The organism is Rhizobium sp. 05N49, assembly GCF_056396805.1.
This window is the reverse complement of sequence record NZ_JBFTME010000013.1, coordinates 1-56,690: the sequence shown is the minus strand read 5'-3', so window position 1 is coordinate 56,690 and position 56,690 is coordinate 1. Positions and strand designations below refer to the sequence as shown.

53 protein-coding genes and 1 pseudogene (1 of these 54 running past the window's edge) are annotated in these 56,690 nt (G+C 60.4%); 30 read left to right on the top strand and 24 right to left on the bottom strand.

Features of this window, described 5'->3' with window-relative positions; all coding sequences use genetic code 11:
• The 3 genes in view from tldD to maiA are tightly spaced (at most 22 nt apart) and all read left to right on the top strand, a layout consistent with a single transcriptional unit that may run on beyond the window.
• Positions 1-147: the 3' end of a metalloprotease TldD gene (tldD, locus tag AC1DF8_RS23845; protein WP_113116282.1), read on the top strand. Its footprint begins 1,269 nt before the window's first position; only the last 147 of its 1,416 coding nucleotides appear in the window; the start codon falls outside the window, past its left edge; it ends in the stop codon at positions 145-147.
• A gap of 12 nt (positions 148-159) precedes the next feature.
• Positions 160-651: a GNAT family N-acetyltransferase gene (locus tag AC1DF8_RS23840; RefSeq protein WP_478155311.1), complete on the top strand. Its 492-nt coding sequence runs from the start codon at positions 160-162 to the stop codon at positions 649-651.
• A gap of 22 nt (positions 652-673) precedes the next feature.
• On the top strand, positions 674-1,342 hold the full coding sequence (gene maiA, locus AC1DF8_RS23835) for a maleylacetoacetate isomerase (protein WP_112542951.1): 669 nt from the start codon (positions 674-676) through the stop codon (positions 1,340-1,342).
• A gap of 34 nt (positions 1,343-1,376) precedes the next feature.
• Here maiA and AC1DF8_RS23830 read toward each other — a convergent pair whose 3' ends face one another.
• From AC1DF8_RS23830 to AC1DF8_RS23820, 3 genes are all read right to left on the bottom strand, one after another.
• Entirely contained in the window at positions 1,377-1,895 is a 519-nt protein-coding gene (locus AC1DF8_RS23830) for a hypothetical protein (RefSeq protein WP_162710030.1), read from the bottom strand.
• A 78-nt stretch (positions 1,896-1,973) separates the two neighbouring features.
• Complete coding sequence (locus AC1DF8_RS23825; protein WP_113116286.1) at positions 1,974-2,273, bottom strand: nucleoside triphosphate pyrophosphohydrolase family protein; 300 nt, start codon at positions 2,271-2,273, stop codon at positions 1,974-1,976.
• Between the two features lie 65 nt (positions 2,274-2,338).
• On the bottom strand, positions 2,339-3,625 hold the full coding sequence (locus tag AC1DF8_RS23820) for a D-alanyl-D-alanine carboxypeptidase family protein (RefSeq protein WP_112542948.1): 1,287 nt from the start codon (positions 3,623-3,625) through the stop codon (positions 2,339-2,341).
• Between the two features lie 233 nt (positions 3,626-3,858).
• Between AC1DF8_RS23820 and AC1DF8_RS23815 the strand changes: the two genes are divergently transcribed.
• Positions 3,859-4,893: a polysaccharide deacetylase family protein gene (locus AC1DF8_RS23815; RefSeq protein WP_478155310.1), complete on the top strand. Its 1,035-nt coding sequence runs from the start codon at positions 3,859-3,861 to the stop codon at positions 4,891-4,893.
• A 5-nt stretch (positions 4,894-4,898) separates the two neighbouring features.
• On the opposite strand, the gene pdxH is transcribed toward AC1DF8_RS23815, so the two are convergent.
• A complete protein-coding gene (pdxH, locus tag AC1DF8_RS23810) occupies positions 4,899-5,519 on the bottom strand; it encodes a pyridoxamine 5'-phosphate oxidase (RefSeq protein WP_113203586.1) in 621 nt (206 codons plus the stop codon).
• 64 nt (positions 5,520-5,583) lie between these two features.
• On the opposite strand from pdxH, the gene AC1DF8_RS23805 reads away from it, so the two are divergent.
• The 4 genes from AC1DF8_RS23805 (at position 5,584) to AC1DF8_RS23790 (ending at position 9,099) form a co-directional block, all read left to right on the top strand.
• Positions 5,584-6,042, top strand: coding sequence for an RT0821/Lpp0805 family surface protein (locus AC1DF8_RS23805; RefSeq protein ID WP_112542945.1), 459 nt, complete (start codon positions 5,584-5,586; stop codon positions 6,040-6,042).
• A gap of 281 nt (positions 6,043-6,323) precedes the next feature.
• Positions 6,324-7,535 carry a DnaJ C-terminal domain-containing protein gene (locus AC1DF8_RS23800; protein WP_478155309.1) on the top strand — a complete coding sequence of 404 codons (1,212 nt, stop codon included), beginning with the start codon at positions 6,324-6,326 and terminating at the stop codon, positions 7,533-7,535.
• Between the two features lie 122 nt (positions 7,536-7,657).
• A complete protein-coding gene (fabI, locus tag AC1DF8_RS23795; protein ID WP_112542943.1) occupies positions 7,658-8,476 on the top strand; it encodes an enoyl-ACP reductase FabI in 819 nt (272 codons plus the stop codon).
• A gap of 32 nt (positions 8,477-8,508) precedes the next feature.
• Complete coding sequence (locus AC1DF8_RS23790) at positions 8,509-9,099, top strand: histidine phosphatase family protein (RefSeq protein WP_478155308.1); 591 nt, start codon at positions 8,509-8,511, stop codon at positions 9,097-9,099.
• Between the two features lie 16 nt (positions 9,100-9,115).
• Here AC1DF8_RS23790 and AC1DF8_RS23785 read toward each other — a convergent pair whose 3' ends face one another.
• On the bottom strand, positions 9,116-9,376 hold the full coding sequence (locus AC1DF8_RS23785; protein ID WP_112542941.1) for a DUF1344 domain-containing protein: 261 nt from the start codon (positions 9,374-9,376) through the stop codon (positions 9,116-9,118).
• A gap of 246 nt (positions 9,377-9,622) precedes the next feature.
• On the opposite strand from AC1DF8_RS23785, the gene AC1DF8_RS23780 reads away from it, so the two are divergent.
• From AC1DF8_RS23780 to ribB, 3 genes are all read left to right on the top strand, one after another.
• A complete protein-coding gene (locus AC1DF8_RS23780; protein WP_478155307.1) occupies positions 9,623-12,796 on the top strand; it encodes a bifunctional diguanylate cyclase/phosphodiesterase in 3,174 nt (1,057 codons plus the stop codon).
• Between the two features lie 179 nt (positions 12,797-12,975).
• A complete protein-coding gene (gene aroC, locus AC1DF8_RS23775; RefSeq protein WP_112971077.1) occupies positions 12,976-14,073 on the top strand; it encodes a chorismate synthase in 1,098 nt (365 codons plus the stop codon).
• A gap of 10 nt (positions 14,074-14,083) precedes the next feature.
• On the top strand, positions 14,084-15,187 hold the full coding sequence (gene ribB / locus AC1DF8_RS23770) for a 3,4-dihydroxy-2-butanone-4-phosphate synthase (protein ID WP_112971078.1): 1,104 nt from the start codon (positions 14,084-14,086) through the stop codon (positions 15,185-15,187).
• Positions 15,188-15,220: 33 nt separating this feature from the next.
• Here ribB and AC1DF8_RS23765 read toward each other — a convergent pair whose 3' ends face one another.
• On the bottom strand, positions 15,221-16,411 hold the full coding sequence (locus AC1DF8_RS23765; protein ID WP_478155306.1) for a winged helix-turn-helix domain-containing protein: 1,191 nt from the start codon (positions 16,409-16,411) through the stop codon (positions 15,221-15,223).
• 125 nt (positions 16,412-16,536) lie between these two features.
• Between AC1DF8_RS23765 and AC1DF8_RS23760 the strand changes: the two genes are divergently transcribed.
• The 3 genes from AC1DF8_RS23760 to AC1DF8_RS23750 are packed head-to-tail and all read left to right on the top strand — an operon-like array spanning position 16,537 to position 18,406.
• Positions 16,537-17,211 (top strand): energy-coupling factor ABC transporter ATP-binding protein, encoded by a 675-nt coding sequence (locus AC1DF8_RS23760; protein ID WP_112542936.1) that lies wholly within the window; start codon positions 16,537-16,539, stop codon positions 17,209-17,211.
• Positions 17,211-17,819, top strand: coding sequence for an energy-coupling factor transporter transmembrane component T family protein (locus tag AC1DF8_RS23755; protein ID WP_478155305.1), 609 nt, complete (start codon positions 17,211-17,213; stop codon positions 17,817-17,819). The genes AC1DF8_RS23760 and AC1DF8_RS23755 overlap by 1 nt, the downstream gene beginning before the upstream one ends.
• A gap of 23 nt (positions 17,820-17,842) precedes the next feature.
• A complete protein-coding gene (locus AC1DF8_RS23750; protein WP_112542934.1) occupies positions 17,843-18,406 on the top strand; it encodes a biotin transporter BioY in 564 nt (187 codons plus the stop codon).
• Here AC1DF8_RS23750 and AC1DF8_RS23745 read toward each other — a convergent pair.
• On the bottom strand, positions 18,403-18,804 hold the full coding sequence (locus AC1DF8_RS23745) for a hotdog domain-containing protein (protein WP_113116295.1): 402 nt from the start codon (positions 18,802-18,804) through the stop codon (positions 18,403-18,405). The genes AC1DF8_RS23750 and AC1DF8_RS23745 overlap by 4 nt on opposite strands.
• Positions 18,805-18,990: 186 nt before the next feature.
• Between AC1DF8_RS23745 and AC1DF8_RS23740 the strand changes: the two genes are divergently transcribed.
• The 5 genes from AC1DF8_RS23740 (at position 18,991) to dxs (ending at position 24,070) form a co-directional block, all read left to right on the top strand.
• Positions 18,991-19,926: a histone deacetylase family protein gene (locus AC1DF8_RS23740; protein ID WP_112542932.1), complete on the top strand. Its 936-nt coding sequence runs from the start codon at positions 18,991-18,993 to the stop codon at positions 19,924-19,926.
• 2 nt (positions 19,927-19,928) lie between these two features.
• On the top strand, positions 19,929-20,180 hold the full coding sequence (locus AC1DF8_RS23735) for an exodeoxyribonuclease VII small subunit (RefSeq protein WP_003545921.1): 252 nt from the start codon (positions 19,929-19,931) through the stop codon (positions 20,178-20,180).
• An 89-nt stretch (positions 20,181-20,269) separates the two neighbouring features.
• Complete coding sequence (locus AC1DF8_RS23730; protein ID WP_478155304.1) at positions 20,270-21,037, top strand: SDR family NAD(P)-dependent oxidoreductase; 768 nt, start codon at positions 20,270-20,272, stop codon at positions 21,035-21,037.
• 90 nt (positions 21,038-21,127) lie between these two features.
• Positions 21,128-22,051, top strand: coding sequence for a pirin family protein (locus AC1DF8_RS23725; RefSeq protein ID WP_113145799.1), 924 nt, complete (start codon positions 21,128-21,130; stop codon positions 22,049-22,051).
• Positions 22,052-22,153: 102 nt separating this feature from the next.
• Positions 22,154-24,070: a 1-deoxy-D-xylulose-5-phosphate synthase gene (gene dxs / locus AC1DF8_RS23720; RefSeq protein WP_112971084.1), complete on the top strand. Its 1,917-nt coding sequence runs from the start codon at positions 22,154-22,156 to the stop codon at positions 24,068-24,070.
• A 23-nt stretch (positions 24,071-24,093) separates the two neighbouring features.
• Here the strand turns inward: dxs and AC1DF8_RS23715 are convergent, their stop codons facing one another.
• Complete coding sequence (locus AC1DF8_RS23715; protein ID WP_113015028.1) at positions 24,094-24,423, bottom strand: Atu4866 domain-containing protein; 330 nt, start codon at positions 24,421-24,423, stop codon at positions 24,094-24,096.
• A 2-nt stretch (positions 24,424-24,425) separates the two neighbouring features.
• A complete protein-coding gene (locus AC1DF8_RS23710; protein WP_113015029.1) occupies positions 24,426-25,163 on the bottom strand; it encodes an SDR family oxidoreductase in 738 nt (245 codons plus the stop codon).
• Positions 25,164-25,336: 173 nt separating this feature from the next.
• Between AC1DF8_RS23710 and AC1DF8_RS23705 the strand changes: the two genes are divergently transcribed.
• Complete coding sequence (locus tag AC1DF8_RS23705) at positions 25,337-26,212, top strand: AraC family transcriptional regulator (protein WP_113116322.1); 876 nt, start codon at positions 25,337-25,339, stop codon at positions 26,210-26,212.
• A gap of 122 nt (positions 26,213-26,334) precedes the next feature.
• On the opposite strand, the gene AC1DF8_RS23700 is transcribed toward AC1DF8_RS23705, so the two are convergent.
• Positions 26,335-28,278 carry a methyl-accepting chemotaxis protein gene (locus AC1DF8_RS23700; RefSeq protein WP_478155303.1) on the bottom strand — a complete coding sequence of 648 codons (1,944 nt, stop codon included), beginning with the start codon at positions 28,276-28,278 and terminating at the stop codon, positions 26,335-26,337.
• 311 nt (positions 28,279-28,589) lie between these two features.
• Between AC1DF8_RS23700 and AC1DF8_RS23695 the strand changes: the two genes are divergently transcribed.
• Together AC1DF8_RS23695 and AC1DF8_RS23690 are read left to right on the top strand one after the other, a co-directional pair.
• Positions 28,590-29,336 carry a TlyA family RNA methyltransferase gene (locus AC1DF8_RS23695; RefSeq protein WP_112543123.1) on the top strand — a complete coding sequence of 249 codons (747 nt, stop codon included), beginning with the start codon at positions 28,590-28,592 and terminating at the stop codon, positions 29,334-29,336.
• Positions 29,333-30,583 (top strand): class I SAM-dependent RNA methyltransferase, encoded by a 1,251-nt coding sequence (locus tag AC1DF8_RS23690; protein WP_478155302.1) that lies wholly within the window; start codon positions 29,333-29,335, stop codon positions 30,581-30,583. The genes AC1DF8_RS23695 and AC1DF8_RS23690 overlap by 4 nt, the downstream gene beginning before the upstream one ends.
• 4 nt (positions 30,584-30,587) lie before the next feature.
• Here AC1DF8_RS23690 and AC1DF8_RS23685 read toward each other — a convergent pair whose 3' ends face one another.
• From AC1DF8_RS23685 to AC1DF8_RS23670, 4 genes are all read right to left on the bottom strand, one after another.
• Positions 30,588-31,061 carry an SRPBCC family protein gene (locus AC1DF8_RS23685; protein ID WP_162730001.1) on the bottom strand — a complete coding sequence of 158 codons (474 nt, stop codon included), beginning with the start codon at positions 31,059-31,061 and terminating at the stop codon, positions 30,588-30,590.
• A 4-nt stretch (positions 31,062-31,065) separates the two neighbouring features.
• The gene (locus AC1DF8_RS23680) at positions 31,066-31,428 is read right to left on the bottom strand and encodes an ArsR/SmtB family transcription factor (RefSeq protein ID WP_112542922.1); all 363 of its coding nucleotides are present in this window, start codon (positions 31,426-31,428) and stop codon (positions 31,066-31,068) included.
• Positions 31,429-31,722: 294 nt separating this feature from the next.
• A complete protein-coding gene (locus AC1DF8_RS23675) occupies positions 31,723-32,475 on the bottom strand; it encodes a crotonase/enoyl-CoA hydratase family protein (protein WP_478155301.1) in 753 nt (250 codons plus the stop codon).
• Positions 32,476-32,485: 10 nt separating this feature from the next.
• Positions 32,486-34,264: an acyl-CoA dehydrogenase gene (locus AC1DF8_RS23670; RefSeq protein ID WP_478155300.1), complete on the bottom strand. Its 1,779-nt coding sequence runs from the start codon at positions 34,262-34,264 to the stop codon at positions 32,486-32,488.
• A gap of 308 nt (positions 34,265-34,572) precedes the next feature.
• Here AC1DF8_RS23670 and AC1DF8_RS23665 point away from each other — a divergent pair, with 308 nt between their 5' ends.
• Entirely contained in the window at positions 34,573-35,565 is a 993-nt protein-coding gene (locus AC1DF8_RS23665; protein WP_112542919.1) for a transporter, read from the top strand.
• Between the two features lie 55 nt (positions 35,566-35,620).
• On the opposite strand, the gene AC1DF8_RS23660 is transcribed toward AC1DF8_RS23665, so the two are convergent.
• Together AC1DF8_RS23660 and AC1DF8_RS23655 are read right to left on the bottom strand one after the other, a co-directional pair.
• Complete coding sequence (locus AC1DF8_RS23660; RefSeq protein ID WP_112542918.1) at positions 35,621-36,106, bottom strand: BA14K family protein; 486 nt, start codon at positions 36,104-36,106, stop codon at positions 35,621-35,623.
• 142 nt (positions 36,107-36,248) lie between these two features.
• Complete coding sequence (locus AC1DF8_RS23655) at positions 36,249-37,493, bottom strand: aromatic ring-hydroxylating oxygenase subunit alpha (RefSeq protein WP_112971118.1); 1,245 nt, start codon at positions 37,491-37,493, stop codon at positions 36,249-36,251.
• A gap of 393 nt (positions 37,494-37,886) precedes the next feature.
• Here AC1DF8_RS23655 and AC1DF8_RS23650 point away from each other — a divergent pair, with 393 nt between their 5' ends.
• From AC1DF8_RS23650 to AC1DF8_RS23640, 3 genes are all read left to right on the top strand, one after another.
• Positions 37,887-38,495, top strand: coding sequence for a DUF6656 family protein (locus AC1DF8_RS23650; RefSeq protein ID WP_112542917.1), 609 nt, complete (start codon positions 37,887-37,889; stop codon positions 38,493-38,495).
• Between the two features lie 89 nt (positions 38,496-38,584).
• A complete protein-coding gene (locus tag AC1DF8_RS23645; RefSeq protein ID WP_478155299.1) occupies positions 38,585-39,559 on the top strand; it encodes an L-threonylcarbamoyladenylate synthase in 975 nt (324 codons plus the stop codon).
• Positions 39,560-39,578: 19 nt separating this feature from the next.
• A complete protein-coding gene (locus AC1DF8_RS23640; protein ID WP_478155298.1) occupies positions 39,579-41,009 on the top strand; it encodes an FAD-binding oxidoreductase in 1,431 nt (476 codons plus the stop codon).
• Between the two features lie 115 nt (positions 41,010-41,124).
• Here AC1DF8_RS23640 and AC1DF8_RS23635 read toward each other — a convergent pair whose 3' ends face one another.
• The gene (locus tag AC1DF8_RS23635) at positions 41,125-44,847 is read right to left on the bottom strand and encodes a DUF1217 domain-containing protein (protein WP_478155297.1); all 3,723 of its coding nucleotides are present in this window, start codon (positions 44,845-44,847) and stop codon (positions 41,125-41,127) included.
• Positions 44,848-45,147: 300 nt separating this feature from the next.
• On the opposite strand from AC1DF8_RS23635, the gene AC1DF8_RS23630 reads away from it, so the two are divergent.
• On the top strand, positions 45,148-45,714 hold the full coding sequence (locus AC1DF8_RS23630; RefSeq protein ID WP_112542913.1) for a DUF6101 family protein: 567 nt from the start codon (positions 45,148-45,150) through the stop codon (positions 45,712-45,714).
• Between the two features lie 76 nt (positions 45,715-45,790).
• Here the strand turns inward: AC1DF8_RS23630 and ubiA are convergent, their stop codons facing one another.
• From ubiA to AC1DF8_RS23605, 5 genes are all read right to left on the bottom strand, one after another.
• A complete protein-coding gene (gene ubiA / locus AC1DF8_RS23625) occupies positions 45,791-46,750 on the bottom strand; it encodes a 4-hydroxybenzoate octaprenyltransferase (protein WP_183880831.1) in 960 nt (319 codons plus the stop codon).
• Positions 46,751-46,918: 168 nt separating this feature from the next.
• Positions 46,919-47,728 (bottom strand): MipA/OmpV family protein, encoded by an 810-nt coding sequence (locus tag AC1DF8_RS23620; RefSeq protein WP_112971098.1) that lies wholly within the window; start codon positions 47,726-47,728, stop codon positions 46,919-46,921.
• A 118-nt stretch (positions 47,729-47,846) separates the two neighbouring features.
• Positions 47,847-48,425, bottom strand: coding sequence for a histidine phosphatase family protein (locus AC1DF8_RS23615; protein WP_112971099.1), 579 nt, complete (start codon positions 48,423-48,425; stop codon positions 47,847-47,849).
• A gap of 48 nt (positions 48,426-48,473) precedes the next feature.
• A complete protein-coding gene (locus tag AC1DF8_RS23610; RefSeq protein ID WP_112971100.1) occupies positions 48,474-49,733 on the bottom strand; it encodes an SAM-dependent methyltransferase in 1,260 nt (419 codons plus the stop codon).
• 133 nt (positions 49,734-49,866) lie between these two features.
• Positions 49,867-52,176, bottom strand: coding sequence for a Tex family protein (locus AC1DF8_RS23605; RefSeq protein WP_478155296.1), 2,310 nt, complete (start codon positions 52,174-52,176; stop codon positions 49,867-49,869).
• A gap of 238 nt (positions 52,177-52,414) precedes the next feature.
• Here AC1DF8_RS23605 and glyS point away from each other — a divergent pair, with 238 nt between their 5' ends.
• Entirely contained in the window at positions 52,415-54,592 is a 2,178-nt protein-coding gene (gene glyS, locus AC1DF8_RS23600; protein ID WP_113015045.1) for a glycine--tRNA ligase subunit beta, read from the top strand.
• A gap of 48 nt (positions 54,593-54,640) precedes the next feature.
• Here the strand turns inward: glyS and AC1DF8_RS23595 are convergent, their stop codons facing one another.
• Positions 54,641-54,850 carry a tautomerase family protein gene (locus AC1DF8_RS23595; protein WP_112542906.1) on the bottom strand — a complete coding sequence of 70 codons (210 nt, stop codon included), beginning with the start codon at positions 54,848-54,850 and terminating at the stop codon, positions 54,641-54,643.
• Positions 54,851-54,947: 97 nt separating this feature from the next.
• Between AC1DF8_RS23595 and AC1DF8_RS23590 the strand changes: the two genes are divergently transcribed.
• Entirely contained in the window at positions 54,948-55,862 is a 915-nt protein-coding gene (locus AC1DF8_RS23590; RefSeq protein ID WP_478155295.1) for a LysR family transcriptional regulator, read from the top strand.
• A 32-nt stretch (positions 55,863-55,894) separates the two neighbouring features.
• Positions 55,895-56,416, top strand: a complete 522-nt coding sequence (locus AC1DF8_RS23585) for a 2-thiouracil desulfurase family protein (protein ID WP_478155294.1) — start codon at positions 55,895-55,897, stop codon at positions 56,414-56,416.
• Between the two features lie 37 nt (positions 56,417-56,453).
• Here the strand turns inward: AC1DF8_RS23585 and AC1DF8_RS23580 are convergent.
• Positions 56,454-56,690 (bottom strand): annotated as a pseudogene (locus AC1DF8_RS23580) (methyl-accepting chemotaxis protein); the annotation flags it as partial.

Here is a 56,690-nt window from a genome sequence, read left to right as displayed (position 1 = left end):
ATGAAGCGCGTATCGATGATCGGCAACGACATGAAGCTCGACACCGGTATCGGCAATTGCGGCAAGGCCGGCCAATGGGTTCCCGTCGGCGTCGGCCAGCCGCACCTGCGCATGGATCAGGTGACGGTCGGCGGCACGCAGACCTGAGGCGGTGCGATCATGGCCGAAATCGAAATCAGAACCTTCGCTCCTGACGATGCCGATGGCGTGATTTCGGTCATCCTGCCGATCCAGCGCGAAGAATTCGGCATCGACATCACCGCCGACACGCAGCCGGACCTGCGTGTCGTTCCGGATTTCTATCAGTCCGGCAAGGGCCAGTTCTGGGTGGCGGTCAAGGATGGTGCCGTCGTCGGCACGCTCGGCCTCAAGGATATCGGCAACAACCAGGCGGCCCTGCGAAAGATGTTCGTGGCCGCCGAGGTGCGGGGCCGCGAACACGGTGTGGCCGCCCGGCTGCTCGAAGCGCTTTTTGCCCATGCCGGCAAAGTCGGCGTCACCGATATCTTCCTCGGCACGACGGACAAGTTCGTCGCCGCGCACCGGTTCTATGAGAAGAACGGTTTCTCCGAGATCGCCAGCAAGGACCTGCCGCGAGAATTCCCGCGAATGGCCGTCGACAGCAAATTCTATCGATATAAGTTCGGCTGACTCAGACTTTCAGAAGGTTGTTATGCGGCTGATCTCGCGATGGCAGAATTCCGCGGGAGAGCGAGTGCGGATCGCGCTCAATCTCAAAGGTATTTCCTACAGTTACGTTCCCATCGGTTCGCTTGAAGCGGGCGAATACAATCGGCTCAATCCACAGGGGCTGCTGCCAGCCTTGGATATCGGCGGTCGTGTTGTGCCTCAATCGTCGGCGATCCTGGCTTACATAGAGGAGAACTATCCCGATCCGAGCCTCCTGCCCGAGGATCCGCTACTGCGTGCGCAGGCGAGAGGTTTTGCCGCCCACATTGCTTCGGAGATGCACTCCCTAACGGTCCAGCGCGTCCGGTATTTCTTGCAGGAGGCACTTGGCGGCGGCGAGGCCGAAGTAAAGCGATGGGTGCGCCACTGGCTGGGACTTGGCTTTGCCGCGCTTGAAGAAACGCTCGCGCAGCGTGAAATCCAGTCGCCCTTCTGTTTCGATGATCGTCCGGGCTGGGCCGACCTGCATCTGATTCCGCAGATGAGCAACGCTCGCCGTCTTGGCCATGATCTCTCGCCCTATCCCCTATTGCTCTCGACTGAGCAGCGCTGTGTGGTTCTCGACGCCTTCCGCTCGGCTCGGCCGGAGGCGCAGCCGGATTTCCCGAAGCCGGATCGCTTCGCTTCAAGTGCGTCACTCGGAACAACTTGATACAAGCCGATAGGAGTGATGACAGCAGTGACACTCACAGCACGGGCTCTTTAATGTAACGATCGATTATTGATGTCGCGTCTTTCGCGGAACAGCCCTTGATCCGATCCAAGGGAACGAAAATCGTCCTCGGCAGGATTCCCCAGTTCCATGCGAAGAGATCACTCAAAAGTTTCGGATCTGCGTCATCCCGGACGACCAATCTTAGCGTTCTTTCCGATGTGCGTGCTCGATTCACCTTGCTGATCTTGCTGATTACCCGCCAGTGAAGGCTGGCCGAAAAGCCCTGATGCTGGATGCCTTCGGGTGATAAGACAATGAGCGGTCTGCTGAAGGTGATCTTCGAAGCCCGGTAGATCGAGCGGGCGAGTTGAGCCGACATGACGACGAGCGCTAGACCGGCCATGAATGGAGGAAAGGCTTGGAAGACCAGTTCGCCGCTGGCGATCAGCGCGAGGACGATACAAATCACGGACTTGAAACCGACGACCGTCCAGTAGTTCAAGACGTTTTCCCAGATCTCCAGCTGCAAAGCGTCACCGGCGCCATCCACAGAAGCGCCTGCCGGTCCTATCCAGCGCATGCGTCTATCCCGTCTCAAAGCAGCATACGCCATGCCCTGTCAGGTCTATCAAGGCTTGAACCGCCATTTCCGCTCGATTGCGGCGGCGAGATCTACCTCGTGACGCCGAGCAAAGAGCAGGACATGGCCGAGAATATCGGCAGTTTCGTCGGCCAGGTCGCGCTCCATCTCCTCGGGCGAACGGCCTTTGGCACGGCCGCGGCCGGTCAGGCGGTTCCAGGCCTGGGTCAGTTCTCCCATTTCCTCCTGCAGCTTCAGCAGAAACCAATCGGCATCGCGCTCGATGTCATTGGCGGCGGCGTAGGCGGACGATGAGGTCTCGAACTGGTCGGCGAGCCGTTGCAGCATGACGTTCTCCTTTTGTTTATGAGGAGAGCGCCGATTCCCGAAGTTTGTCCAGAGCGAGCCGCGGCTCAGCCCTGGTTCGGCAACAGCATGCAGTCGTAGGAGCGCTTCTTCAGGGCGTCGCAGGCAGAGGTCGCGTCTTCCTTGCTCTGGAAGCCAATGAAACGGGCGCGATAAATCGCATTGGCGCCCTTGCCGACAGCTTCCGTGTAAGGCGAGGCGGAAACCAGCGGCGCACCGGCCTCGGACTGGGCCTGCGCGAGGAGCGCGCGGGCAGCATCGGCGCTCGGGGCAGCCGAGATCTGAATCTGCCAGCCGCCTGTCTTGCCGGCCGGCGCTTTCGCCGCCTTGCCGGCATTCATGATTTCGTCCATTGCCGCCGGGCGCTCAAGCGGGACAACTCCGTCGTTGGCAAAGCCAAGCGCCTTCTGTGCAGGTGCTGCTGCGTCGTCCGCAACGCGCGGCGCGTTCGCCGGCACGGGAACATCCGTCTGCTCCGCAGCCGAGGCTACCTCGACCTGCTGCTTGGCATTGATGCTTGCAGTCAAGCTGGCGCCACCGGAGGAGGCTCTGCCCATGTAGCGGTCGAACAATCCGGCCATCTTGGCATCGCGGCTGCGGGCCGTGCGGCCGCCGAGCACCACGCCAACCACGCGGCGGCTACCGTCCTTCACGGCGCTGACAATGTTGAAACCGGAGGCATTGGTATAGCCGGTCTTGATACCGTCCATGCCCTGATAGCGGTACATGAGATTGTTGTGGCCGCGGATGGTCTGGCCACGGAAATTGAAGCTCGCGATGGAGAAGAGGCGATATTCGCCTGGATAGTTCTTCATCAGCGCCACGGCGAGCGTGGACATATCGCGCGCCGTCGTGACCTGACGCTTGTCCGGCAGGCCGGACGCATTGACGAAGACCGTGCGGCCCATGCCGAGCTGACGGGCCCTCTGGGTCATGAGCCTGGCGAAATTGCTTTCCGAGCCGCCGAGCTTCTCACCCATGGCGGCCGCCGCATCATTGGCCGATTTGACGATCATGCCATAAACCGCCTCGCGCACCGTGATCGTGCCGCCCGCCTTCACGCCGAGCTTTGTCGGCGGACGGGAGGCAGCATATTTCGACATGGTGATCGGTGTATCCCAGGTGATCTTGCCGCGATTGAGCGCCTCGAAGGTGAGATAGAGCGTCATCATCTTCGTCAGCGAAGCCGGATAGTTCAGCGTATCACCGTTTTCCGAGGCAAGAACCTTGCCGGTGCGGGCATCGAGGACGAGGGAAGCGCTACCGGCGAAGGCCGCAACAGGTGCAGAAAGTGCCAGCGACGCGGTCAAAATGGCAGCCAAAAGCCTTCTCATACACTTCCCCTCATTATACCCGGCGAGTCGCTACAACCGGAATTATGTCCCGTATTGTGACAGATGCCCATAATCTGGCGCGACTTTGAGGCAACGCCCAAGTTTTTTCCAAGCTTTTGTTTCGCTTGGTTAACAGCCGGTCAACAACCCGTTTTCCCTCCGGGATTCAGCAAGGTTTAACGGCGGCATTGGTAGCCTGTGTGACACGATTACAAAGCGGGGTCACGGAAAAAATGGGGCAGTGGAAGCGGCGGCTGAAGCGCATCGCGATCGGCAGCGGGCTGGAAGCGGCGTGGCTGGCGAGCGCTGCCGGGCTCATGAAGGAGGCCCGCGGACGCGGCGTCATCTTCACGCTCCATCATGTGCGCCCGCATGTCGCCCAACCGTTCGAACCGAACCAGCATCTTGAAATAACACCAGAATTTCTGGATTCAACGCTCCGGCGCCTGAGACGGATCGGCTATCGTTTCGTACCGCTCGATGTGGTGCCCTCCCTGTTATCGGACCCGCAGGACGATCGCCTGTTCGCCGCCTTCACACTGGATGACGGGTATCGCAACAATCTGATCCATGCCCTGCCCGTCTTCGAACGGCATCAGGCGCCCTTTACCATTTTCATAGCGCAGGGCTTTGCCGAGGGCTCGCACAGCATCTGGTGGGAAACGCTGGCACTGCTGCTTAACCGGGAAAATAGCATCGAGTTCAATTTTGGCCGCGGCAGGGAGAGACTGGCGCTCGATACGCTCGTCCGGAAATGGGACGCCTTCGACAGGCTTGCCGAGTTTATCCACAGGCAGGACGAGAGCCACGCCCTCGCCGAGGTGGATGCGCTGGCGCGGCGCCACGGGATCGAGCCGCTCGACATTACGCGGGAACTGGTCATGGGACCGCAGGAGCTGCGCAATCTTTCGGCAAGCCCGCTCGCCAGTCTCGGCGCCCATACTATCAGCCACAGGGCACTTGCCCGCCTGCCGCATGCCGAAGCCCGCATCGAGATGGAAATCTCGGCAGATTATGTCGAGTCGATCACCGGCATTCGTCCCCGGACAATCGCTTTTCCCTATGGAACGAAGGAGGCAACAAAGGGCCGTGAAGCGGAGCTTGCGGCAAAGCTCGGCTTTGCCGTAGCCGTGACAACGCAGCCGGGCATTCCGGCAGCAAGCAAGCCCACCTATATGCCGCGTATCTCGATCAACGGCTTTTACCAGAGGTCACGCTATGTTTCGGCGCTGGCATCAGGCATTCCATTGAAACTGCTTGGGAAATAAGTTCTCTACGGGTACATCCGCACCTTGTCCCAGCCCCCCTCGGGCGTCGGCCGGCGGAACTCGATCCGGTCGTGCAGCCGGAACTTCTGGTCTTTCCAGAACTCGATCGAGGTCGGGCGGATCCGGAAACCAGACCAGTAAGACGGGCGCGGAATGTCGCCGATGGCGTAGCGCGCTGTGTATTCGGCAACCGCCTTTTCCAGGGCAAAACGGCTTTCGAGCGGGCGCGACTGCTTGGAAGCCCAGGCGCCGATACGGCTGCCGCGGGCACGCGTCGCAAAGTAGGCGTCGGCCTCTGCGTCTGTGACCAGTTCGACAGGGCCGCGAACGCGCACCTGACGGCGCAGCGTTTTCCAGTGGAAACACATGGCAGCTTTCTTCTGCCCCAAGATTTCGCGACCTTTCTGACTCTCGAAATTCGTGTAGAAGACGAATCCGTCAGTATCGAAACCCTTCAGGAGAACCATGCGGACATTGGGCAGCCCATCTTCATCGACCGTCGCGAGCGCGACAGCATTGGGGTCGTTGAGTTCGGAAGCCTCCGCCTCCTTCAGCCACTCCCCAAAGAGCTTGAAGGGCTCTTCACTTTCCGTAAAGTCACCAGCTGTTAACCCGTTTGCCGACATATTAATTCAAATCCCGAGGTTTCTAAAAACTGACCCAGCCTCTCAGACTGGGGAAGGATGCAGGGTGGAAGTCATAGCAAAGACACATCGCCATACAAAGGGTTCGCTGCGCCGCAGCGTCAGACTCTCCATCGTCGGTATTGCGATCCTGTCACTTTCCGGCTGCATGACCGGAGGGTTCGACTTCCTGAGCTCGGCAAAGGTGGATCGTTCGGTTGCGACCGGCACGGTGCCGCAGCCCGCCCCGAGCACCGATACGCTTTCCGACGAGATGACGGTGCGCAACGCCGTGACGTCGGCCGATATCCAGAAACTCGAGGGGCAGCCGCTTCCCTGGGCCAATGCCTCGACCGGCAGCGCCGGCGTCATCGACACGATCGTCGAGAATAATGATGCCGGTCAGGTCTGCCGGCAATTCCGCACGACACGCCATTCCTATGTCGGTATCGCCAAATTCTACGGCAAGACCTGCCTTGTCGGCGGCGGCAACTGGCAGCTTCTGAGCTTCCAGCCGGAAAGCTGATCCGCTCCTTTACCCGTTTTGCGGCGTTGGCCACCCTGAAACTTCAGGGTTAATGCGGCGTGCCGATTCGCTTCAATGTTTAGTGAAAGACTAACCATTAGTGGCAAAACACCCCATATCCAGCTTCGGAAATAAGAAGTGATTAGCAACTCTCCCGCACGATCGGCCGACGAGCGTGCTTTCCTGTCGTGAACCGGGAGGCGCGTCATGAGTTGAGATTCGGTTTCCGGGAGCGCCACGAGGAAGATGCCTCCCGGATTGCGACAGCGGCGGTGCGAACAATGCGTGATCCATATAAGGTTCTGGGCGTCAAGCGCGACGCGGATGCGGACGAAATCAAGGCGGCCTGGCGCAACATGGCCAAGGCCGTGCATCCCGATCACAATCAGGGCGACCCCACGGCCACCGCGCGTTTCGCCGAGATCGGCCGCGCCTATGAAACACTGAAAGATCCGCGAAAGCGCAATCTCTTCGACAGCGCCGTACGCATGGCTGAAGCAAAGAAGCAGGAGCAGACGATCATGCAGCAGCGTCAAGCTGCGCGTGAGGCTGCCGCCCGCGCCAAGGCCGCTCAGGCCAATGCCGAGCGGGTGATGGAAGAGCTTGCACGCGCCAATGCCAGTGCACAGAAGGCCGCAGCGGCAGGTGCCAAGCAGCAGCAGCAGGCAGGCTCGACCGAAGCGGCAGAAGAGATGGTCGAGCGCATCTTTGGCGCACAAGCGGCCCGCAGCGCCGGCGCGCAGGCGCAACCGCAGGCACAGCAAGCATACTCTCAGCAGGCGCACTCCCAGCAGGCACAGGCCAAGCCGCATGCAGCCGAGGCGGCAAGGCAGCCGGAACAGGATACAGCAGAATCCGAAACCGCCAGGGCGGAGGATGAGCAGACGGAGGCCACGACCGGCACTGGCGTCAACATGTCCCTGCCGCTCAGCCTTCTGACCTCGCTGGTGCGCCGCTTCACTGGCACCGGTCAGCCAGGCCCTGAAAAAGCACCGGATGAGGTGGCAACTGCCACCGTGACGATCGAAGACATCATGAGGGGCAGCTGGACGACGGTTTCTCTTCCGGAGGGCCGTGAAGTCGGCTTTGCCCTGCCAGCCGGCACGACCGAAGGCCATCAGGTCCGGCTCAAGGGCCAGGGATTCAAGTTGCCGGGCATGCAACGCGGCGATGCCGTCATCAACATCCATATCGCGCCCGATCCGAGATTCACCGTCGATGGTTTCGACGTGCATGCCGTGCTGCCGCTCAACATCGAGAACGCAGTGCTTGGCACCGAAGCGCGCGTAGATGGTCCGCAGGGACCGGTCAATGTAACGGTCCCCGCCTGGTCCGGTTCCGACAAAACGATCCGCATTCCCGACCAGGGGCTGCCCAACGACAGCGGTGGAAAAGGCGATCTCGTCGTCGAATTGCGCATTATGTTGTGGGAAAAACCTGACGATAAGGTCACCGATCTCATGCGCAGCATGCGTGAAGGGCTATTTTTATGAAATTTTGGTGACAATCGCACCCTTTGTTACGATGCCTAACAGTTGATGATCTTGGGCCTGCTTGAACCGATTAACGGCCTATGCCATAGGCAGGATCATCAGAATTCCTAGGGAAGCGAAATATGGCTCAAGCATCCGGCCTCATGGCAGGCAAACGCGGCGTCATCATGGGTGTCGCCAACAATCGTTCGATTGCGTGGGGTATTGCCAAGGCCATTCATGCGCAGGGCGGAGAAGTTGCATTCACCTATCAGGGCGATGCCCTGAAGAAGCGCGTGGAGCCCCTGGCTGCCGAAATCGGCGCCGTCATGGTCGGCCATTGCGACGTCAGCGACGAATCGACGATCGATGCCGTTTTCGAAAACGTCGAGAAGCTGTGGGGCAAGATCGATTTCATCGTGCATGCGATCGGTTTCTCCGACAAGGACGAGCTGACCGGCCGTTACGTCGATACGACGCCTGACAATTTCACCAAGACCATGCAGATCTCCGTCTACTCCTTCACGTCGGTCGCGCGCCGCGCCGAGAAGCTGATGACGGAAGGCGGTTCGATGCTCACCCTCACCTATTACGGTGCTGAGAAGGTGATGCCGAACTACAACGTCATGGGCGTTGCCAAGGCGGCACTCGAAGCGAGCGTCAAATATCTCGCCGTCGACCTCGGACCGAAGAACATCCGCGTCAACGCCGTTTCGGCAGGCCCGATCAAGACGCTTGCGGCCTCCGGCATCGGCGATTTCCGCTACATCCTCAAGTGGAACGAGTATAACGCGCCGCTGCGTCGTACCGTGACCATCGAGGAAGTGGGCGATGTCGGCCTGTACCTGCTCTCGGACCTGTCGCGTTCCGTGACGGGTGAAGTGCATCACGCCGACAGCGGCTATCATGTCATCGGCATGAAGGCTGTGGACGCGCCTGATATTTCCGTCATCAAGGACTGAGCGTCCTTACCTGCAAAGCGGAGCCGATCCCCGTGCTTATCTATGTGATCAGACACGGCCAGACCGACTGGAATGCGGAACGCCGCCTGCAGGGCCAGAAGGATATTCCGATCAATGCGATCGGCCGCGAACAGGCAAGACAGAACGGGATCGCCCTTGCGGCGGTCCTGAAGGGCGAGGATACGGAATTCGATTTCGTCGCAAGCCCGCTCGGGCGCACGCGCGAGACCATGGAGATCATGCGATCAGCCATGAGGCTTCCGCCCAAGGACTATCGAACCGACGAACGCCTGGTCGAAGTCTCCTTTGGCGACTGGGAAGGCTATACGATAAAGCAGCTCAGGGTCTCTCAGGCCGAGCGAGTGACGGAACGCAACATCAACAAGTGGGATTTCATTCCGCCGGGCGAGGATGCGGAAAGCTACGAGATCATGTCGTGGCGAACAGGCGCATGGCTGAATTCAGTCGACCGGCCAACCGTTTGCGTCACCCATGGCGGCGTCATCAGAAGCCTGTTCAAGCTAATCTCCAACCTTCCCAAGGATGTCGCGTCCGAAGGCGAAATCCCGCAGGACCGGATTTTGAAGATCGAGACGTCGCGAGGCCAGATCGGCTGGATCTGATCCTGCAGATCCTTGCCTACTTGACGATGTCGAGATCGTTGATGACGCGCTTGCCGTCGACTTCCGTATAGAAGATCACAACCTTGACGCCGGCCTTCAGGCCTTCGAAATCGAATTCCTCGGGCGCCTGATAGGTCTTGCCGTCATCCAGCGTCAGGACGAGATTGGTAGTGTCGACCTTCTTGATCGTCGCCTCGACATCGGCACTCTCGGCAAAACTGCTCATGGGCGAAAGAAAATTTGCCGTCGCCAGAAGCGTAGCAATAACGAAACGCATGTCGGCAATCCCCTTTAAGCGCTGCCATGGATATCGAGTGGCCACAGATAAACTCCTGAATATGGCGAAAATTGCCCGGAAGAATGGCTTTCGGCGCCCAATTGATGAATAGGATTTTACCGATAATCAAGAGGCCTGTTTAACCGTCTTTTTCTCTCTGTTTACGTGATTTAGCGGCCGCGAATGCGCGCAATCGTAAATTAACCCCTGCCCCCTAAAGTCGGCGCGAATGTAGGGGTGTGTGATTTGCAATTCCGGCTGAGCAACGGCAACCAGCTGCGGCGTGTTCTGAAGAATACGCGCGTCTCTCTGCTGGTTTCCGCCATCGTGGCCATCGTCGTTATTGCCGTCGGCTTTGCACTCGACCGCGCGAATACTGCTGCCTATCTGCGCGAGCTGCACATCCGTACTGAAAACGAGACCAACCTGATCCGTGCCCGCGTGATGGCGCAGATCAATATGGATATTACCGCCGTCCGCGACCTTTCCAACCTGATCTCGCTCAGCACGCAGACGAACGAGGCGGAGATGGAGCGGCAGATCAACTGGCTGCTGATCCAGAACCCGCATTTCATCAATATTGCGCTCGCGCCTGATTTCATCGTCAAATCGGTCTATCCGGCGCAATCCGACAAGGACCGAATCGGCAAGGATGTGCGCGAGCGGCTGATGGAGCGCATGTCGATCAGCCGCAATGCCGGCGACCAGTCCGCACGCTTCTACGGCCCCTTCAAGACGACGGATGCAGAAAACGCCTTCGCGATCTTCTTTCCGGTTTTCGTCAAACAGAACGGCCAGCGCCGCATCTGGGGCGCGGTCGAGGTGGTCATAGACCAAAACATGTTCTACGAGTCGACCGGCCTGATGCCAGCGCGCAACAGCGAAAATCAGGAGCGCTATCCGCATCTCGACCATCTGTCGATCGCGGTGCGCGACATCGGCATTCCGAATGAGACGGCCGCGCCCTTCTTCGGCCCCGCCAATATTTACGAAAAGGACCCGCTCCGCCGCAAGATGAGCTTCGCGGGCGGGCGATGGGAACTGGCGGCAGTGCCGAACGACGGCTGGCACGCGGTTCCCGGCAATCGGCATGAACTGCGATTGATCATCGTCGCCGCGGGCTGCGTGATCATCATCCCGATCTTCTTCGCGACCCTGCTGCTTGGCGAACGCAACCGCAACATCACGCAGCTCGAGGCCCGCGAAGCCAAACTTCTCGAACTGTCGCAGCGCCTTAACCTGGCGCTGGAATCTTCGCGCATCGGCATATGGGAGTTGCAGGAGAACGCCACCAACCTTTCCTGGGACGCACGTGCATCCACCCTTCACGGCCTCAAGTCGATCGAAGGCAGCCGGCCGCTGGAAGTGTGGCTTTCGACGATCGTGCCCGAAGACCGCGAAATCGCCGAGGTTCATTTCTTCGGCTGCAGCATCGCGGGAGAAGCCTGCACCGCGCAGTACAGGGTAATGCGGGAAGACGGCCGGATCCGCCACCTGCGCTCCATCGGCGCCTTCTATACGGATGCCGGTGGCACGGGAAAAACAATCGGCATCGTCTGGGATGTGACAGCCGATGCGGAAGTCACCAACACGCTTCGCCTTGCCAAGGAAACGAGCGAGCTCAAGAATGCCGAGCTGGAACTCGCGCTGGAAGAACTTTCGAGCCGCGAGGCGGAGCTTTCCGAACTCTCCGGCAAGCTCGACCTCGCGCTCGATTCCTATCAATGCGGCATCTGGGAAGCCATTCTCGGCAAGCGCGGCTCGATCTGGGACGAGCGTATGCACGAGCTCTACGGATTGAAGCAGAGCAATGCCTTCGTGACCGAAGATGCCTGGCTCTCCTGCATCCACCCCGATGATCGCGGACTGGCGCTCGAAAGCGCCCGCCATTTCAAGCAGGTCGGAGACACCCATACGCTCGTCTGCCGCGTGCCGGATGAAAATGGCGGCCTGCGCTACGTGCGTTCCGTCGGCAAGGTGCATCGTACGCCGGCCGGCGAGATGAAGATCATCGGCATCGCCTTCGATTCGACCGAGGATGCGTTGATGACGCTGCGCCTCAAGGCGGCGAAGGATGAGGCGATCACCAAAAACATCGAGCTGGAACTCGCCAAGAACAGGATCGAGCACAACTCCCTGCACGATCCGCTGACCTCGCTCGCCAATCGCCGCAAGCTTGATATCGCGCTGGAAAACCTGACGGATGCCGGCCGCGGCGAGCGGCAGAAATTTGCGATCCTGCATATCGACCTCGACCGCTTCAAGGAAATCAACGACACGCTTGGGCATGCCGCAGGCGACGCGATGCTGGTGCATGCCTCACGCGTACTTTCAAGAAGCCTGCGCGACAGCGATGTCGTTGCGCGTATCGGCGGCGATGAGTTCGTCATCCTCTCCTTCGACGTGGGCGATAAGGAGATGGCGGAGCTTGCCGGCCGCGTCATCGAGGAAATGCGCCAGCCGATCGATTTCCAGGGCTTTCCCTGCCGCTGTGGCGTATCGATCGGCATTGCGCTGGCGAACGGCATCCATGTCGACGCCCGCAAGGTCCTGATCAATGCCGATATCGCGCTCTACCGGGCCAAGAGCCTCGGCCGCAATCGCTTCGAATTTTTCAACCACAATCTGCAGGCCGACATCATCAACAATAAACGCACGGCTGATGAAATCCTCGCCGGGATCGACAACGGCGAGTTCACCGCCTGGTACCAGCCGCAGTTCAGCGCCCGTACGATGAAGCTGACCGGTGTCGAGGCGCTGGTGCGCTGGCGCCATCCCTCCAGGGGCTTGCTCACGCCGGACAAGTTCCTGCGCATTGCCGACGAGATCAATGTCGTCCAGACGCTCGACCGCATCGTCCTGGAGACCGCGCTGCGCGACAAGATGCGCTGGGCGGCACAGGGCATCTTCATACCGAAAATCTCCGTCAACGTTTCGGCACGGCGCCTGCATGACGGCAGCCTTCTGGAATCGCTCGGAGGCCTGCAGATCCGTCCAGGCGAAATTTCCTTCGAGCTGGTGGAATCCATTTTCCTCGATGAAAGCGARGACGTGGTTTCGCATAATCTCGAACGGATCAAGGCACTCGGCATCGATATCGAAATCGACGATTTCGGTACCGGTCATACGTCGATCGTGTCGCTGCTCAAGCTCAAGCCGAAACGGCTGAAGATCGACCGGCAGCTCGTAAAGCCGATCGTCGCCTCCTCGCAGGAGCGCGCGCTCGTCAGTTCCATCATCGAAATCGCCCGCTCGCTCGGCGTGGAGACAGTGGCCGAGGGCGTCGAGACGCTCGCCCACGCAGAATTGCTGCGCGATCTCGGCTGCGATCTCCTGCAGGGTTACGCCTTCGCACGCCCTCTCTCCTTCGATGATTTCGCCATCGAGGCGCGCGGCACGGCCTGGCTGCTGGCATCCTAGAGCGCTGTGCATCCATTCGGACGCACGAAGGCAAACTTCCGAAATACCATTTCCACGATCGCACCATCAGGCGCAAAGAAAGGCTTTTGCCTGAACGGTTTTTTGGCCTATGAGTGTCGCGCCTTTTTGAGTAATGGCGCGGCCGGTGACGACTGGCTCCGCGCATCCGGCGGGAACACATGTCGCACAATACATTCGGTCATCTCTTCCGTGTAACCACCTGGGGCGAAAGCCACGGGCCGGCGCTCGGCGCCGTCGTCGACGGCTGCCCTCCGGGACTGCGCTTCAAGCTGGAGGACCTGCAGGTCTGGCTCGACAAGCGCAAGCCCGGCCAGAGCCGTTTCGTCACCCAGCGGCGCGAAGACGACCTGGTAAAGGTTCTCTCGGGCGTGATGATGGATGCCGACGGCGAGACGATGATTACGACCGGCACGCCGATCTCCATGCTGATCGAAAATACCGACCAGCGCTCCAAGGATTACGGCGAGATCGCCCGGCAGTATCGCCCCGGCCACGCCGACTATACCTATGATACGAAATACGGCATCCGCGATTATCGTGGCGGCGGCCGGTCCTCTGCCCGCGAGACCGCTGCCCGCGTTGCGGCAGGCGGCATTGCCCGGCTCGTCGTGCCCGGTGTCACCATCCGTGGCGCGCTGGTGCAGATCGGCAAGCACAAGATCAACCGCGCCAACTGGGACTGGGATCAGGTCGGGCAGAACCCGTTCTTCTCTCCCGATGCCGAGATCGTGCCCGTCTGGGAAGAGTATCTCGACGGCATCCGCAAGGCCGGCTCTTCGATCGGCGCCGTCGTCGAGGTGATTGCCGAAGGCGTGCCGGCCGGCCTCGGCGCACCGATCTACAGCAAGCTCGACCAGGATATCGCTTCGCTGCTGATGTCGATCAATGCCGTGAAGGGCGTAGAAATCGGCAACGGTTTTGCTGCCGCCGAAACGAGTGGCGAGGACAATGCCGATGAGATGCGTATGGGCAATGACGGCAAGCCGATTTTCCTGTCCAACAATGCCGGCGGCATTCTCGGTGGCATTTCGACCGGCCAGCCGGTTATTGCCCGCTTCGCCGTCAAGCCGACGTCATCCATTCTCACCGAACGGCAGTCGATCGATGCAGACGGCAAGAATGTCGATATCCGCACCAAGGGCCGTCATGACCCCTGCGTCGGCATCCGTGCCGTGCCGATCGGCGAGGCGATGATCGCCTGCGCCATTGCCGACCACTATCTTCGCGACCGCGGCCAGACCGGCCGGCTGAAATAGGACTTGTCCCATGCCTTATGACCAGAAGCGTGTTGTCGATGCTATCAGGGCTTTCGAAGCCGGCGAGATCGTCGTCGTCATGGATGACAATGATCGTGAAAACGAGGGCGACCTGATCGTCGCTGCCGTGCACGCGACGCCGGAAAAGATGGCTTTCATCGTGCGCCACACGTCGGGCATCGTCTGCGCGCCGATGCCGAAGGAAGAGGCCAAGCGACTGAACCTCAACGCGATGGTGGCGGAAAACGATTCTGCCCACACCACCGCCTTCACCGTTTCCGTCGACTTCAAGCACGGCACGACGACGGGCATTTCCGCCGACGACCGCACGCTGACAGTACGCAACCTTGCCAACCCGAATGTCGGCGCGTCGGACTTCGTCCGGCCGGGCCATATTTTCCCGCTGGTCTCCCGCGAAGGCGGCGTGCTGATGCGCTCCGGCCATACGGAAGCGGCAGTCGATCTCTGCAAGCTTGCCGGCCTGCCGCCGATCGGCGTCATCTCCGAACTCGTCAATGACGACGGCACGGTGACGCGCGGCCCGCAGGTCGTGGATTTCGCCGAGCAACACGGGCTGAAGCTTCTGTCGGTCGCCGACCTCATCGCCTATCGCCAGCGCAAGGAAACACTGATCGAGCTCGGCTCGAGCTTCGATATCGAAACACCGTTCGGCAAGGCCAAGGCGCATACCTATTCGCTACCCTGGGATCCGATGCAGCATCTTGCCGTCGTCTTCGGCGATATCAGGGATGGCGTCGATATTCCGGTGCGTCTGCATCCGGAAAACGTCGCCGACGACCTGTTCGGCAAGCGCAAACCGGTCGACTTCTACATGCAGAAGATCGCCGAACAGGGCCGTGGCGTCATCGTCTACCTACGTGAAGGCTCCGTCGGCGTCGGCCATTACGACAATGGCCGCAAGGCCCGCAATCAGGGCCGCGAGGCCCATGTCGAGGCACAGACACGCGATAGCGAATGGCTTGAAATCGGCCTCGGCGCACAGATTCTGAAGGATCTTGGCGTCAGCTCCATCAAGCTTCTGACCAGCCGCGAGCGGCACTATGTCGGCCTGGAAGGTTTCGGCATCAAGATTTCCACCACCGAGATCTGCTGACCGGCGATCCCTTCTGCTCTCAAGGAGAAGGGATCATCCTTTCCAGCCGTCCAGATAGACGACTTTCTCCACGCCGGCGAAACGCGCCAGACGCTCCAGTTCTGCCTCGAGCTTTTCGAGCCGCCCGGCGGATGCCTTGACACGCGGTTCCAGCCATAGCCTTTTGACGTCCAGCGTGCCGTTCTTGCGGTCTGCCTTCATGTCGATACGGCCGATGAGCCTGTCGCCTTCCAGGAGCGGAAACACGTAGTAGCCATATTCGCGCTTCGGCTCCGGGACGAAGATTTCGATGCGGTAGAAGAAACCGAACAGTCGCTCTGTCCGGTTTCTGTCCCGGATCATCGGGTCAAACGGGCTGAGCACCCGGATCCGTGGCGGCGCTTCCGGATAGTCATCGAGCGTGCCAAGGAAATCGGCTGAAGCCCAGGAGGAACGTGGCTTGCCGCCAAGGGCCGGTTCAATCAGCACCTCGATCAATTCATCCCGATGATCAGCCACCCATGCCTTCGCCTCATCCGGCGAGAGCAGATCCCAGAAGGCTGCGATTTCGCCGTGCGTGGCAAAGCCGAGACGGGCAAGCGCGCTGCGACAAGCCCAGTCGACGAACTCCTCGCGGCTTACCACCGGTTCGTGGAATTCGGCAGGGATGACGCGTTCGGCGAGATCATAGATCTTCTGGAAATTGGAGCGGCCGGCGATCGCGAATTTGCCGGTGCGCCAGAAATATTCGAGCGCCGTCTTGTTCGGGTGCCAGTTCCACCAGCCGCCGGAAACATGCCCGTCCGCCTTCATGTCGCGCGCCAGGATCGCGCCGTTCTTTGCCACCCGTTCAAAGGTCTCCTCGAAGGAGGCTTCGAAGCCTTCGCCACGCCATTTGCGCCAGCGCTCGATGATTGCCTTCTCCTCGTCGAGGAACTTGTGCTTCCAATATTTGAAGAAGGCGCTGGGCAGGATGGAGGCATCGTGCGTCCAGTGCTCGAAGAGCGAGCCATCCTTCTCCAACAGCGCGGTCAAGTGTTCGCGCCGGTAGGTCTGGTTGCGGGAAAAGAGAATCTGGTGATGGGCGCGCTCCACCGTCTGGATGCTGTCCACCTGCACGAAGCCGAGATCATGAATGAGGTCCAGCAGGCCGGCCTTGGTCAACGCGCGGTTCGGAGGCGCGCTCAGACCTTGCTTGGCGAGAAAGATACGGCGGGCATCGGAATTGGAGAGCAGATTCGTCATCCAGCCATCATAGCGCGGAAAATCTTCCTAGCCACCCGATACGATATTCCAGCCGATTTGATTTTGATCCTTTATCGGGTCATCAGCGCTCTATAAAAGCGGGAATTCAAACACGGGGACCAGAATTGAATATTCGTTTCGAGAGCGCAGGCGCCAGTTTCGGAGCAAGGGTAGCGGTCGAGCCGCTGACGCTGTCTCTCACCGAAAATCGCCTCGGCGTCATCGGGCTCAATGGCTCCGGCAAGACCACTTTCGCGCGGATGGTCAATGGGCTCATGAAACCCACCACGGGCAAGGTCATCGTCAATGGACGGGATACGCGTGACGAGAAGACGGCGCTTGCCGAAGTCGGCTTCATCTTCCAGTCGCCGCAGAACCAGATCATCCTGCCGATCGTCAGGGACGACATCGCTTTCGGACTGAAAGGCCGAGGCCTGACAAAGGCGGAGATCGAGAAAAAGGTCGAGCTGGTGCTCGCCCGGTTCAACGCCGAGGAACTGGCTCCTCGCCGGGCGCATGAGCTTTCGGGCGGCGAGCTGCAGATTGCGGCGCTTTGCTCGGTGCTGGCCACCGGTCCCGATATCCTTATCCTCGACGAGCCTACCAACCAGCTCGACCTGCGCAACCGCGCTCTGGTGCAGAAGACCATCGACGGGCTCGAAGAAAATGTCGTCGTCATCACCCATGATCTTGAATTGATTTCAGGTTTCGAGCGGGTGCTGCTGTTCCACGAAGGCAAGCTGGCCGCTGATGCGCCGGCAGCAGAAGCGATCGCCCACTACAGGGAGCTTGCGGCCTGATGCAGTCACTTTATCTCGAAGGCAACAGCGCCCTGCACCGGCTTTCGCCTCGCGCAAAGATCTTTTCGCTCTTCCTGCTCGGCTTAGTGCTGTTCATCAGCAACAATATTCCGCTGCTCGCAGTCGTCATGCTGCTGACCGTGCTCGCCTATCGCAGCGTCGGCATGCCGAAGAAGGAATCAGCCGCTCGGCTGAAACCGATCTTCCTGACAATCGCGTTCGTGTCGCTCGTCACCTTTATTGTTAATCCGTGGCATCAAGCTTTGGCAACGTTGCTACGGCTGACTGCGCTGATGCTGTTTGCCGCCGCCGTGACGGCCACAACGACGATCGCCCAGTTCATGGACGAGATAACGACGCTTGTGCGGCCACTGGAACGCATCGGCTGGGTGAAGGCCACTGATGTTGGTTTGGCGGTCGGTCTCGTGCTGCGTTTCGTGCCCGAGATCATTGCCCGTTACCATGCGATCAGCGAGGCACATGCGGCTCGCGGGCTGAAAGTACGACCGACGACGATCCTTACCCCGCTCATCATTTTAACGCTGAGGGATGCGGATAATGTTGCTGCGGCAATTGACGCACGCGGCATTCGACGGCATGTCAGTTAACGTTTTGTGAATTGGAGATCACGATGAGCACGCGCGACCTCGTTCTTACCGCTCTTTTCGCCGCGATCATCGTGGCCCTCGGCCTGTTGCCGCCTATTTATGTCGGTATTGTCGCAGTTCCGATTACGGCACAATCGCTCGGCGTGATGATGGCAGGCGTCGTCCTTGGCGCAAAACGTGGCTCTATTGCAGTGCTTATTGTAATTGCGCTTGTCGCAATGAATCTACCGGTGCTTTCGGGCGGCCGCGGCGGAATGACGGCCCTTGTCGCCCCTACCTCAGGTTTCCTGTATGGCTGGGTGTTCGCTGCTTTTGTTACAGGCTTCCTCAGCGAGCGGCTGGTCAACGCCGGACAGTCAGGCCTCGTGCAGACGGTGAGCTTTTTCCTTGCTGCCGTCATCGGCGGCATCTTCGTGCTCTATCCATTTGGCATTGTCTTTGCGGCTATCGTGGCCGATGTCACCTTGCAGAAGGCCTTCCTCGGCAGCCTTTTCTACGTCCCTGGGGACGTCCTCAAGGCCTTCGTAGCGGCCCTTGTTGGCCGGGCTGTTATGGTCGGCTATCCGTTGCTGCCGGTTCGCGCCTAATCCAGGAAGCCATAGAGCCAGTCGCGCGTCTCTTCGGGGAGCGTGACCGGCTCGCCGTCCTCACGGCTGCGTGCCTGCCAGGTGATCTCAACTTCGGCGGCACGCTCGTCTTCGATCTCGGCAGCGATAAGGAAGCCGATGGAACGGACGCCGATCTTATCGACGCCGGCAGTGAAGGTTACCGTCTCGTGATAGTGCAGTGGCCGGTGAAGGATGCAGGACACCTTGGCAGCAGTGTAAACAGGCTCGTCTTCTACGCCGGGTCTCAATGACCAGAAACCTGCAAGTACGGATTCCGCATAGGAAATATAGGAGGCCAGAAACATCTGGCCGTTCATATCGACATCGCGAAACGGCACACGCAATTCCACCATGTCCGGGCGGTTCGTCTTACTCATTTACTGGTCTGCCTTGCAGGTTATCACTGTGACCCTAGCACGGGGTCCGGCGATGTAAACGAAACAATTAAAATAGCGTAAACGCCGGCACATGGCTCTTAACTGCGGCTATGCGGCTTGTTGAAATCGGCAGGCAGTGCCCCATCTCGTGTGGATCATGACATATACGACCGATAGAGTGCCGACATGAGCACCCGTCTTTACGAACATCCCATCTTTCTCGAGCACGTGACGCCGTCTGGCCATCCCGAGCGCTCCGACCGTATCCGTGCGCTGAATGTGGCGCTGGAGCATCCGAACTTCGAGCGGCTGGACCGCAAGCAAGCCCCTCAGGCAAACGAGGATGCGGTGCTGCTTGCCCATCCGGAAGAGCATCTGATCGCCGTCATGCGGCAGATCCCGGAAGAAGAAGACAAGATCAACCAGCTCGAAGCCGATACCTATGCCAGCCAGAAGAGCCTGCAGGCGGCGCTGACCGGCATCGGCGGGGCGATGGCCGCCGTCGACGACGTGTTCCGCGGCAAGGCGGACAATGTGTTCGTTGCCGCCCGCCCGCCGGGACATCACGCCGAGAAGATGACCGCCATGGGCTTCTGCTTCTTCAACAATGCGGCGATTGCCGCCCGCCATGCGCAGAAGGCGCATGGCGCAGAACGTGTGGCCATCGTCGATTGGGACGTGCACCATGGGAACGGCACGCAGGATATTTTCTGGGACGATCCTTCCGTGCTTTTCTGCTCCACCCACCAGATGCCACTCTATCCCGGCACGGGGGCAAAGGACGAGAACGGCGCGCATGGCACCATCGTCAATGCGCCGCTTTCGCCCAATGTCGGCAGCGATCATTTTCGCGAGGCCTTCAAGTCGCGCGTGCTTCCGGCGCTTACCGATTTCCGGCCCGACCTCATCATCATCTCTGCCGGGTTCGACGCGCATCACCGCGATCCACTGGCGCAGATAAACCTGACAGGCGAGGATTTCGACTGGGCAACAGGCCGGCTTCTCGAAGTTGCCGACCGTAGTGCCAATAACCGGGTCGTCAGCCTGCTCGAAGGCGGGTATGATCTTGAAGGACTCGCCGAATCGGCGGGCATGCATATTCTGAGAATGATGAAGGGTTGAGAATGACTGACAGCGCCAAGCCGGAGGTTTCCGGCCTTTCCTTCGAAAAGGCGGTTGCCGAACTCGAAAGCATCGTTGCGCGCCTCGAACGCGGCGACGTGGCGCTGGATGAATCCATCGAGATCTACGAGCGCGGCGAAGCCCTGAAGAAGCATTGCGAGACGCTGCTTTCGGCCGCCGAAAACCGCATCGAGAAGATCCGCCTCGACCGCGCCGGAAAACCGCAGGGCGTGGAACCGCTCGACGGCGCCTGAGACGCGTACCGAAACTCCCTTTCAAGACACTTGGCGACCGGCTTCTGACCGATCTATGATCCCTCGATAGATATCAAGGGAACAGCAAGATGACGGACAGATTGAAGGGCAAGGTCGCCATTATCTCGGGTGGCGCGACCGGCATGGGCGGCGCTGCCTCGAAGCTCTTTGCGGCTGAGGGCGCGCGCGTCGCCATCATCGATCGCAATGGCGAGGCGGCAGCGAAAACCGTCGATGAAATCCGCACTGCGGGTGGCGAAGCCGATTACTGGACGGCCGACGTCTCCGAAGAGGCAGCCGTCAATGCCGCGGTCGCCGGCGTCGAGGAACGCTACGGGCCGGTGACCGTGCTTTTCAATCATGCCGGCACGATCGTCATCAAGCCGTTCCTGGAAACCACGCTGCAGGAATGGGATTGGCTGCACGCCGTCAACGTGCGCTCGATGTTTTTGATGACCAGGGCCGTACTGCCCAAAATGATCGAAGCCGGCGGCGGATCGATCGTCTGCACTTCCTCGATCTCGGCGGTTGCCGCCACGCCGATGGAAGTGCTCTACGATACGACGAAGGGCGCGGTGCATATGTTTGCGCGCGCCATCGCGGTCGAATTCCGGGACCGCAACATCCGCTGCAATGCCGTCTGCCCCGGCTTCATCCGCACACCACACGGCTTGCGCGAAGTGAAGGAATTGCAGGCGCATGGCGTCGAAGTTTCGGACGCAGCGATTGCCGCGCAGCAGGGCCGGATCGGCGAACCAGAGGATGTCGCCCGTGCGGCGCTCTATCTTGCCAGCGATGAATCGATCTTCGTCAATGGGGCGCATCTTTTCGTGGACAATGGCTTCACGGCGATCTGAGCGCTTCGCCGCTATCTGACAAACTGACCCTTTCGCCACAGACCGGCAGACGCTATCTGTGGCTCCAGGCCTTTGTGATCGGAGTGCGCCATGTCCTTCTTCCCCGGTAAAGATCCCCTCCCCGGCGATGCCTTCGCCTGCGATGCGATCGAAAACCTGATCATCCCGCGCACCAGCGATATCGGCGGCTTCCAGGTGCGTCGTGCCCTGCCGACGCGCCAGCGCCGGCTTGTCGGGCCATTCATTTTCTTCGATCGCATGGGACCGGCGATCCTGAAGCCGGACGAGGCGCTGGACGTGAAGCCGCATCCGCATATCGGGCTCTCAACCGTCACCTATCTCTTCGACGGGGAAATCCGCCATCTCGACAGCCTCGGAACGGAAAAGGTCATCCGACCCGGCGACATCAACCTGATGACGGCCGGTCGCGGCATCGTGCATTCGGAGCGCACGCCGGACAATCTGCGCGGCCATCCGCTCTCCATGTCCGGCCTGCAGACATGGCTGGCGCTGCCCGACGACAAGGAGGAGATCGATCCTTCCTTTGCCCATACCGAAAAGGGCGACATGCCTGTTATCGACGATGGAGGGGTGACCGGCCGTGTCGTCATCGGCTCGTTCGAAGGCCTGAAATCGCCGGTGAAGGTTTTCACCGATACGCTCTATGCGGATATCGCCCTGCAGCCGGGCGCGAAATTTCCCTTCGGCGCCGCCCATGAAGAACGCGCGGTCTATGTGCTCTCGGGCGAGGTCGTCATAGCCGGCGACCGGTTCGCCCCAGACCAGCTTCTCGTTTTCCGGCCAGGCGATGCGATCACGCTCGAAGCGGGCGTCGAGGGCTGTCATCTGATGCTGTTCGGCGGTGCTGCACTCAACTCGAAACGCTACATATGGTGGAATTTCGTATCTTCCTCGAAAGAGCGGATCGAGAAAGCCAAGGAGGAGTGGCGCACCGGCCGCTTCGATATCGTCCCCGGCGACGAAGAGGAATTCGTGCCTTTGCCGGAGGGCTGAAGTGCTCTAAGGTGAAAATCTTGCGGTTATGCAAATGTAGTTGTTTTGCCGCAATTCAATCGAATAAAGCAAAGCCGATCAGTCAAAGAAGAGCGCCCGCCCGTGACACAATCCCCGAAGACCCCGCTGCTCGATCAGGTCACCTATCCTGCCGACCTGCGCAAGCTCGAGGACCGCGACCTGCCGCAGCTGGCACGCGAAGTCAGGGACGAAATGATCGACGCCGTCTCCCGCACCGGCGGGCATCTCGGCGCAGGTCTTGGCGTGGTGGAGCTGACGATCGCGATCCATAACGTCTTCAATACGCCTGACGACCGGCTGATCTTCGATGTCGGCCACCAGTGTTATCCACACAAGATCCTGACGGGGCGCCGCGACCGGATCCGGACGCTGCGCCAGGAAAACGGCCTGTCCGGCTTCACCCGCCGGGCAGAAAGCGAATACGATCCCTTCGGTGCCGCACATTCCTCGACTTCGATTTCCGCCGGCCTCGGCATGGCGGTCGCCGCCGATATCGACAAGACGGACCGCCGTGTGATTGCCGTTATCGGTGACGGGGCGCTTTCGGCCGGCATGGCCTATGAGGCGCTCAACAATGCCGGCGCGCTCGATGCGCGACTGATCGTCATCCTCAATGACAACGATATGTCGATCGCCCCGCCAACGGGCGCAATGAGCGCTTATCTCGCCCGCCTTGCTTCCGGTCGCACCTATATGGGCTTCCGCGATTTCGGCAAGAAACTGACGGCCTATCTCGGCAAGAATATCGACCGCGCCATTACCCGCGCCGTCGAGCATGCCCGCGGTTACGTGACCGGCGGCACCATGTTCGAGGAGATGGGCTTCTATCATATCGGCCCGATCGACGGTCACTCCTTCGATCACCTTCTGCCCGTCCTGCGCAATGTCCGCGACAATGCGAATGGCCCGGTGCTGATCCATGTCGTGACCCAGAAGGGCAAGGGTTATGCCCCGGCGGAAGCTGCAGCCGACAAGTATCACGGCGTCAATAAGTTCGATGTCATCACCGGCACACAGGCGAAGGTAAAGCCGAATGCGCCGAGCTATACGAATGTCTTTGCCGAGACGCTGGTCCAGGAAGCTACGCTCGACGATCGCGTCGTCGGCATCACCGCCGCCATGCCAAGCGGCACGGGCCTCGACAAGTTTGCGGAGATTTTCCCGTCCCGCTGCTTCGATGTCGGCATTGCCGAGCAGCATGCCGTGACTTTCGCCGCCGGCCTTGCCGCCGAAGGTTTCAAGCCGTTTGCAGCGCTCTACTCCACCTTCCTGCAGCGCGCCTATGACCAAGTTGTGCATGATGTGGCGATCCAGGGTCTGCCAGTGCGCTTCCCGATCGACCGCGCCGGTTTCGTCGGCGCCGACGGACCGACGCATGCGGGTTCCTTCGACACGGCCTTCCTCGCCACCCTGCCCGGCTTCGTCGTCATGGCCGCCGCTGACGAGGCGGAACTGAAGCATATGGTGCGCACCGCCGTTGCCTATGATGCCGGCCCGATCTCGTTCCGCTATCCGCGCGGCGAAGGTGTTGGCGTCGACATGCCCGAGCGCGGCCAGATTCTCGAGATCGGCAAGGGCCGGATCGTCAAGGAAGGTACGAAGGTTGCGCTTCTTTCCTTCGGTACGCGGCTTGCCGACTGTCTGCTAGCGGCGGAAGACCTCGATGCCGCTGGTCTTTCGACGACGGTTGCCGATGCGCGTTTCGCAAAGCCGCTCGACCACGCCTTGATCCGCCAGCTTGCCCGCCACCACGAAATCCTCATCACCGTCGAAGAAGGCGCTGTCGGCGGCTTCGGCAGCCAGGTGATGCAGTTTATGGCGATGGACGGACTGCTCGACCGCGGCCTGAAGGTTCGCTCGCTCGTGATGCCCGATATCTGGATGGAGCAGGCAAAGCCGGAGGCGATGATCGCACATGCCGGCCTCGACCGCGCCGGCATCGTCTCGACGGTGTTCAATGCACTCGGACGCGGTGTTGCGGTCGGCGTGGCCGGTTAAGGCAGCACGCCGACGCGCTTCGTTTATTCCTGCTTTTTGCCATCACGGTAGAAGATCATTCCGCCGTGATGCAGCACGCCGTCGATGAAATCGCCATCGGCGGTAAAACCGGTATCGTCCCAATATTCGATATGATCGCCGGTCACCTCATAGCGGCCCCGATAGGCGCTCGTTCGCGTACCGCGCGCCTCGTCATAACGGCCGTTCGGCAGCAATTCCTGGCGGATATGGCCGTCACCAGTAATCCACATGCCGAGATAGGGATGGTTCTGCACTTTGCTTTCCTCTGAGAAGACCGGAGATGGAGCGGCAAACGAAAGAGCCGCCCCGACAATAGCCTCGCGGATCCGCATGGTCACATGCCCATACTGGCCGTCGGGCGGACGGTAATGTCGTTGATATCGACATCCTCGGGCTGCTCGATGGCGAAGCGGATTGCCCGCGCGATAGCGTCAGGCTTCAGGGCGATCTCGCGGAAGGAGACCATCGCCTCGGCCGAGAAGGGTTCGGTGATCGTCTCCGCCAGCTCGGATTCGACGACGCCCGGATAGATGCAGGTTACGCGCAGCTTCTTGTTTTCCTGGCGAAGCCCATCGGAAATCGCCCGCACCGCATATTTCGTCGCGCAATAGACCGCCGCGGTCGGCACGACCGACAGACCTCCGATCGAGGAGATGTTGATGATCTGCCCACGCTCCTGCGCGTTCATGATCGGCAGCACGGCGGCGATGCCATAGAGAACACCCTTGATGTTGACGTCGACCATGCGATCCCATTCCTCGACCTTGAGCGAGGACATCAGAGAGAGCGGCATCACGCCGGCATTGTTGATGAGCACGTCGATGCTGCCGAAGGCATCCACCGTTGCCCTGGCGAAGGCCTCGACATCGGCCCGGTCGGTAACGTCGAGCGCACGGAATTCCACCGTGCCGCCGCTACTGCGGATTTCCTTTGCCAGTTCCTCGAGCCGGTTGGTGCGGCGCGCGCCGATCATGAGCTTTGCGCCAGCCGCGCCAAGTTCGCGTGCGGTGCCGGCGCCGATGCCGCTGCTGGCGCCAGTAATCAGAACTGTCTTGCCTTTGATACCAGTCATGTTCTTTCCTCATGCTTCAATCGGGACCGCAGCCGGATGCCGCTGGTCCATACGCATGAGATTGGGCTTGCCGGGCGCCAGCCGGTAGCAAACTTTTCCGGATTTCTTGCACGATCTTCCGAAAGCGATTGAAAGCACTTGGCATTCGACGCAGCGCGGTTCATCCTGCCTTCATGGAAAAAATCGCCGAACTTGCAGACCTGATTGATCGCCACACCGCGGCAGATGGCAACTTCGACACGATGCTGCCCAGGGTCGGCATCATACGATCCTCTGCTCGCACGGAGCCGATCCACACACTCTATGAACCCTCCCTGTGCATCGTGGCCCAGGGGCGCAAGCGTGCCGTGATCGGCGATGTCGCGCATGTCTATGATGCGGCGCACTATCTCGTCGTCGGCGTCGATCTGCCTGTGATCGGCGCCGTCGTCGAGGCAAGCGCCAACCGGCCCTATCTGTGTTTGCGGCTGCAGCTCGATCGCGGCCTGCTTACCGAGATGTTGCCTGCCGTCCAGGGACGTTTGTCCGAGAGCCCTGCCGCCGGTGTCAGCGCCACGACGCCTGAGCTCATCGACGCAGCCGTGCGGCTGCTACGCCTGCTCGACACGCCCGATGATGCAGAGGTTCTGGCGCCGTTGATCGAAAAGGAAATCCTCTACCGGCTCATCCGCGGGCCGCAGGGCGCGCTTCTGCGGCAGATCGCCAATGGCGAGAGCCGACTCAACCAGATCGGTCGGGCGATCGACTTCGTGCGGAAGAATTTCAGCGAGCCTTTCGCCATCGAACATCTGGCTTCGGTCGCCGGCATGAGCGCCTCATCCTTCTACGAACACTTCAAGACTGTCATGGCGATGAGCCCGCTGCAATTCCGCACCCAGCTTCGCCTGCAGGAGGCGCGGCGACTGATGGTGACAGAAGGGTTGACTGCGGCCGAGGCAGGTTTCCGTGTCGGCTATGACAGCCCTTCGCAGTTCAGCCGGGACTATGTGCGCATCCACAATGTTCCGCCGCGGCGCGATATCGAGCGGATGCGCGCTTCCGCCGGCTAAAACAATCCCAGCAAAAGTGTGCAGCGGTTTTGCGTCCGGAATTGCGTGAAAACAAAAAAGATAGAGCAAAAAGAAAGGGCGGCACTGAATGCCGCCCTTATTCGTTTCCGAAGACGTCGCTCTCAGAACTCGGTCCAGTCTTCCTGGACGACGGCGGCTGCCGTCGCCTGCTTGCCGCCGAAGGCCTTGGTCACCTTGCTGGCAAGCGCGCGGGCCGGAGAGGCGACCGGGCGGGACGTGGCGGTTGCGGCAACCGTCCGCTGAGCCGGAGCGGCAGCCTGCGCGCCGAGCTTGAACTGGCGCAACAGATCGTCGAGGGCGGAGGCTTCCTGGGCAAGCGCGTGGCTTGCCGCCGTCTGTTCTTCGACCATGGCGGCGTTCTGCTGGGTGCCCTGGTCCATGTTGTTGACGGCGGTATTGATCTCCTGCAGGCCGATCGACTGTTCGCGGGTGGCCGTGACGATCGCGCCAACATGACGGTTGATTTCCTGCACCTCGGCGACAATCGCTTCCAGCGCCTTGCCGGTTTCGCCGACGAGGCCGACGCCGGAATTGACCTGTTCGCTTGACGTGTTGATCAGCGCCTTGATTTCCTTGGCGGCGTTTGCCGAACGCTGGGCCAATTCGCGGACTTCCTGGGCGACGACGGCAAAACCCTTGCCGGCTTCACCGGCGCGGGCCGCTTCGACGCCGGCGTTCAGAGCCAGAAGGTTGGTCTGGAAGGCGATGTCGTCAATGACGCCGATGATGTTGGAGATTTCGCCCGAGGACTTTTCGATCTGCTGCATGGCCGAAACAGCCTTGCGGACGACTTCGCCCGACTTTTCCGCGCCGAGGCGGGTGCGCTCGACAAGATTGCCGACATCCTCGGCGCGCTTGGCGGAGTCACGGACCGTGGTCGTGACTTCTTCGAGAGCAGCTGCGGTCTCTTCGACGGCCGCGGCCTGCTGCTCGGTGCGATGAGCGAGATCATCTGCGGCGGAGCGGATTTCACCTGCGCCGGCATTGATCGCCGAAGCGTTGCGGCCAACGGACTGCAAGGCAGCCTGCAGCTTTTCGACGGCGTTGTTGAAATCGTTGCGCAGGCTATCATACTGCGGTGCGAATGGCGTGTGGATGCGGGCTGCTACATCGCCAACGGCAAGGCCAGCAAGACCGCCGGCCAGAGCTTCGACGGCGAAGCGGATGTCGCCCTCTTCACGTGCCTTCTGCTCGTCGCTGGCCTGGCGCTGGCGCTCGGCCTCTCCGCGCATGCGGTCGGTTTCGCCGGCAAGCTGCTGTTTTTCGATCGCGGCATCCTTGAAGACCAGCACGGACTGGGCCATGCGGCCGACTTCGTCCTGACGGCCGGTTGCCGGAACCTCAATATTGTGGTCGCCGCCGGCGAGACGGTCCATGGCAGCGGTCATGCCGACGATCGGGCGGACGATGGTTCGAGACAAGGCCCAGGCAAGAGCAGCAGCGGCAAGGGCAGCGGCAACACCGCCGACCAGAAGCGTGGTCTTGAGGTCGCTGTTGGCATCCGCTTGCGCGGCAGCGAGAGCCGTCGACTTGTCACGAGCGAGCGACTTGATCTTGGCGGAAGCGGCGCGGAAGCCGTCAAGTTGGCCCTTGGTGGCGTTGACACCGATCTTGACGACGTCTGCGATCGGGGTCTCGGTTTCCTTGCGGGCCTTGGCCTGCGGCTCGGCAAGCTCATGGAAATAAAGGTCGGCAGCCTTCTGCATGTCATCGATCATCGACAGCAGTTCGGGCTGGGAAGCGGCGGTCTGCTTGGCAGCGGCAATCGCCTTCAGCATACGCTCGCGGTTGGCAAAAATATCGCCATAGGTGCTGTCGCTGCGGAAGAGGATGAAGCCGCGCAGGTTGACGGCCTGCTCCAGCATGGCCTGGAGCGCGTCATCGATCTGGTTGACGAGAAGCTCGGACTTTTCCTGTTCGGCGGAAGCGCTCGCCGATGTCGTTGCCTTGGAATAGACGAAAGCGGAAACGGAAACGAAAATAAGGATGAGTGCTGCGAAAGTGGCCGCAAGCTTACCATTCAAGGATATGTTTCGGGCGAACATCGGTCAATTTCTCCTGGCGACATCAGGCGCGACAAGGGGCGACCACGCAAATGCGCAGCCACAAGACTTCTTGATGAGGAACATGATCGGCGGGGAGGACGCGGGAGCCTTCATGGCACCAAGCGATTCAAAGGCGAACCGCTACAATCAAGGTGAACCTAGGCGGGTCGGATTTAAAATTGTTTAAATTTGTGCGTCGCAGCACAAGTTGCTTCGAATTATTCCAGAGCGACGATGTGAGACCGTGCCCGCGTACCGGCAATATCAACAAAATGCTTGCAACCCGAGGCTTTGCCGGTCATTCACAGCCAATGTCCGATCAGAACAGCCAACGCCTCGACCAGCTTCTCGTCACCCTCGGCCTTTTTGCGAGCCGTTCACGGGCACGGGACGCCGTGTCACGCGGCACCGTCAAGGTCGCCGGCAAGGTGGTGACGAAGGCCGGCGCCATCTTCGGGCCTGACGCGGCAATCGAGATCGACGACCCCGCGCAGGATTATGTTTCGCGTGCAGCATTGAAGCTCGTTGCGGCGCTCGACCATTTCGGGCTCGACCCGGCAGGGCGGCACTGTCTCGATGTCGGCGCTTCGACCGGCGGCTTCACGGAAGTGCTGCTCGAAAGGGGGGCTGTGCATGTCACGGCCATCGATGTCGGCCACGGGCAGATGCATCCGAGAATATCAACCGATACGCGCGTGACCAATATCGAGGGGCTCAATGCCCGCAACCTGACGGCTGAGGACATCGACCATGCGGTGGACTTCGTCGTCTCCGACGTCTCGTTCATCTCGCTGAAGCTGGCGCTTGCTCCCGCTCTCGATATTGCCGAAACGAATGCGATCGCCGCGATCCTCGTCAAGCCGCAATTCGAGGCGGGGCGCGAGGCGATCGGAAAGGGCGGGCTGCTCAAGGATCCGGCCTCCGGCCCCGACGTGGCGGCAGAACTGGAGCGCTGGTTTACTGAAGATATGGGCTGGAAGAGTTTAGGGCTCATCCCCTCGCCGATTTCAGGCGGAGACGGCAATCAGGAATTTCTACTGGCAGGGACGAAAGCGTGAGCACGGAAACCATCACCATCGACAGGCTCGGAGCACAGGGCGACGGCATTGCCGCCAGCCAGGACGGGCCTGTCTACGTTCCCTTCACACTGCCCGGAGAGACGGTGGCGATCGCCCGCGTCAAGAACCAGGGCACCGTCATGTCGATCGCCTCGGCCTCCGCCGACAGGCAGGAGCCGCCTTGCCGGCATTTCGGGCCTGACGGCATCAACGGCACCTGCGGCGGCTGCACGCTCCAGCATATGGCCGACGCGCCTTACCGCGCCTTCAAGCGGCAGCTTGTTGTCGACGCGCTGAAGTCCAAGGGGCTGACGCCCGAGGTCGGCGAAGTCGTCGCCGCCCATCCCGGCGAGCGACGGCGAGTGGTGTTTGCGGCGCGCAAGACCGAAAAGGACATGCTCATCGGCTTCAACCAGGCCGAAAGCCATCATATCGTCGCCATCGAGGAATGTCCCATCTCGTCGGCCGGGATCATCTCCCGGCTGCCGGCGATCAGGGCAGTCGGAGCGGCGATCGCGACCAATGCAGAGGCCTTCCGCATCGCGGTTCTGGAAACGCTCTCCGGCCTCGATCTTGCGGTCGAAGGCGTGAAGAAGCTTTCCGACCAACAGCGTCGCAAGGCGATCGAAGTCGTGCTCGGCCTTCGCGGCATCGCCCGCGTTTCGCTCGACGGCGAAATTCTCATCGAACCAGCCAAGCCGATCGTCGAATTCGGTGGCGTGCAGGTCTCGCCCCCGGCCGGCGGTTTCACGCAGGCGACGAAGCCTGCCGAAGAAGCGATGGCGAAGCTCGTGCTTGCCCATGTCGGCAAAGCCAAGCGAATAGCGGATCTCTTTGCCGGCGCCGGTACCTTTTCGCTGCAGCTTGCCCGCCTCGGACGCGTGCATGCCGTCGAAGGAGACGCCAAGGCGATCGCCGCACTCGACCACGCAGCGCGTAATACGCAGGGCCTGAAGCCTGTCACCGTGGAGAAGCGTGATCTCTTCCGCCGGCCGTTGATGACATCGGAGCTCAAGGTCTACGACGCCGTTGTCTTCGACCCGCCGCGTGCGGGGGCCGAATTCCAGTGTAAGGAACTGGCCCGCTCGACGGTGAAGAAGATCGTCGCCGTCAGCTGCAATCCGCTGACACTTGCCCGCGACCTCGCTATCCTCGTCGAGGGCGGCTACCGGATTACCTCGGTAACGCCCATCGACCAGTTCCTCTGGACCTCGCATGTCGAGGTGGTGGCAACGCTGGAAAAGTAAGCGGTCAGGCGACCTTCTCGCCGGCGAGGTAGCGGCCGAGCTGGTCGAGCTGTCCGGCGATTCCGGCTTGGCGATATTCGACCTTGTCGCCGCCGTCGAGGATCGTGATCTGTTCCGTCACTAGGACATGCGTGCCTTCCGGCACCGGCGTCAGGCTGATCGTCGTCAGTGACGAGGAGATGCGCCGCTCGTTGTGCGACATCGTATAGGCGTAGACGATACGGCGATCCCGGACGATATCCTCGTAGCGCGCGTCGGCGACATATTCGTCACTCTTGCCGAAATTGAACCGGCTGATATCGCGGCCGCCGACGCGGAAATCATTCTCGGTATAGGTGGTTGTGAAGTCCTCGCCGATCGCCTCCCACTGCAGGCGCGCCTTCGGGTCGGACCAGGCGGCGAAAACACGCGGGGCCGGCACATCGTATGTGCGCTCGATGGAGAAGGTGGAATGGAGGGTACTGTACTCTTCCTGCATGGTCTTACTCCTTTTCTGTCTTTCCAGGGTTCTCCGGCATATCCGGATTGGCTTCGAGATAGGCACCGAGCCTGTCGAGACGGTGCTCCCAGAGGATGCGGCGCTCATTGATCCAGTCTTCGGCGGAGCGCAGCGCCTGCGGCTCTATCCGGCAGGTGCGAATACGGCCGGTCTTTTCCGAACGCACCAGGCCGCTCGCTTCAAGCATCTGCAGATGCTGGAGGACGGAAGGCAGCGCCATGGGCAGCGGCTCGGCCAGTTCTTTCACAGAGGCTGGCCCTTTGCAGAGCCGATCGACCATGCTGCGCCGGGCCGGGTCCGCCAGAGCCTGAAACATCAAATCAAGTGCATGCGATTGGTTAGGCATACGCCTAACTATAGGCACGGCAGGATCGGAGTCAATAAATAGTTTGGCAAACGCCTAACTATTCTAAGCCTGGAAAAGGTGCAGCCGGGATGCAGGCGGCCCAAAAGCTTCGCAGCGCGGGGGTTAAGCGCGCTGCGAACGGGCGATGGCCGTGGGTGAATTCGGACAGAGGGTCGTACGAAACACGTCACGCCCGGACGGTTGGGGGGATCCGTCCTCTATTCAATAATTATTCTATGCTTAAGGGATGCTTTAAATTGACAACTGATAATATTAGCTGATTTTTAGGGGTGCTCAGCGACGCATGAAAGCCTCGAAAGCCGCGCGGGCCTCAGCCGTTTTCAACCGCGCTGCGAAATGACGGGCCTCTTCGTCAATCCGCGCAATAATCTCCTCACGCGGGCCACGAATAAGATCGCGGGCAATCTTCAGCGCTTCCGGAGGCTTGGCGGCCAGCTTCGCGGCGGCAGAAAGCGTCTGGTGTTCTACCTGTTCCGCGGTCGTCACTTTCCAGATGAGACCGGCCAGCCTGGCGTCTTCCGCCGAGAAAGCCTCGCCGGCAGCGAGCATCGCAAAGGCGCGCTGCTGCCCCATGATGCGCGGAACGATCAGGCTGGAGCCCGCTTCCGGCACGAGCGCCAGATCGACGAAGGGCGTGCGGAACTGGCTGCGGTCGGAAGCGATCGTCAGGTCGCAATGCAGGTTGAGAGTGGTGCCGATACCGATCGCAAGACCATCGACGCCCGAGACGAGCGGTTTTTCGGCTTTGGCGAGTGCGTAAAGGAAATCGATCAGATCCTGCCCCATGCTGCCGCCCATGGCTGCAGCGAGGAAATCGCCGATGTCGTTTCCGGCGGAGAAACAGCCTTCCGTGCCGAAGAACACAGTCACCCTGACGCCGTCATCACTGTTTGCGGCATTCACCGCATCCGTCATCGTGCGATACATGTCACGCGTGAAGGCGTTCTTCTTCTCCGGCCGGTTGAAGCGGATGACCTGGACAGCGCTGTTTTCCGCGTATCGCTCGATGATGACGGGCTCGCTCATTTTCATCTCCTCAGGCAAGGATGGCACGGGCTGCGGCAAGGCTATCGGCGCCTTTGACGACACGGTCTTTCAGTGCCGCCGTTTCGGACAGAAGATTTTCAGCAGCGAAGCGGCAGAGCGCGATACGGCTCTCGTCTGCCCCGTCCGCGGTCTGGACCAGACCACCCTTGGCAAGATAGCTGCCGGTGAGTGCAAGACCGAAAAGGCGCTGATAGGGCGTCGCGCCCGCCAGAGCCTCGGCGGACCTGCTCTCGCCAAGACGCGCGAGCAGCCAGCTTGTCGCCTGCTCCAGATCGGCAAGGGCGGAATCCAACCTGTCCGCCGTTGATCCGAAACCGTCGAGGTTTGAACTGCGAACAGCCCCGGCGATCGCCTTCAACTCGGTGATGAGACCCCCGACCTGCTTGCCATCAGACAAAGGCAGCTTGCGGGTGACGAGATCGATCGCCTGAATGCCATTCGTGCCTTCGTAGATCGGGGCAATGCGGGCGTCGCGCAGATAGCGGGCAGCACCTGTTTCCTCAATGAAGCCCATGCCGCCATGAACTTGAATGCCGAGAGAGGCGACATCCACGCCGGCATCGGTAGCAAAGGACTTGGCGATGGGCGTCAGGAGAGCGGCACGTTCCTGCCAATGTTCACGACGATCGGCAGCGCGGTGCGACATATCGATTGCGTGGGCGCAGGTATAGGCAATGGCGCGTGAGCCCTGCGTCAGCGCCTTCATGGTGAGCAGCATCCTTATGACATCAGGATGCTCGATGATCGGGCTCATGCCCGGGCCGCTCCAGCCCGGCGCCTTGCCTTGGGTGCGCTCCTTGGCGTAAGCGATTGCCTTCTGCGTCGCCGCTTCGCAGATCGCTACCCCCTGCATGCCGACAGCGAGGCGGGCGTTGTTCATCATGGTGAACATGCAGGCGAGGCCCTTGTTCTCTTCGCCGATCAGCCAGCCGACCGCCCCCGTCTCATCACCGAATTTGCCGTCGCCATAGATCATGGTGCAGGTGGGCGAACCGTGGATGCCGAGCTTGTGCTCTAGGGAATGGCAGTGAAGATCGTTGCGAGCGCCGAGCGAGCCGTCCTCGTTCACGAGGAATTTCGGCACGAGGAAGAGCGAGATGCCGCGTGTGCCTGCGGGCGCATCCGGCAGGCGTGCAAGGACGAGATGGATAATGTTGTCGGCAGCGTCGTGCTCGCCCCAGGTGATGAAAATCTTCTGGCCGAAAATGCGATAGCTGCCATCCTCGCGGCGTTCGGCACGCGCCTTCAGCACGCCGAGATCGGAGCCTGCATGGGGCTCTGTGAGGTTCATGGTGCCGGTCCACTCGCCAGACACCATGCGCGCCAGATATTTGTCCTTCAAAGCTACGCTGCCGTGCACATTGAGCGCCTCGACGGCGCCGATCGTCAAGGTCGGGCAGAGGGCGAAGGCCATGGACCCGGAATTCCACATTTCGAGTGCCGCGACATTCAGCATGTGCGGCAAGGCCTGGCCGCCGAACTCCTCCGGCGCGGTCAGACCGTTCCAGCCGCCGGCTGCCCAGTTGCGGTAAAGATCGCGCCAGCCGTCCGGCGTTCTTACCTCCCCGTTGGAAAGGCGGGCGCCCTGGCGGTCGCCGATGTCGGCCAGAGGGGCGATTTCCTCCGTGGCAAATCGTCCCGCCTCGGTCAGGATGGCATCGACCAGATCCTCGCCGAGATCGCCCAGAAGACCGCTGTCCATCACCTCGACCATGCCGGCAACATGCTTCAGCGTGAACGCGATTTCCTCGACAGGCGCCTTATACATCTTATTTTCCTCGCTTTTGGCCCACATGCGGCAAAGCCGGCGCGCAAGCCCCTCCAGCTGAAGAGCTAATTGATTTTTACGTAAACGTCAATTTGGTTTCCGTCGATAACCTCTGACGTGCGCGCCTTTTCCCTTGTGCACTTGCACAAACAAACGTCATGGAGAATCTCTAAGCGTGTCGCGATCTTTCAGGTCGGCAGCCGCGCAGCAGGTCTTTGTTTACGCGTGCCGCTATTGCAAAACCGCTGTGCAGTTTTGAGCGACATGCTTTAGTAGGATTGATCGCTTTCGCGAGAGGATCGGCAATAATGGATACCTTGCCCGTCAACATACCCGGTCTCGTATGGGCCTACCGTTTCTCGCCGGAAAGCAAGAAGGCCGTGCGGCTGCAAAACAGCGCGACGGCCGCGGAACTCACCGCCGATGACGGTTTCTACTGGCTGCATCTCAATCTCGCCGATGCCCGCGTGCCCGCCCTGCTCGACACGCTCGGCGTGATGGATGACGCCAAGTCGGCGCTGACCACCCGAGACACGCACGCGGTCCTGACCGTCGATGAGCAGATGCTCTATGGTACGCTGGTGGACTGCCAGCGCGAATTCGATCAGGACACGGCCGATCTCGGCTGGTTGCATTTCGCCATCTCCGACCGTTTCATCATCACCACGCGCCTGCAGCCGCTGAGAAGCGTAGAGCGGACGCGTGTCATGATCGAGAAGAATCCGGGCAAATTCACCCGTCCCGTCGATCTGTTCGAACTGCTTGTAACCGAGTTTCAGCGCACGCTGATCTCCGTCGTCATGGAGCTCACCGAAGAGCTCAACCTCATCGAGGACTTCGTCTACGACAACGCGCCGCGTGACGAACGCCGCAGGCTTGCTCCCGTCCGCCGCACGATCGTCCGTCTGCATCGCCACCTGCGCACCGTGCTCGCGCTGATGCGCCGAGCCGCAGCCTCCGACGAAGACGAAATGCCCTTCGGCTTCGACGATATTGCCGGGCGGCTGACGAGCCGGCTGGAGACCGTCGACCACGATGTCTACGCGCTGCAGGACCGGGCAAGGCTGCTGCACGAAGAAATCGACTCCAAGCTCTCCTCGGAGACGAACCGCCACCTTTACATCCTGTCGATCATGACGGCCTTCCTGCTGCCGCCGACGCTGGTCACAGGCTTTTTCGGCATGAACACGGCCAACCTGCCCTTCGCCATCGGCGACCACGGAACGGAGTATGCCATCGGGCTGATCATCGCCTCCATCGTGTTTGCGTGGTGGCTCCTGAAGCGCGTGCATATCCTCTAACCAAAAACGCCCGGCTCACTGGGCCGGGCGTTTCATCTGGGACTCTGGCTCCGCCTCAATAGTAGGGCGAATAGCACTGCTGGCGGGGACCGTTATAGGGCTGGAACGTATTGTCGTAGGCCCTGTAGGACCGGTAGCGGTCTTCACACCAGGCGACATGGCTCGGATTGATGCCGGTGGGCGCGGGCGCGGGTGCATAGTAGCGCGGCTGAGAGGCGATGGCTCCGCCGATGACGGCACCGGCGCCGAAGGCGGCCAGCGGATACCAGTAGCCCTCATAGTGACGGTAACCCGGGCGGTAGTAGGAATAACCGCGATACCCGCCATACCAGCCGGGTCGATAGGCCGGACGGTATCCCGGATAATAGCCGGGGCGATAACCTGGACGATAATAGCGACGATATTGGACGTTTTCGACAGGCGAAGACTTTTCCACCTGCGGGGCGGCCGGCATCTGGATTGCCTGCGACGGCACAAAGCTCGTCACAACGACAGCGGCGGCCACAACCGCAGTCGCGACCTTCTTACTCAGCCCAAACATTGCATATCTCCGATCAAGAGCGAAAAAGCCTGCCGAAGAACGGATAAAACGGAGAAATGTTCCCGTACAACCCGTAAACGGCCCTCACGCTTATTTCTACCGGAGGCGAAATGAACCGGACATTAACCGGCGGTCCTTGCTCTCAGGCAACGACCGAGAGCTTGGCCTGATCGCCCTGCAGACGGTTGACCATGAAGTTCGAATACCATTCGAGGAACTGCATGACGCCGCCTTCATGGACCGACGAATAAGGACCAGGTTCGTAAGCCGGCGAGCGGATACCGAATGCGTTCTCTTCGACGATGCGGCGGTCCTGATCGTTGGTTTCGGTCCAGACGTGGGTCAGTTCCTCAAGATTATAATCGACGCCTTCGACGGCATCCTTATGGACGATCCATTTGGTCGTCACTGCCGTCTCATTGGCACTCAGCGGCAGAACGCGGAAGGAGATGGCGTGATCGCCGAGCAGATGGTTCCACGTCGTCGGATAGTGGAAGAGCAGCATCGTGCCGATACGGCTGATCTTGACGTCGTCGGAGAGCGGGCGCTTGACGGCGGGCCTGCCGGACATGGTGTAGCTTTCGGCGTCCTCGATCAGCGGCATGCGGGCGGTGCGGAACTGTCCATCTGGCGAGATCTGGAACTTGCTCGGCAGACCTGCGGCCTCGCAGCGCGCCCAATGGCCGGCGATCTCGGGATCGTCGGCACCACCATCCGTGCCGGTCACGCTCGGCGCTTCCGGATAGGTGCGGCAGAGCTCAGGATGATTTGCGGCGCAGTGATAGCACTCGCGGTTATTCTCCCATACCAGCTTCCAGTTGCCCTTCTCGATGATGGTGCTCTGGAATGCGATCTTGGCCTCGCTGATGTGATGAGGCGCCATATAGGGCTCGATCTTGTCGCGCACGGACTGGAAGTCCGGTGCGTTATTGGCGAGGCAGATGAAAACGTAACCGGCCACGATTTCGCAATGAACCGGCTTCAGTCCGTAGCCGCTCTTGTCGAAATCATCGCCCATGTGGCGTGCGAAGGCGAGCTTGCCGTCGAGGTCGTAGGTCCACTGGTGATAGGGGCAGACGAGGCGCACCGACGAGCCGTGCTCCTTGGTGCAGACGCGCGAGCCACGGTGGCGACAGCTATTGTGGAAGGCACGAATGACATTGTCGCGTCCGCGCACGATGACGACGGGGTATTCGCCAATCTGGACGGTAAAGTAGGCGCCCGGCTTCGGCAATTCGCAATCATGGCCGATGAAGAGCCAATCGCGATAGTAGATCATCTCCATATCCAGACGGAAATAATCTTCGTCGATGTAGAAGGGCTGTTCGAGACTGAAGCCCTCGCGGCGGCTCTTGAGCTGGCGCAAAACGTTGCTGCGAATATCCATCTGCCTATCCTCGTGCATGTGGCTGCTACTCTTCCCAGAGCCCTGCAGCGGAAGCGCGCCCGCTTCCTTCTCCATCAGGAAAACTCGTCATGGCGTTATTTAAGCACCGAGCATGCCGGCCGTTTGGTTGTAAAGCGACATCCGCTTCGAAATTGACGACAGGGAACCGAGCGGCCCTCAGAAACACTCACCAGCCTTTGATTATCGTCAATTGCGACATTTCTGGGTGCTTCAGACACAAGCGAATCCAACGCGCCGGGCACAACTCTATCGCATTTGCGACATGCGGCCCTCAACCTTCAGCTCCCGTGCCTTCTTCCCGTTATTTTAACAGGGCGTTAAGCATGAAATTCTATCCTTGTCGGCGACCCTTCACAGCGAAGACTGCAAGCCATGGCCAAACTTCGATATTTCGACACTCGGGAAGAAATCAAGCCTGCGGAACCGCGGCTTCAAACCAAGCATTCGGAATTCCTGCGCACCGGCCGTATCAGCCGCCGCCGCGAGGACTGGCTGCCGGAAGAACGCCGCTATCTCACACATGACGAAGTCGCCGAAAAGACCGCACGCAAGCTGCAGACAGCCGGCGAAAAGACCCATCAGAACATCAACGGCTTCCACCGCTCGATCCAGTTCCCCAAGCTGATTTTCCATAGGACGCTGGCCGATAGCCCCCATCTCGGCTACTGCCATGTCACGGCCGCACGCACCAAATTCGCCCGCTACGACGAAGTGGCGTGGGCCTTCTACATCGCCAACTTCTATTCCGACATCGGCGACAACGATAATTTCTTCGACAATATCGCGGTGCAGAATTCCCGCATGTATTTCGCCGTGGCGATCAAGGCGGGTGAAAGCACGCCGGAGAGGATGGTGGTCGACCGCTCGGTGCGCGGCAATGGCCTGCTCTTCCGTACCAACGATCCGCAGATCGCCATCCGCAACATCCTCCTGCTCGGTGCCCGCAACGAGCAGCTTCGCCAGATCATCCGCCAACTGTAGCTCCAGCGACAGCTGATCCACCGTTCCGGGCGGGATTGATCGCGCTGCAAGGAAGGCCTAATGACTGCCGCAGCAAAACCGGGCAGGACATGGCAAGAATAATCGACATCAAGGCGGACAGGCAGACGGCACTCGAAGCCGGCTGCGCGGCACTTGCCGAAGGCTTTGCGATCGCCATACCGACCGAGACGGTCTACGGCCTTGCCGCCGACGCCACCAATCCGGCAGCAATCACCCGCATCTATGAGACAAAGGGGCGGCCACGCTTCAATCCGCTGATCTGCCATATGGCGGATCTTGCCATGGCCGAGACCTATGCGGAATTCGATCCCATCTCCCGTGCCCTGGCAGAAGCCTTCTGGCCGGGCCCGCTGACGCTTGTACTGCCGCTGAAATCAGGCACCGCGATCCATGCGCTGGCGACTGCAGGCCTCGACAGCGTTGGGATCCGTATACCCAAAGGTTTTACCGGCGATCTGATTCATGCCTTCGGGCGGCCGCTTGCAGCTCCAAGCGCCAATACGTCCGGCAAGGTGAGCGCCACAAGCGCTGCCCATGTCGAAGCCGATCTCGGGGGAAAGATACCCCTCATCCTCGACGCCGGCGCGAGTGCCGTCGGCGTGGAATCGACGATCGTCAAGGTCGAAAACGGCGAGCTGCGCCTCCTGCGGCCTGGCGGCCTGCCGGCCAAGGAAATCGAGCGCGTGACAGGCAAGCGTTTGCTGCGTTCGAAAAAGGCGGCAGCGGCGATCGAAGCACCGGGCATGCTCGCCTCGCATTACGCGCCAGGTGCGGCCGTCCGGCTCGACGCTACGGCACTGGAACCCGGCGAAGCTTTGATTGCCTTCGGTCCGGACAGGGTGGCAGGCGCCGAGCAGGCGGCAATCGCGCTGAACCTCAGCCCGCGAGGCGATCTCTCGGAGGCGGCTGCCAATCTTTTCGACTACATGAAGAGGGCCGATGCCAGCGGCGCGGCCGTCATCGCCTTTTCACCGATCCCCGACGAAGGGCTTGGAGAGGCAATCAACGATCGACTGCGGCGAGCAGCGGCTCCGCGCGAGTAAGGAAGAGGGACCGGGTTCCATGAGCAGCACAGGCATTTCTGCAGATATTATCGAGCGTTTCACCGCCATCGTCGGCGAGAAATATGCGCTACGCAGCGAAGCTGATCTCGCGCCGCACCTCATCGAAAATCGCGGACTTTATCATGGCTCCTCCCCTCTTCTGCTGAAGCCCGGGACGGTCGGAGAAGTCTCTGCGATCATGAAGCTTGCCACCGAAACCGGCACAGCCATCGTACCGCAGACCGGCAATACCGGCCTTGTCGGCGGGCAGACGCCGCGCGAGGGCAAGGCGGACGTCATCCTTTCGCTCGAGCGCATGAACAGGATCCGCGATGTCGATCCGGTCGCAAACGTGCTTGTCGCCGACGGCGGGGCGATCCTGGCCGAGGTGCAGAAGGCGGCCGAAGCGCATGGCCGTCTGTTTCCGCTCTCGCTCGGCTCGGAAGGTTCCTGCCGCATCGGCGGCAACCTGTCGACCAACGCCGGCGGCACGGCAGTTCTGGCCTATGGCAACATGCGCCAGCTTTGCCTCGGCCTCGAAGTCGTCCTGCCCACGGGCGAGATCTGGGACGGGCTTCGCCGTCTCAAGAAGGACAATACCGGCTACGATCTGCGCGATCTTTTCATCGGCGCGGAGGGCACGCTCGGCATTATTACCGGCGCAGTGCTGAAGCTCTTCCCTCAGCCACTCGGCCATCAGGTTGCCTTTGCGGGGCTTTCGTCTGTCGAGGATGCGCTCGCGTTCTTCAATCTCGCTTCCAGCCTCTGCGGAACTTCGCTGACCGGCTTCGAACTGATGCCGCGTTTCGGCGTCGAGATCACCGTGCGCAATATCGACGGCGTGCGCGATCCGCTGGAGACGCCGCATGACTGGTATGTGCTTGTTGATATCTCCACCTCCGATTCCGCCGAGACGGCAGAGCGGATGATGAATGCCGTTCTGGAGCAGGGTTTCGAAGCAGGGCTCGTGCAGGATGCGGCAATCGCCTCCTCCGTCGCGCAGCAGAAGGCGCTCTGGCATATGCGCGAAAGCATGTCGGACGCTCAGAAGCCCGAGGGCGGTTCCATCAAGCACGATGTTTCCGTGCCAGTTTCGAAGATACCGCACTTCATGAAGGAGGCCGGAGAGGCGGTAATGGCGGCAATGCCCGGCGCGCGCATCTGTGCCTTCGGCCATATGGGCGACGGCAACATCCACTACAACATCTCGCAGCCGGTTGGAGCCGATAAGGATGCCTTCATCGCCCGCTGGCACGAGATGAACCATATCGTGCATGGGTTGGTGCTTGCCCATGGCGGTTCGATTTCCGCAGAGCATGGTATCGGTCAGCTGAAGCGTGACGAGCTGGCATCGGTCCGGCCCGCCATCGAGATGGAGCTGATGCGTCGCATCAAACGCGCCTTCGATCCAGCCGGTATCATGAACCCGGACAAGGTGGTCAGCCTCTAAAGCGTGCCTTGCCACGCTTAGGTCCTTGCTTCGGCATGTCGTTAGCGCAAAACCGCTGCACGGTTTTGCGCGATATGCTTAGAACTTTCCTAGGCTCCGGCAGGCTACGCCAATATCAGAGCAGCGACGACGCCTGGCCGGTACCGCCGGTCAGGAGCTGGAGCGCCGGCGACTGCTGCGTGTTGTTCTTGATGTCGTACATGGCCGTGAAACGCTTGATGAGCTTGTCGACCTTCTTCGGATCCTGCAGGTCTTCGAGCTTCACGAAGCGACCGAGAAGATCGACCTGCTTGGTCACGTCCATTGCCGAAATCTGCTGGGGCAGGCTATAGGCGGTCTGGATGACCTCATAGAGTGCCTTGTCACCGAGAATGTTGTAGAGCGACGTGACGTCACCGGCCTTGCGCTTGAAATAGAGCGCCAGGCGAACGCCATCGTTCTTTTCGCCCTCCTGGGTTTCCAGGGTCATCTGCACATATTGCTGCTGCGTGCTTGCTTCGGCCTGCTTGTCCTGGATGGCTCCCATCTTGGCACGGGTCAGGTTGCCGTCCTTGTCGAAATTGAAGGAGGCGACGATTTCCTTGAAGCGCGCGTCAGCCGTGGTGTTGAGATAGCTCTTCTTGTCGTCAGGATCGGAGGTGAAGATCTTCTTCAGCGTATCCTTGTCGTATTTCTTCGGATCGAGGCCATTTGCTTTCAGCACGAGATCCGTCAGGCGCTTGTCGGCCAGGAAATCATCGAGCGACGTTATGGTTGGAATGGTCTTGCCGAAATAATCCACTTCCTTGGTCGCATCCTTTGAAGCGCGGTCTTTTGCAGGACCGTCCTTCATGAGCATGGTCACGTGCGACTTATAATCGGTCGCATATTTTGCCATCGTGGCAGCAGAGAGCGCCGACATGGGCTCGGCAGCCTTGCCATCGGCGCCGAAATTGAAAGCACGAACCATGTTGGTGATGCGGTCATCCTTGAATGACGCGACATATCCCTTCGGATCGTAGGGGTCGCTGACGAGCAGCTTGCGCATGGTGGAGCGCGAGACGTCGTTCGTCGTCAGGCCATAGGCCTGCAGCGCCATCTGATAGAGGTCCGGATAGGAGTCGTTACCGAGGAGCGTATCGGCGGTCTTGTTGGTCTTCATGAAATCATTGACATTCTTAACGCCATTGGCGTCATCCATTCGCGACTTGTAGTTCGCGATGATGCGGTCGATGAGATCGTTGCCCTGATTGTTGGCGCGAGCGCCGTAATTGTCTGACGTGTTCGTCGTCTGCTCACCGGTCTGGGGCGAGGTCGAGGTCGGCAGCGACCCGTCCGCAGCGAAATTGAAGGCGGCGTTGAGATCAGCCTGGCCGACGGATGCTGCATGGGCCGGGTCGGTGAGAATGCTCTTCAGCTCGGCGTTGCTCGTGTCGTAGGCCAGGCCATACGCCATCTTCAGATAGTCAGTCAGGGATGAATCGGCGAGCAGCTGATCGACATCATTGACGTCGCCCATCCGGTCAAGGGTACTTTGCTCCCGTATGCTGGCAGCCGAGTTCAAGGAGGCCATCTGCGTGGTTGTCTGCGCCGGAAGACCGGGGGCAACGGTGCCGTCCGCCTGGAAATTGAACGCAGCCTTCACATTGGCATAGGGACCGGTACCGCTTTGATCGGTGAGGATGTTGCGCAGATCAGTGTCCGAAACGCTCGCCGGAATACTGAAAGCGTAACGGATGTAATTGTTGAGCTTCTGATCGGCCAGCAACTGATCGACGCTGGCGATCGAAGGCATCGTCCTGCCGTAATAGGAGGCGGCGTCGTCCGCCTTCGTGTTCATTGCCGCAACCTGGTCGGCGCTCTGCGAGAACGTGTTTTGAGYGACCGTCCCGTCCTGACGGAAGTTGAAGAGCTGGTAGACGTCGCTATAGCCCTGGGCCGCCGCGACCGTCGGATCGGTCAGAATGCTGCGAAGCGTAGTGTCGCTGACGTCGTCGCCGATCTGCAGGTTGGTGCGCAGGAAGCTGACCAACTTGTCGTCGGCGAGGAAAACGTCAACGGCCGCGGTCGAGCCGTTGTTCGAGAGATCCGGTAGCTTGGCCTGATAGTAGGACGCATTGGCTGCAGCGAGCTGATTGATGCTCTTGAGCTGCGCGGCGCTCTGGATCGTGCCGTTGATCGAACCATCCGCGTTGAAATTGAAGGCATCATGGATGTCCTGATGGCCCGCCGTCGTGGCGTAGGCGGAATCCGTGAGGATGTTCTTCAGCTCGGCATTGCTGAAATCCTGGCCAAGGCCGTAGGCATCCTTGATGTAAGAGGTCAGAGTCTTGTCGGAAAGCAGTTCGTCGACGTTGGTGATCGTGCTCGGACCGCTCGCGGGTATCATCTTGTTCGAGAAGTAGCCGGTAACGTTCGACGCGGCATTCACCATACCCGTCAACTGATCATAGGATTGCGCGCGCTTCGTCGGGGAGACCGTACCATCGGACTTGAAGTTGAAGGCCTTGTAAGCCTCTCCCATATCGACCGAACGGGCATAGGTCGGATCTGTCAGGACGCTCTTCAGCTGCGTAAAGCCCGGATCCATGCCGAATGCGGCGCGGACGTAGTCTGCAAGCCGCTTGTCGTTGACCAATTGATCGACATTGGTGATCGTGCCGATCTTGGACTGATAGTAGCTCTTGTTGAGATCCGACATTGCCGGGCTGGTATAGTACACATCGCTGGCTGTGCCGTCGCGGTCGACGATCTGCGGTGCAGTCTTGATGTTATACTGTTCGATGACGTTGTTCTTCTGTGTCGCAGTCTGGGCGACGCCGCCAACTGCAGGCGCGCGGAACGCGTATAGTTCTGCGACCTCATCGGTCTGGCCGGAATTCTGGGCCGAACCATTGACCGAACCATCGGCTTGGAAATTGAAGTAAGAACGAAGTTCCTTGTATTTGTCGCCGACATAGTTGAGCGACGGATTAGGGTTGTTGAGCGGCGCGTCGCCGCCAAGTGTGGCCGGATCGCTTGTCAGCACCATCTTGATGAAAGCGTCATCGGCCGTTGCCGGATCGATACCGACGGACTGGAGCGCCACCGTGCGCAGGCGCGGATYGGCGAGCAAGTCGTCGACCGACTGCACCGAACCGATATTGGCGCGAAAATACTGGGTGTCGCCATTGTCCGGCTTGAAGTTGAACTGCTGGGCGAGCGCATAGAGCTTGTCACCGACATAGGTCTTGGTCGGATCGTAGGCCGGATCGCTCGTATCGGGCGCATTGCCGCCAAGCTTGCTGATGTCCGTGGACAGGACGCTGGCGATGTAGTCCTTCGAGATGTAGGTCGGGTCGATGCCGACGCTCTTCAACGCGTAATTCAGCAGGCGGGAATTGCCGACGAAGTCCTGGACGTTCTTCACGTCGTCCATCTGCGCGCTGTAGTATTTCGTTTCGGTGGCGGCCTGATCGGCTGCATCAGCGAAGGATTGCTTGTAGAGACCGATCAGATCGTCTTCCTGCGCGTCCGTCTGAATATCCTTGGGCGGCGCATGGAAATTGAAGGCGGAGGCAAATTCCTTGTAACGGGTGTCGGAAAGCTTGTTGGCGAAACTGTTCGCATCCGTGAGGTCGCTTTCCAGAACCTTTTTCATGAAGGCCTTGGCGTAGATCATGTCATCAAGCCCATAAGCCTTCATGGCGTAGCTGTAGAGCTTGTAGTCGCCAAGGAAGTCGTCGACGTCCTTCACCTTGTTGATGTTGTCGGCGTAATACTGGGCATCTTTTTTGACCTGCGTCTGATTGGCGACGCGGTCGAGGCTTTTCGGCATATCACGAGACAGAATGACGTATGCCAGGGATGCCGTGATCATGAATGCGCCCTTTTCAGCAAAGTCTTTAAAGAATGACGGACTATTGGTGCGAGCATTTTGCCACGCAAAACTTACCCGAGACTTACCTGAAGCTGTCCTGCTCTGGCACGGGGCCGCGTTCATATTCCGGAAACCGTGCCATATTCGTTTTTGCTAACCATCCCCGGAGGCAGGATTTTCTTAACCGCAATTTTTAAGCTGTACGGAACGGGGGCCGCCTATTGTCGGGCCATAGAGGACGAAAAGTCCCAAGGAGAAGACCGGAAACCGGCTCTCAGGTAAGACAAGGGTAGAAATGAAATGAAGAATACCGTTCTGAAGCCCGTCTGGGCTGGCACGACATTGCGTCTTGATCCGTCTCGCTTTCCGCAGCAGGTAAGCTATGCCATCCACGACGATACCGGTGACGTCAGCATAACGATCGACGAACGCGGCGCAGTCCTGCGCAAGATTCTCCCCTCCAGCGGCCTGCCACTCTCCATCGCCCTGCCGCGACGTGTCTTCAAGGGCGTTGCAGCCCGCGCCATCGACCACGGCAATGGTGAAGTCACAGTGACGCTCGAGCTGCATCACGAAGATCCGGAACTCTGCATCCCGCTGCTCGTCGCCCACGATCTCGGCGATATCGCCGCCGACTGGCGCAGCTGGTCGGAAGCCTTCGGCATTCCGATGCTGATGGTGGAAGCCGATGGCATCGCCCGCCCCCTCGAAGAACATCTCGGCGGACTGCGCACCAGCGAAATGAAGCCGCGCCGCCGCCACTCCTATTTCGCAAACCGGCGCCCGCGCTTCCTCGTGCGCCGCACGACCGGCAAGCTCGGCGTCCTCATGAAGATCGAAGGCAAGGAAATCATCGCTCGCAACTGAGCGATACATTCCGACCCGTTTTCAAACCCGGCCATCGCGCCGGGTTTTTCATTTAACGGACATTCCTCATTTCATTTCAGGGAATGGCGAAAAGCAGCGAGACGAACAGGCCGAGGAAGATGATCCACCCAACTCGGGTGTTCGATTTGAAGAGCGCGAGGCACTGAGCGCCGTCGTCGATATCGAGCGTTCTGATCTGCCAGGCGAACATTCCGGCCGCAATCAGCAGGCCGATGAAGGCCAGAACGCCGACCCCGGCAAGCGCGAAGGACAGGAACATCAGCACTAGGGTCAGCCCGTACAAGCCGACAAGCGCAAGATGTGTGCGCTCGCCGAACAGGCGGGCCGTCGAGCGAACGCCGATCAGTTCGTCATCCTCCTTGTCCTGATGGGCGTAGATCGTGTCGTAACCGATCGTCCAGACCACCGAGGCAAGGTAAAGCAGGACGGCAGAGAAGGAGAGGCTACCGAAAATGCCTGCCCAGCCCATGAGCGCGCCCCAGGAAAAGGCAAGACCGAGGAAGAATTGCGGCCAGTCGGTAAAACGCTTGGCGAAGGGATAGAGGGCGACGACGCCGAGCGACAGAACGCCGAGAAGCACGGCAAACCAGTTGAACTGCAATAGCACGAAGAGGCCGACCAGCGCCTGCAGTGCGATGAAGATCTTCGCCTGCCTGCGGGTCACACGACCCGATGGCAGAGGACGCGAGCGGGTGCGCGCCACCTGCGTGTCGATCTCGTGGTCGACAAGGTCATTGTAGGTGCAGCCGGCGCCGCGCATGGCGACAGAGCCTATGAAATACAGGAACAGGTGGTAGAGAAGCAGGGCGCCGGAAAACACACGCGGTTCGATTGCCGCATTGGCGGCAAGCGTGGCCGACCAGAAGCACGGCCACATGAGAAGCTGCCATCCGATCGGCCGGTCCCAGCGCGCAAGCTGCGCATAGGGCCATAGCCAGGGCGGCAGGATGCGATAAACCCAATTATCCGAGGGCGCATCGGCAACGCGCCCGTTGAGACCATCAATCTGTTGCATGCGGACATCTAGCGACGGCCGGCGTTGATGGTCAAGACTTCATCGCCTCCGAGGTCTCCCTTCGCGGCTCGATGGAGGTGCTTCGTCCCGCAAGGGACCTGCCCTGCGTGACAAATGAAAGCTCAGCGCATCGATGGCCGGCTGGGTTTGGACGATTCGAATAGCCGATCAGTTCAGCGTGAAATTGAACTTGTAGCTTGCCGACACACCGATCAGGAACTGGTTCTTCGACCCCTTCTCCCGCACGAGGCTGCTGTCGGCTGCCGGACCAGCGAGGCGCTTATATTCCGCGAAGGCGCTCGTCGACAGGTTCTCCGTCGCGTTCCAGGTGAGTGCGGTGCCGGCACCGTACGACTGGATACCGCCCGAGGGATCATATGGCTTCAGTCCGCTTGCGGCCGACTGCGCTTCGTTGACGCCATAATAGGAATGGAAATAGCCGCTGGTCGCAAAGGTGGCACGCGGGCCCCCTGATAGCTGCAGATCCGGCGCGATATCGGTGAAGGCATCAAGCGCCACGTCGGCCACAAGACCGTCATGCGAGCGGATGCCCTGGCGCACTTCGGCGCGGGCGCGCAGCCAGTCGGTCGGATAGACTTCCGCAAAACCACCGATTTCGGCGCCCCATTTGACCTTCTTCAGGCCGCGGAGATCACTATCGTCATCCTGGTCACGCTGCGGCACGTAGCGGCCGACGATACCGGCGCGGAAGCTGCTGTTATCAACAAGGGCGAACGAGGGATTGTCGTTGCGCGAGGAAAAGCGCGGGCCGGGACCTTGACGTCCTGCCGAGATCAGCGGGCTGAACTTGAATTCGTTGGTGGACGCGCCTTCGAATTTCGGTGCGGAAAAGCCCGATACGCCGACTTTCAGATACCAGTCACCCGACCACCAATGGCCGCCTTCCTGAGCAGAGGCGGTGCTGAATGAAGCAAGGGCAATAGCTAAAGAGATCGATACGACTGATCGATTAAACACAATCCGCACTCCAGAAAAACGCAATACAAGAACGGCCGCGGACGGCGGCGGTCGCTACATTTATAGCGAGGGTGTTACGTCATTCTTAACCAAGAGAGCGAGATCGAGGGGATCAGAATTACTTCTGGTTCCAGCGGCGGATGACCGGCTCGGTCAGATCGTGCTCGTAGCCGAGGACACTGACGCTCGTTGTATCCAGAATGAAGCGGGAGCCATCCTCCGGCGGCAGGCCGAGCCAGCGGGCGCCGAGAACGCGCAGGAAATGCGAGCTCGAAAAGATCAGGATCGGCGCATTGGCCTCGCGCAGTTCGGCGATGATACGATCCGCACGGGCACCGACATTGCTTGCCGCTTCACCATCAGGGCAACCATCGCGAAAGAGCCGCCAGCCGGGACGCTTGGCGAGAATTTCCTTGGTGGTGATGCCTTCATAGGCGCCGTAATCCCATTCGGCGAGATCGGCCTTGATGATTGCCCTCTCCCCGAAACCAGCAAGCGCACAGGTATTGCGCGCCCTCTGCGACGGGCTCGACCAGACGGCGGATACCGAAAGACCTGAAAGCCGCGGAGCAAGCGCACGCGCCGCCGCCTCGCCATTTTCGGTCAGCGGGATATCGCTGCGGCCGGTATGCTGGCCGGACAGCGACCATGCCGTCTCGCCATGGCGCACGATGGTGATTTCAGGAAATGCGCTCATATCCGTCTCTCCAAAAAGAAAAAGCGCGGCCCAGCCGCGCTTTCGACATCAGAAGGTGAATTTTTCCAGGGGTGGGCGCGTCGCCTCGAATTCCCGGAGCTTCGTCTCGTTTTGCGGAATGTAATTCCGGTTATCGGGCGTCGCAAACTGGTTCTTGGTGATCTGGATCTGCTCGATGAAAAGTTCATCCCAGCGGAAGCCCATTTCGGAGCCAGCCAGATAGAATTCCCACATGCGGAAGAACTTCTCGTCGTAAAGTGCCACCGCCTCCTGCCTGCGGGCCACGAAGCGCTCGCGCCAGTGGCGCAGCGTATAGGCATAGTGAAGAGGCAGCACTTCGACGTCGCGAGTCAGCAGGCCGGCCTTTTCAAGCGGAACCAGCGTTTCGGCGATCGAGGGAATATAGCCCTGCGGGAAGATATATTTCTCGATGAATGCGTTGGTGGCGAAACTCGGCTTCGGACGCGCGATCGAATGCAGCAGCATGACGCCGTTGTCATCCAGCAGTTCGTACACCTTCTTGAAGAAGTTGCCGTAATTGCCGATGCCGACATGTTCGAACATGCCGACCGAGACGATACGGTCGAACTTCTTGCCCGTCAGGTAACGATAGTCCTGCAGCTCGAAGCGGACGCGATCGGCAAGACCGCGTTTCTGAGCCCGTTCGCGGGAAATCTTTAGCTGCTCTTCGCTGAGCGTGATGCCGGTAACATCAAGGCCGGGCGTCGATTCCGCGAGATACATGGCCATGCCGCCCCAGCCGGAGCCGATTTCCAGCACGCGCTGACCCGGTTGCGGATTGAGCTTGGCCGCGATGTGGCGCTTCTTGGCAACCTGCGCCTCTTCCAGGCCAATGCCCGGCGGATCGAAATAGGCACAGGAATATTGCCAGTCCTCATCGAGGAAGAGTTCGAAGAGCTTTTCCGACAGGTCGTAATGGTGGGCGACATTACGCTTGTTATGGTTGACCGGTATGCGGCTCTTGAGCTGCTGCATGGCGATGCGGCCGATGAGCAGGGCGGCCATCTTGAAATCGAAGATTTCGTTGGTGGTGTTCTGCTTCACCAAGGCGAGGAAGTCGTAGATGTTGCCCTGTTCAAGGATGAACCGGCCTTCCATATACATTTCGCCGAGCTTCAGCGTCGGATCGCGACGGATCGCATCCTCGGCCTCCTGATCGGCAAGACGAGCGGCAACCGGTTCCCCGGTGCCATCGCCAATCGTGTGGGTCTCGCCGTTGGCGAGCGTAAGGGTCAAAGAACCCTTGCGGACAATTTTTTGGACAATCGATAAGAATGCCGACGCCATGGACGCCTCGCAAATGTGACAGGATGGTCACATCAACTTAATAACTCTCTTCTGCCTTACAAGCGCCGGATTTAGCACTCCGCAGATTCAATTGCCAAAGTGTGACATTTTTGCAAATATAGGGGCTAAGCCCTTATTTTCGCTTCATGGCTTCGGCGAGCGCCGCGCCGAATGCGCCCTGGCTCTGTGGCTTGGACTGTGCCGGCTTGCGGTCCTGTTGCGGGCGCTGGCCGGCATTTGCGCGCGACTCAGCACGCGGAGAACCCGCGGAAACGCCGTCATCCTTGCGCATGGAGAGGCCGATGCGCTTGCGCTTCACATCCACCTCAACCACACGAACCTTGACGACATCGCCAGCCTTCACGATTTCGTGAGGATCCTTGATGAAGCGGTCGGCAAGCTGGGACACGTGGACCAAGCCATCCTGATGCACGCCGATATCGACGAAGGCGCCGAAGGCCGCGACGTTGGTCACCGTGCCTTCCAGCACCATGCCCGGCTTCAGGTCGCTGATTTCGTTGATGCCTTCGGCGAAGGTCGCGGTCTTGAAGCTCGGGCGCGGATCGCGGCCGGGCTTGTCGAGTTCGGCGATGATGTCCTTGACCGTCGGCAGGCCGAACTTCTCGTCGATGAACTTGCGCGGGTCGAGCGCCTTCAGCGTGGCGCTGTCGCCCATCAGCGAACGCAAGTCGCGGCCGCAAGCAGCGACGATCTTCTTCGCGACACCATAGGCTTCCGGATGCACGGAAGAAGCGTCGAGCGGCTCCCTGCCATCAGGGATGCGCAGGAAGCCGGCCGCCTGTTCGAAGGTGCGCTGGCCGAGCCGGGCTACCTTCAGGAGATCCTTGCGGCTCCCGAAAGCACCATTCTGGTCGCGGTGCAGGACGATCGCATCGGCGATCGAGCGGCCGAGGCCAGAGACGCGCGACAGGAGCGGCGCCGACGCGGTATTGAGATCGACGCCAACAGCATTCACGGCATCTTCGACGACGGCATCGAGCGAGCGTGACAACTTCGTCTGATCGACATCGTGCTGGTACTGGCCGACGCCGATCGACTTCGGCTCGATCTTGACGAGTTCGGCGAGCGGGTCCTGCAGGCGCCGCGCGATGGAGACGGCGCCGCGCAGCGACACATCCAGCTGCGGAAATTCAGCGGCTGCGGTTTCAGACGCCGAATAGACGGAAGCGCCGGCTTCCGAGACGATGACCTTGGTGGGTTTGGGCGCCGGAAGGGCGGCAAGCATAGCGGTTACCAGTTTTTCCGTCTCGCGGCTGCCGGTGCCGTTACCTATGGCGATCAGTTCGACATTATGCTTGCGGATCAACGAGGCAAGTTCGGCCTGTGTGCCGCGCACATCGTTCTTCGGCGGGAACGGATAGACGGTGGTCGTATCGAGCAGCTTGCCGGTGCCATCGATGATCGCGACCTTGACGCCGGTGCGGATACCTGGATCGAGGCCCATCGTGGCGCGCGAACCGGCGGGTGCTGCCAGAAGCAGATCCTTGAGATTGCGGGCAAAGACATGGATCGCTTCTTCCTCCGCCCTCTCGCGCAACTCGCGCATCAGGTCGAGCGACAGCGACATGGAGAGCTTCACACGCCAGGTCCAGCTTGCGGCATCCATCAGCCAGCGGTCGCCGGGGCGCGACGCGCCGATTTCATAGGCGGTCGCAATCATGCGCTCGACCGGCTTGTTCGGCGAGGCGATCTCGGCATCAGCCTCGATCGTCAGCGTCAGCACTTCCTCATTCCAGCCGCGCAGCATGGCGAGCGCGCGGTGGCCGGGAGCCGTCGCCCAGCGTTCGGAATGATCGAAATAGTCCGAGAATTTCTCGCCGGTCGCCTGCTTGCCATCCACGACCTTGGCTTTCAGAAGTGCGGCATTGCGCAGATGGGCGCGCAGCTTGCCGAGCAGATCGGCATTTTCGGCAAAACCTTCCGCGACGATGTCGCGCGCGCCTTCGAGCGCCGTCTTCACGTCGGGCACGTCGGCGGTGATATAGGCTTCGGCGAGCGTTGCCGGCTCCCTGCTGCGGTCGGCAAGGATCGCGTCGGCAAGCGGGCCGRGGCCGCGTTCCCTGGCGATTTCGGCCCGGGTGCGACGCTTCGGCTTGTAGGGCAGGTAGAGGTCTTCAAGCTCGGCCTTGGTGGCGGCGCCCGAAAGCTTCGCCATCAATTCCTCGGTCATCTTGCCCTGGCCCGTGACGGATTCGATGATCGTATCGCGGCGGGCTTCGAGTTCGCGCAGATAGACCAGACGTTCGGCCAGTGTGCGCAGCTGCGTATCGTCGAGACCGCCGGTCACTTCCTTGCGGTAGCGGGCAATGAACGGCACTGTCGCGCCTTCGTCCAGCAGCTCGATCGCAGCCTTGGCCTGATCGGGCCGGGCGTTGATTTCAGCGGAGATGCTTGCTGCGAGCGAACGAAGGTCAGCGGCCATGGGATTTCCTGCGGTTTGTTAGGGTGGGCGGACCATAGCGGCGAAAAGCGGCAAGGCAATGCCTCCCGCCGCTTTCCACAGTTGAAGGCAGCGCTCCCAGCGATTTAAGCGGCATGACTGAGGCGCAATTGAGCCTTCTTCCTCCTGTTTTTGCGGTTGTGCAGATGCGGCATTCTTTGGTAGCAGAGGCGACCATTTTTGATTGCCCCTGCCCTGCAGGCGCCAGGAAAAGAGTACCATGCCGAACCTGCTTCTCGAACTTCGCTCCGAAGAGATCCCCGCCCGCATGCAGCGCAAGGCCGCCGGCGATCTCAAGAAGCTCCTGACCGATGCCCTGGTGGAAGCAGGCCTGACCTATGAAGGCGCGCGCGAATATTGGACGCCGCGCCGCCTGACGCTCGATATTCACGGCCTGACGGCCCGCTCCGCCGATGTGCGCGAAGAGCGCAAGGGGCCGCGCACCGACGCCAATGAAAAGGCGATCGAGGGCTTCCTGCGTGGCGCCGGCCTTTCCTCCATTTCCGAAGCGCAGGTCGTCAGCGATCCCAAGAAGGGCGATTTCTACGTTGCCGTCATCTCCAAACCGGGTCGCAGCGCGGAAGAGATCATCGCCGAAGTCATGCCCGGCATCATCAAGGATTTCCCGTGGCCGAAGTCGATGCGTTGGGGCAAGGCTTCCTCGCAGCCGGGTTCGCTGCGCTGGGTGCGCCCGCTGCAGTCGATCGTCTGCACCTTCGGCAGCGAGCATGAAGAAACCGTTGTCATTCCCTTCGAGATCGATGGTCTCGTCGCCTCCAACGTGACCTACGGCCATCGCTTCCACGCGCCCGAGGCGATCACCGTCAAACGTTTCGACGATTATGTCGCGAGCCTCGAAAAGGCGAAGGTCATCCTCGATGCGGAACGGCGGAAGGATATCATCCTGCATGACGCCCGCGACATTGCCTTTGCCAGCGGGCTGGAGCTGGTCGAGGACGAAGGCCTGCTCGAAGAGGTCTCCGGCCTCGTCGAATGGCCGCAGGTGCTGATGGGCTCCTTCGAGGAGGATTACCTTTCGATCCCGTCGGAGATCATTCGCCTGACCATCAAGACCAACCAGAAATGCTTCGTAACCCGCAAACAGGGCGAAGAGACGCTTTCGAACAAGTTCATCCTCGTTTCCAACATCCAGGCGACTGACGGTGGCAAGGAAATCGTCCACGGCAACGGCAAGGTCGTGCGTGCGCGCCTGTCCGACGCGCTGCATTTCTGGAAGCGCGACCAGGGCAACCTGCCGGACCTCGAAACGCTGGAAGCTTCCGCCAAGAAATTCGGCCTCGACCTTGCCAAGCCGCTCGACCAGCGCATGGCCAAGCTAGATGCGCTGAATGTGACCTTCCATGCCAAGCTCGGCACGCAGGGCGATCGCGTCGAGCGCATCCGCGCGATGGCTGCCAAGATCGCCATGCCTGTTGGTGCCGATTACAAGGTCGTGGATCGCGCCGCGGTTCTCTGCAAGGCGGACCTGCGCACCGAAGCTGTCGGCGAATTCCCGGAACTGCAGGGTGTCATGGGCCGCAAATATGCGGCGCTGCAGGGCGAAGATGTCTCGGTTTCCACCGCCATAGAAGACCATTACAAGCCGCAGGGCCCATCCGACCGCGTGCCTGACGACAAGGTTGCGATCACGGTGGCGCTCGCCGACAAGCTCGATACGCTGATCGGTTTCTGGGCGATCGACGAAAAGCCGACTGGCTCGAAGGATCCGTTTGCATTGCGCCGTGCCGCGCTCGGCATTATCCGCATCCTGCTCGAAAAGCGCGCCCGCGTGACGCTATTGCCGCGCATCACTTCGCATATGCAGCGCATCGACATGGATATCGGCGCCAATATTGCTACCGACGACCTGTCGCGGCAGTTCGACCTGCTCTCCTTCTTCCATGATCGCCTGAAGGTCTATCTGCGCGACCAGGGCGCCCGCCACGATCTTATCGATGCGGTCTTGACGCCTGAATCCGACGACCTCCTGATGGTCGCCCGGCGTGTCGAGGCGCTGACCGCCTTCATCACCTCGGAAGACGGCATCAACCTTCTGGCCGGTACCAAGCGCGCGACGCAGCTTCTGGCCGCCGAGGAGAAGAAGGGCACTGTCGTTGCGGACGGCGTTTCCGAGGCCTTGCTGAAACTCGACGCTGAAAAGGAACTGTTCGCGGCCATCAGCAAGGCTGCGTCGGAAGCTGCCGGCGCCGTTGCGCATGAAGACTTCCGCTCGGCCATGGAAGCGCTGTCAAAGCTGCGTGCCCCCGTCGACCGCTTCTTCACCGATGTGCTGGTCAATGACGAGGATGCCGCGATCCGCGCCAACCGTCTTGCGCTGTTGCGGATGATCCGGGCGGCGACCGGTACGGTGGCGGATTTCTCGAAGATCGCCGGCTGAACGGCCGACAAAAAAATGGGGCCAGATGGCCCCATTTTGCTTTTGCCCTTATCGTCCCTTTTGCATCTTGGCGATGGTCAGCGTTTCGCCGGCGCGGCCATAGCCGCCGTCGACGACTTCATCGACGAGAACCATCGTGTAGGGGCGGACGCCCTCCCCGAAAAAGTCAACGAACATGGCGGTCGTACGCAGGATGATGTCCTCCTTCTGCTCCGACGTCAGGGTACCCTCGGGAAACTTGTAATTTGCGAATGGCATGATGAACTCCTGCCCGGTTTATGTTGCGACCGGGCGAAGGTAGCGCCGATCTCGGCATGCTTGAAATTGATATGGAGTATGTGCATTCATCCACGCCATGGATTTACATGGAATCGATCTCAACCTGCTTGTCGCCTTCGACGCGCTCATGAAGGAGCGCAGCGTGACGAAGGCCGGCATTCGCATCGGCCGCACACAACCGGCCATGAGCGCTGCCTTGGCGCGGTTGCGAAGCCTGCTGAAAGACGAGCTTCTGGTGCGAGGGCCGCAGGGCCTGCAGCCGACGCCAAGAGCGCTTGATCTCGCCGAGCCATTGTCACGCGCCCTTGCCGACATCCAGCGCACACTTGATTTCACTCAGGCGTTCGATCCCGCGGCCTCCTCTGCTGCCTTCACGATCGGCCTCTCCGACCACCCGACTTTCGCGCTTCTGCCGCAACTCGTTGCGCATTTCGCCAACGCGGCTCCGGTTGCAACATTACAGGTCCGGAATTTCAGCGCGCGTAACGATGCCATCGATCTCCTGGATGCAGGAGAGGCCGATGTGACGGTGGGCGTGCCGGCAACGAAAACCGGGCGCATTCTGACCCAGCCTCTGTTTGAGGAGCGTTTCGTCAGCATCGTCAGGAAGGATCATCCGGCTGCAGGCAAGGCGCTCGATCTCGACGCCTTTCTGGCTCTGCCGCACCTGCTCGTCTCGCCTGAGAACGAGCGTTTCGGCCATGTCGATACGGCGCTTGCCAAGGAGGGACTTCAGCGGCGGCTCGCGCTCACGCTTCCCAATATGTATGCCGCACCGCTCTTGATTGCCCGCTCCGACATGATCGCTACCTTGATGGCCGGTGTCGTGGCAGCCTCCGGCCATGCGCACGAACTTGCCCTATTGGAGCCACCGCTCATGCTGGAGCCCATCCCCTTCGTCATGTCATGGCATCGGCGCAACGATGCCCATCCGGCGCAGCGCTGGTTTCGGAACTGCGTTGCCGAGGCTGTGCCTGACGTCAGGCGGTGACGCCTGCATAAATATCCATTAAAGCTCGTTCCATGGTGTCCAAGATCCTCGTCAGTGCCTGTCTCATGGGCCATGCCGTCCGATATGACGGACGCGCGAAGCCGCTCGTCCATCCGGCAATCGAACGCTGGATGCAGGAAGGCCTGATCGTGACGATCTGTCCGGAAATGTCGGCCGGCATGCCGGTGCCGCGGCCACCTGCCGAAATCGGCGATGCGGCTGATGGCGAGGATGTGCTGTCAGGAGCTGCCCGCGTCGTGGAACTGACCGGTGGCGATGTGACAGAGGAATTCCTGCGGGCGGCGGAAAATGCCGTGCGGCTCGCGGTCGACAGCGGCTGTCACTACGCACTGCTGATCGACGGCAGCCCGTCCTGCGGTTCCCGTTTTATCTATGACGGCTCCTTCTCGGGCAACCGGCGGACCGGGAACGGCGTTACCGCGGCGGCACTGAAACGGGCAGGCATTCAAGTCTTTTCCGACCGCGAGATCGATCGGCTGATAGAACGCATCGGCGTCAACGGCACGGCCGCCGGGGATACCGGCGGCCGCTAACTTCTTTCGTGATAAAATCGCTTGCAGTCGCCCCGTCTTAAGCGGCGCGGCGACCCTGATGCATGACCGGAGCCGCAGCGGCATTGCCGATGCGGAAGCCGCGGATGAGGTTCAGCAACTCGTCGGTATCGGCAGCCAGCGTTTCAGCCGATGCCGTGGTCTCTTCGGCCATGGCGGCGTTCTGCTGGGTGGCGGCATCGAGCTGGTTCATCGAAGACGAGATCGAGCGCAGCGTCGTATCCTGCTCGGAGGCGCTGTGGGCGATCTTGGCGAC

Excerpts from the sequence above, each read along its gene's own strand:
- AC1DF8_RS23685 (WP_162730001.1), bottom strand. The coding sequence starts at position 31,061 with ATGCAGGAAGAGTACAGTACCCTCCATTCCACCTTCTCCATCGAGCGC.
- AC1DF8_RS23630 (WP_112542913.1), top strand. The coding sequence starts at position 45,148 with ATGAAGAATACCGTTCTGAAGCCCGTCTGGGCTGGCACGACATTGCGT.
- AC1DF8_RS23750 (WP_112542934.1), top strand. The coding sequence starts at position 17,843 with ATGAGCACGCGCGACCTCGTTCTTACCGCTCTTTTCGCCGCGATCATC.
- AC1DF8_RS23785 (WP_112542941.1), bottom strand. The coding sequence starts at position 9,376 with ATGCGTTTCGTTATTGCTACGCTTCTGGCGACGGCAAATTTTCTTTCG.
- AC1DF8_RS23585 (WP_478155294.1), top strand. The coding sequence starts at position 55,895 with ATGGTGTCCAAGATCCTCGTCAGTGCCTGTCTCATGGGCCATGCCGTC.
- glyS (WP_113015045.1), top strand. The coding sequence starts at position 52,415 with ATGCCGAACCTGCTTCTCGAACTTCGCTCCGAAGAGATCCCCGCCCGC.
- AC1DF8_RS23840 (WP_478155311.1), top strand. The coding sequence starts at position 160 with ATGGCCGAAATCGAAATCAGAACCTTCGCTCCTGACGATGCCGATGGC.
- AC1DF8_RS23740 (WP_112542932.1), top strand. The coding sequence starts at position 18,991 with ATGAGCACCCGTCTTTACGAACATCCCATCTTTCTCGAGCACGTGACG.
- ubiA (WP_183880831.1), bottom strand. The coding sequence starts at position 46,750 with ATGCAACAGATTGATGGTCTCAACGGGCGCGTTGCCGATGCGCCCTCG.
- AC1DF8_RS23665 (WP_112542919.1), top strand. The coding sequence starts at position 34,573 with ATGGATACCTTGCCCGTCAACATACCCGGTCTCGTATGGGCCTACCGT.
- maiA (WP_112542951.1), top strand. The coding sequence starts at position 674 with ATGCGGCTGATCTCGCGATGGCAGAATTCCGCGGGAGAGCGAGTGCGG.
- AC1DF8_RS23645 (WP_478155299.1), top strand. The coding sequence starts at position 38,585 with ATGGCAAGAATAATCGACATCAAGGCGGACAGGCAGACGGCACTCGAA.
- aroC (WP_112971077.1), top strand. The coding sequence starts at position 12,976 with ATGTCGCACAATACATTCGGTCATCTCTTCCGTGTAACCACCTGGGGC.
- AC1DF8_RS23815 (WP_478155310.1), top strand. The coding sequence starts at position 3,859 with ATGGGGCAGTGGAAGCGGCGGCTGAAGCGCATCGCGATCGGCAGCGGG.
- AC1DF8_RS23735 (WP_003545921.1), top strand. The coding sequence starts at position 19,929 with ATGACTGACAGCGCCAAGCCGGAGGTTTCCGGCCTTTCCTTCGAAAAG.
- AC1DF8_RS23745 (WP_113116295.1), bottom strand. The coding sequence starts at position 18,804 with ATGAGTAAGACGAACCGCCCGGACATGGTGGAATTGCGTGTGCCGTTT.
- AC1DF8_RS23825 (WP_113116286.1), bottom strand. The coding sequence starts at position 2,273 with ATGCTGCAACGGCTCGCCGACCAGTTCGAGACCTCATCGTCCGCCTAC.
- fabI (WP_112542943.1), top strand. The coding sequence starts at position 7,658 with ATGGCTCAAGCATCCGGCCTCATGGCAGGCAAACGCGGCGTCATCATG.
- AC1DF8_RS23820 (WP_112542948.1), bottom strand. The coding sequence starts at position 3,625 with ATGAGAAGGCTTTTGGCTGCCATTTTGACCGCGTCGCTGGCACTTTCT.
- AC1DF8_RS23610 (WP_112971100.1), bottom strand. The coding sequence starts at position 49,733 with ATGGCGTCGGCATTCTTATCGATTGTCCAAAAAATTGTCCGCAAGGGT.
- AC1DF8_RS23755 (WP_478155305.1), top strand. The coding sequence starts at position 17,211 with ATGCAGTCACTTTATCTCGAAGGCAACAGCGCCCTGCACCGGCTTTCG.
- pdxH (WP_113203586.1), bottom strand. The coding sequence starts at position 5,519 with ATGTCGGCAAACGGGTTAACAGCTGGTGACTTTACGGAAAGTGAAGAG.
- AC1DF8_RS23765 (WP_478155306.1), bottom strand. The coding sequence starts at position 16,411 with ATGACGAATCTGCTCTCCAATTCCGATGCCCGCCGTATCTTTCTCGCC.
- AC1DF8_RS23710 (WP_113015029.1), bottom strand. The coding sequence starts at position 25,163 with ATGACTGGTATCAAAGGCAAGACAGTTCTGATTACTGGCGCCAGCAGC.
- AC1DF8_RS23715 (WP_113015028.1), bottom strand. The coding sequence starts at position 24,423 with ATGCGGATCCGCGAGGCTATTGTCGGGGCGGCTCTTTCGTTTGCCGCT.
- AC1DF8_RS23705 (WP_113116322.1), top strand. The coding sequence starts at position 25,337 with ATGGAAAAAATCGCCGAACTTGCAGACCTGATTGATCGCCACACCGCG.
- AC1DF8_RS23700 (WP_478155303.1), bottom strand. The coding sequence starts at position 28,278 with ATGTTCGCCCGAAACATATCCTTGAATGGTAAGCTTGCGGCCACTTTC.
- AC1DF8_RS23615 (WP_112971099.1), bottom strand. The coding sequence starts at position 48,425 with ATGAGCGCATTTCCTGAAATCACCATCGTGCGCCATGGCGAGACGGCA.
- AC1DF8_RS23695 (WP_112543123.1), top strand. The coding sequence starts at position 28,590 with ATGTCCGATCAGAACAGCCAACGCCTCGACCAGCTTCTCGTCACCCTC.
- AC1DF8_RS23590 (WP_478155295.1), top strand. The coding sequence starts at position 54,948 with ATGGATTTACATGGAATCGATCTCAACCTGCTTGTCGCCTTCGACGCG.
- AC1DF8_RS23800 (WP_478155309.1), top strand. The coding sequence starts at position 6,324 with ATGCGTGATCCATATAAGGTTCTGGGCGTCAAGCGCGACGCGGATGCG.
- AC1DF8_RS23675 (WP_478155301.1), bottom strand. The coding sequence starts at position 32,475 with ATGAGCGAGCCCGTCATCATCGAGCGATACGCGGAAAACAGCGCTGTC.
- AC1DF8_RS23640 (WP_478155298.1), top strand. The coding sequence starts at position 39,579 with ATGAGCAGCACAGGCATTTCTGCAGATATTATCGAGCGTTTCACCGCC.
- ribB (WP_112971078.1), top strand. The coding sequence starts at position 14,084 with ATGCCTTATGACCAGAAGCGTGTTGTCGATGCTATCAGGGCTTTCGAA.
- AC1DF8_RS23725 (WP_113145799.1), top strand. The coding sequence starts at position 21,128 with ATGTCCTTCTTCCCCGGTAAAGATCCCCTCCCCGGCGATGCCTTCGCC.
- AC1DF8_RS23680 (WP_112542922.1), bottom strand. The coding sequence starts at position 31,428 with ATGCCTAACCAATCGCATGCACTTGATTTGATGTTTCAGGCTCTGGCG.
- AC1DF8_RS23650 (WP_112542917.1), top strand. The coding sequence starts at position 37,887 with ATGGCCAAACTTCGATATTTCGACACTCGGGAAGAAATCAAGCCTGCG.
- AC1DF8_RS23670 (WP_478155300.1), bottom strand. The coding sequence starts at position 34,264 with ATGTATAAGGCGCCTGTCGAGGAAATCGCGTTCACGCTGAAGCATGTT.
- AC1DF8_RS23730 (WP_478155304.1), top strand. The coding sequence starts at position 20,270 with ATGACGGACAGATTGAAGGGCAAGGTCGCCATTATCTCGGGTGGCGCG.
- AC1DF8_RS23595 (WP_112542906.1), bottom strand. The coding sequence starts at position 54,850 with ATGCCATTCGCAAATTACAAGTTTCCCGAGGGTACCCTGACGTCGGAG.
- AC1DF8_RS23655 (WP_112971118.1), bottom strand. The coding sequence starts at position 37,493 with ATGGATATTCGCAGCAACGTTTTGCGCCAGCTCAAGAGCCGCCGCGAG.
- AC1DF8_RS23660 (WP_112542918.1), bottom strand. The coding sequence starts at position 36,106 with ATGTTTGGGCTGAGTAAGAAGGTCGCGACTGCGGTTGTGGCCGCCGCT.